The organism is Aquirufa aurantiipilula (assembly GCF_019923745.1).
Classification (GTDB): Bacteria; Bacteroidota; Bacteroidia; order Cytophagales; family Spirosomataceae; genus Aquirufa; species Aquirufa aurantiipilula.
Genome location: NZ_JAANOG010000009.1, coordinates 57,672 through 115,342 on the forward strand (window position 1 = coordinate 57,672; position 57,671 = coordinate 115,342).

General features: G+C 39.5%; 47 protein-coding genes (2 of these 47 cut by a window edge). 19 read left to right on the plus strand and 28 right to left on the minus strand.

Annotated features, from left to right (window positions below; genetic code table 11):
- On the plus strand, window positions 1-722 hold the 3' portion of the coding sequence (locus G9H60_RS10670) for a DUF5672 family protein (protein ID WP_223144048.1). The gene continues 7 nt to the left of window position 1, outside the view; 722 of the gene's 729 nt are visible here — the last part of the coding sequence; the start codon falls outside the window, past its left edge; the stop codon is at window positions 720-722.
- Here G9H60_RS10670 and G9H60_RS10675 read toward each other — a convergent pair.
- A complete protein-coding gene (locus G9H60_RS10675) occupies window positions 719-1,579 on the minus strand; it encodes a sugar phosphate isomerase/epimerase family protein (protein WP_223144049.1) in 861 nt (286 codons plus the stop codon). The genes G9H60_RS10670 and G9H60_RS10675 overlap by 4 nt on opposite strands.
- A 206-nt stretch (window positions 1,580-1,785) precedes the next feature.
- A complete protein-coding gene (locus G9H60_RS10680) occupies window positions 1,786-2,148 on the minus strand; it encodes a LytR/AlgR family response regulator transcription factor (protein WP_223144050.1) in 363 nt (120 codons plus the stop codon).
- A 284-nt stretch (window positions 2,149-2,432) separates the two neighbouring features.
- On the opposite strand from G9H60_RS10680, the gene G9H60_RS10685 reads away from it, so the two are divergent.
- On the plus strand, window positions 2,433-3,404 hold the full coding sequence (locus G9H60_RS10685) for an aldo/keto reductase (RefSeq protein ID WP_223144051.1): 972 nt from the start codon (window positions 2,433-2,435) through the stop codon (window positions 3,402-3,404).
- Here G9H60_RS10685 and G9H60_RS10690 read toward each other — a convergent pair.
- Window positions 3,385-4,104, minus strand: coding sequence for a thioredoxin domain-containing protein (locus G9H60_RS10690; RefSeq protein WP_223144052.1), 720 nt, complete (start codon window positions 4,102-4,104; stop codon window positions 3,385-3,387). The genes G9H60_RS10685 and G9H60_RS10690 overlap by 20 nt on opposite strands.
- A 137-nt stretch (window positions 4,105-4,241) precedes the next feature.
- Here G9H60_RS10690 and eno point away from each other — a divergent pair, with 137 nt between their 5' ends.
- Both eno and G9H60_RS10700 read left to right on the plus strand, forming a co-directional pair.
- Window positions 4,242-5,519 carry a phosphopyruvate hydratase gene (gene eno, locus G9H60_RS10695; RefSeq protein ID WP_109321895.1) on the plus strand — a complete coding sequence of 426 codons (1,278 nt, stop codon included), beginning with the start codon at window positions 4,242-4,244 and terminating at the stop codon, window positions 5,517-5,519.
- 4 nt (window positions 5,520-5,523) lie between these two features.
- The gene (locus tag G9H60_RS10700) at window positions 5,524-5,841 is read left to right on the plus strand and encodes an FtsB family cell division protein (protein WP_109321894.1); all 318 of its coding nucleotides are present in this window, start codon (window positions 5,524-5,526) and stop codon (window positions 5,839-5,841) included.
- 162 nt (window positions 5,842-6,003) lie between these two features.
- Here the strand turns inward: G9H60_RS10700 and G9H60_RS10705 are convergent, their stop codons facing one another.
- Genes G9H60_RS10705 through G9H60_RS10715 form a run of 3 tightly spaced genes read right to left on the minus strand, consistent with a single transcriptional unit; the run spans window position 6,004 to window position 8,972 of the window.
- Window positions 6,004-6,663, minus strand: coding sequence for an acetyltransferase (locus G9H60_RS10705; RefSeq protein ID WP_223144053.1), 660 nt, complete (start codon window positions 6,661-6,663; stop codon window positions 6,004-6,006).
- Window positions 6,664-6,716: 53 nt separating this feature from the next.
- A complete protein-coding gene (gpmI, locus tag G9H60_RS10710) occupies window positions 6,717-8,237 on the minus strand; it encodes a 2,3-bisphosphoglycerate-independent phosphoglycerate mutase (RefSeq protein WP_223144054.1) in 1,521 nt (506 codons plus the stop codon).
- 51 nt (window positions 8,238-8,288) lie between these two features.
- Window positions 8,289-8,972: an NAD-dependent epimerase/dehydratase family protein gene (locus G9H60_RS10715; protein ID WP_223144055.1), complete on the minus strand. Its 684-nt coding sequence runs from the start codon at window positions 8,970-8,972 to the stop codon at window positions 8,289-8,291.
- Window positions 8,973-9,018: 46 nt separating this feature from the next.
- Between G9H60_RS10715 and G9H60_RS10720 the strand changes: the two genes are divergently transcribed.
- The gene (locus tag G9H60_RS10720; protein ID WP_223144056.1) at window positions 9,019-9,414 is read left to right on the plus strand and encodes a Dabb family protein; all 396 of its coding nucleotides are present in this window, start codon (window positions 9,019-9,021) and stop codon (window positions 9,412-9,414) included.
- A gap of 24 nt (window positions 9,415-9,438) precedes the next feature.
- Window positions 9,439-10,836, plus strand: a complete 1,398-nt coding sequence (locus G9H60_RS10725; protein ID WP_223144057.1) for a Gfo/Idh/MocA family protein — start codon at window positions 9,439-9,441, stop codon at window positions 10,834-10,836.
- 4 nt (window positions 10,837-10,840) lie between these two features.
- Here G9H60_RS10725 and G9H60_RS10730 read toward each other — a convergent pair whose 3' ends face one another.
- Both G9H60_RS10730 and G9H60_RS10735 read right to left on the minus strand, forming a co-directional pair.
- Window positions 10,841-12,079, minus strand: a complete 1,239-nt coding sequence (locus G9H60_RS10730; RefSeq protein ID WP_223144058.1) for a DEAD/DEAH box helicase — start codon at window positions 12,077-12,079, stop codon at window positions 10,841-10,843.
- A gap of 105 nt (window positions 12,080-12,184) precedes the next feature.
- Entirely contained in the window at window positions 12,185-12,856 is a 672-nt protein-coding gene (locus G9H60_RS10735; protein WP_223144059.1) for a TVP38/TMEM64 family protein, read from the minus strand.
- Window positions 12,857-12,948: 92 nt separating this feature from the next.
- Between G9H60_RS10735 and hisH the strand changes: the two genes are divergently transcribed.
- The 5 genes from hisH to G9H60_RS10760 are packed head-to-tail and all read left to right on the plus strand — an operon-like array spanning window position 12,949 to window position 15,985.
- The gene (hisH, locus tag G9H60_RS10740) at window positions 12,949-13,536 is read left to right on the plus strand and encodes an imidazole glycerol phosphate synthase subunit HisH (protein WP_223144060.1); all 588 of its coding nucleotides are present in this window, start codon (window positions 12,949-12,951) and stop codon (window positions 13,534-13,536) included.
- A 3-nt stretch (window positions 13,537-13,539) separates the two neighbouring features.
- On the plus strand, window positions 13,540-14,274 hold the full coding sequence (gene hisA / locus G9H60_RS10745; protein WP_223144092.1) for a 1-(5-phosphoribosyl)-5-[(5-phosphoribosylamino)methylideneamino]imidazole-4-carboxamide isomerase: 735 nt from the start codon (window positions 13,540-13,542) through the stop codon (window positions 14,272-14,274).
- Window positions 14,268-15,023 carry an imidazole glycerol phosphate synthase subunit HisF gene (hisF, locus tag G9H60_RS10750; protein WP_223144061.1) on the plus strand — a complete coding sequence of 252 codons (756 nt, stop codon included), beginning with the start codon at window positions 14,268-14,270 and terminating at the stop codon, window positions 15,021-15,023. Before hisA ends, hisF begins: the two co-directional genes overlap by 7 nt.
- A 25-nt stretch (window positions 15,024-15,048) precedes the next feature.
- Window positions 15,049-15,645: a bifunctional phosphoribosyl-AMP cyclohydrolase/phosphoribosyl-ATP diphosphatase HisIE gene (gene hisIE, locus G9H60_RS10755; RefSeq protein ID WP_223144062.1), complete on the plus strand. Its 597-nt coding sequence runs from the start codon at window positions 15,049-15,051 to the stop codon at window positions 15,643-15,645.
- A gap of 1 nt (window position 15,646) precedes the next feature.
- Window positions 15,647-15,985 carry a phage holin family protein gene (locus G9H60_RS10760; protein ID WP_223144063.1) on the plus strand — a complete coding sequence of 113 codons (339 nt, stop codon included), beginning with the start codon at window positions 15,647-15,649 and terminating at the stop codon, window positions 15,983-15,985.
- Here G9H60_RS10760 and G9H60_RS10765 read toward each other — a convergent pair whose 3' ends face one another.
- Window positions 15,986-16,375, minus strand: a complete 390-nt coding sequence (locus tag G9H60_RS10765) for a peroxisomal membrane protein PEX14 (RefSeq protein ID WP_262900016.1) — start codon at window positions 16,373-16,375, stop codon at window positions 15,986-15,988. It lies immediately after the preceding gene.
- 68 nt (window positions 16,376-16,443) lie between these two features.
- On the opposite strand from G9H60_RS10765, the gene G9H60_RS10770 reads away from it, so the two are divergent.
- Window positions 16,444-17,595 carry a glycerate kinase gene (locus G9H60_RS10770; RefSeq protein ID WP_223144064.1) on the plus strand — a complete coding sequence of 384 codons (1,152 nt, stop codon included), beginning with the start codon at window positions 16,444-16,446 and terminating at the stop codon, window positions 17,593-17,595.
- On the opposite strand, the gene G9H60_RS10775 is transcribed toward G9H60_RS10770, so the two are convergent.
- The 10 genes from G9H60_RS10775 to rpsA all read right to left on the minus strand — a co-directional run bounded on the left by G9H60_RS10775 (window position 17,590) and on the right by rpsA (window position 32,516).
- Complete coding sequence (locus G9H60_RS10775; RefSeq protein WP_223144065.1) at window positions 17,590-18,735, minus strand: methionine aminotransferase; 1,146 nt, start codon at window positions 18,733-18,735, stop codon at window positions 17,590-17,592. The two genes, G9H60_RS10770 and G9H60_RS10775, sit on opposite strands and share 6 nt — an antisense overlap.
- A gap of 1 nt (window position 18,736) precedes the next feature.
- Window positions 18,737-19,828 carry an N-acetylglucosamine-6-phosphate deacetylase gene (gene nagA, locus G9H60_RS10780; RefSeq protein ID WP_223144066.1) on the minus strand — a complete coding sequence of 364 codons (1,092 nt, stop codon included), beginning with the start codon at window positions 19,826-19,828 and terminating at the stop codon, window positions 18,737-18,739.
- A gap of 9 nt (window positions 19,829-19,837) precedes the next feature.
- On the minus strand, window positions 19,838-21,526 hold the full coding sequence (ggt, locus tag G9H60_RS10785; RefSeq protein WP_223144067.1) for a gamma-glutamyltransferase: 1,689 nt from the start codon (window positions 21,524-21,526) through the stop codon (window positions 19,838-19,840).
- Between the two features lie 262 nt (window positions 21,527-21,788).
- Window positions 21,789-25,157: an efflux RND transporter permease subunit gene (locus G9H60_RS10790; RefSeq protein WP_262900020.1), complete on the minus strand. Its 3,369-nt coding sequence runs from the start codon at window positions 25,155-25,157 to the stop codon at window positions 21,789-21,791.
- 75 nt (window positions 25,158-25,232) lie between these two features.
- Window positions 25,233-26,345, minus strand: coding sequence for an efflux RND transporter periplasmic adaptor subunit (locus G9H60_RS10795; protein ID WP_223144069.1), 1,113 nt, complete (start codon window positions 26,343-26,345; stop codon window positions 25,233-25,235).
- A 22-nt stretch (window positions 26,346-26,367) separates the two neighbouring features.
- Window positions 26,368-27,708, minus strand: coding sequence for a TolC family protein (locus G9H60_RS10800; RefSeq protein ID WP_262900017.1), 1,341 nt, complete (start codon window positions 27,706-27,708; stop codon window positions 26,368-26,370).
- A 1-nt stretch (window position 27,709) separates the two neighbouring features.
- Complete coding sequence (locus G9H60_RS10805) at window positions 27,710-28,309, minus strand: TetR/AcrR family transcriptional regulator (RefSeq protein WP_223144070.1); 600 nt, start codon at window positions 28,307-28,309, stop codon at window positions 27,710-27,712.
- Between the two features lie 116 nt (window positions 28,310-28,425).
- Window positions 28,426-28,935 (minus strand): cupin domain-containing protein, encoded by a 510-nt coding sequence (locus G9H60_RS10810; protein ID WP_223144071.1) that lies wholly within the window; start codon window positions 28,933-28,935, stop codon window positions 28,426-28,428.
- A gap of 79 nt (window positions 28,936-29,014) precedes the next feature.
- Window positions 29,015-30,448 carry a Gfo/Idh/MocA family protein gene (locus tag G9H60_RS10815; protein ID WP_223144072.1) on the minus strand — a complete coding sequence of 478 codons (1,434 nt, stop codon included), beginning with the start codon at window positions 30,446-30,448 and terminating at the stop codon, window positions 29,015-29,017.
- 235 nt (window positions 30,449-30,683) lie between these two features.
- Window positions 30,684-32,516, minus strand: coding sequence for a 30S ribosomal protein S1 (gene rpsA, locus G9H60_RS10820; protein WP_223144073.1), 1,833 nt, complete (start codon window positions 32,514-32,516; stop codon window positions 30,684-30,686).
- Between the two features lie 147 nt (window positions 32,517-32,663).
- Here rpsA and G9H60_RS10825 point away from each other — a divergent pair, with 147 nt between their 5' ends.
- Window positions 32,664-33,815 carry an aldose epimerase family protein gene (locus tag G9H60_RS10825; protein WP_223144074.1) on the plus strand — a complete coding sequence of 384 codons (1,152 nt, stop codon included), beginning with the start codon at window positions 32,664-32,666 and terminating at the stop codon, window positions 33,813-33,815.
- Window positions 33,816-33,864: 49 nt separating this feature from the next.
- Here the strand turns inward: G9H60_RS10825 and mazG are convergent, their stop codons facing one another.
- Window positions 33,865-34,665 (minus strand): nucleoside triphosphate pyrophosphohydrolase, encoded by an 801-nt coding sequence (mazG, locus tag G9H60_RS10830; protein WP_262900018.1) that lies wholly within the window; start codon window positions 34,663-34,665, stop codon window positions 33,865-33,867.
- Between the two features lie 185 nt (window positions 34,666-34,850).
- Window positions 34,851-35,711 (minus strand): glycoside hydrolase family 16 protein, encoded by an 861-nt coding sequence (locus tag G9H60_RS10835; RefSeq protein ID WP_223144076.1) that lies wholly within the window; start codon window positions 35,709-35,711, stop codon window positions 34,851-34,853.
- Window positions 35,712-35,789: 78 nt separating this feature from the next.
- Here G9H60_RS10835 and uvrB point away from each other — a divergent pair, with 78 nt between their 5' ends.
- Complete coding sequence (gene uvrB / locus G9H60_RS10840) at window positions 35,790-37,814, plus strand: excinuclease ABC subunit UvrB (RefSeq protein WP_276343853.1); 2,025 nt, start codon at window positions 35,790-35,792, stop codon at window positions 37,812-37,814.
- A gap of 67 nt (window positions 37,815-37,881) precedes the next feature.
- On the opposite strand, the gene pdhA is transcribed toward uvrB, so the two are convergent.
- Entirely contained in the window at window positions 37,882-38,892 is a 1,011-nt protein-coding gene (gene pdhA / locus G9H60_RS10845; RefSeq protein WP_109321869.1) for a pyruvate dehydrogenase (acetyl-transferring) E1 component subunit alpha, read from the minus strand.
- Between the two features lie 180 nt (window positions 38,893-39,072).
- On the opposite strand from pdhA, the gene recF reads away from it, so the two are divergent.
- Window positions 39,073-40,176, plus strand: a complete 1,104-nt coding sequence (gene recF, locus G9H60_RS10850; protein ID WP_223144077.1) for a DNA replication/repair protein RecF — start codon at window positions 39,073-39,075, stop codon at window positions 40,174-40,176.
- On the opposite strand, the gene G9H60_RS10855 is transcribed toward recF, so the two are convergent.
- Window positions 40,171-41,355, minus strand: a complete 1,185-nt coding sequence (locus G9H60_RS10855) for a glycosyltransferase (protein WP_223144078.1) — start codon at window positions 41,353-41,355, stop codon at window positions 40,171-40,173. The genes recF and G9H60_RS10855 overlap by 6 nt on opposite strands.
- 133 nt (window positions 41,356-41,488) lie before the next feature.
- Here G9H60_RS10855 and G9H60_RS10860 point away from each other — a divergent pair, with 133 nt between their 5' ends.
- Window positions 41,489-45,118, plus strand: a complete 3,630-nt coding sequence (locus tag G9H60_RS10860) for a sialate O-acetylesterase (protein WP_223144079.1) — start codon at window positions 41,489-41,491, stop codon at window positions 45,116-45,118.
- 54 nt (window positions 45,119-45,172) lie between these two features.
- On the opposite strand, the gene G9H60_RS10865 is transcribed toward G9H60_RS10860, so the two are convergent.
- The 5 genes from G9H60_RS10865 to G9H60_RS10885 all read right to left on the minus strand — a co-directional run bounded on the left by G9H60_RS10865 (window position 45,173) and on the right by G9H60_RS10885 (window position 53,528).
- Entirely contained in the window at window positions 45,173-46,891 is a 1,719-nt protein-coding gene (locus G9H60_RS10865; protein WP_223144080.1) for a GMC oxidoreductase, read from the minus strand.
- A 23-nt stretch (window positions 46,892-46,914) separates the two neighbouring features.
- On the minus strand, window positions 46,915-47,517 hold the full coding sequence (locus G9H60_RS10870) for a gluconate 2-dehydrogenase subunit 3 family protein (RefSeq protein WP_223144081.1): 603 nt from the start codon (window positions 47,515-47,517) through the stop codon (window positions 46,915-46,917).
- Window positions 47,518-47,802: 285 nt separating this feature from the next.
- Window positions 47,803-49,470 carry a RagB/SusD family nutrient uptake outer membrane protein gene (locus G9H60_RS10875; RefSeq protein ID WP_223144082.1) on the minus strand — a complete coding sequence of 556 codons (1,668 nt, stop codon included), beginning with the start codon at window positions 49,468-49,470 and terminating at the stop codon, window positions 47,803-47,805.
- Window positions 49,471-49,483: 13 nt separating this feature from the next.
- Entirely contained in the window at window positions 49,484-52,411 is a 2,928-nt protein-coding gene (locus G9H60_RS10880) for a SusC/RagA family TonB-linked outer membrane protein (protein ID WP_223144096.1), read from the minus strand.
- Window positions 52,412-52,694: 283 nt separating this feature from the next.
- Window positions 52,695-53,528 (minus strand): LacI family DNA-binding transcriptional regulator, encoded by an 834-nt coding sequence (locus tag G9H60_RS10885; RefSeq protein WP_317197232.1) that lies wholly within the window; start codon window positions 53,526-53,528, stop codon window positions 52,695-52,697.
- A 362-nt stretch (window positions 53,529-53,890) separates the two neighbouring features.
- On the opposite strand from G9H60_RS10885, the gene G9H60_RS10890 reads away from it, so the two are divergent.
- The 3 genes in view from G9H60_RS10890 to G9H60_RS10900 are tightly spaced (at most 4 nt apart) and all read left to right on the plus strand, a layout consistent with a single transcriptional unit that may run on beyond the window.
- Window positions 53,891-55,261 carry an MFS transporter gene (locus G9H60_RS10890; protein ID WP_223144084.1) on the plus strand — a complete coding sequence of 457 codons (1,371 nt, stop codon included), beginning with the start codon at window positions 53,891-53,893 and terminating at the stop codon, window positions 55,259-55,261.
- A 4-nt stretch (window positions 55,262-55,265) separates the two neighbouring features.
- Window positions 55,266-56,735 (plus strand): DUF1501 domain-containing protein, encoded by a 1,470-nt coding sequence (locus G9H60_RS10895; RefSeq protein ID WP_223144085.1) that lies wholly within the window; start codon window positions 55,266-55,268, stop codon window positions 56,733-56,735.
- Window positions 56,732-57,671, plus strand: partial view of a PSD1 and planctomycete cytochrome C domain-containing protein gene (locus tag G9H60_RS10900; RefSeq protein ID WP_223144086.1) — the beginning only. Its footprint extends 1,850 nt past the window's final position; only the first 940 of its 2,790 coding nucleotides appear in the window; its start codon is at window positions 56,732-56,734; its stop codon lies beyond the right edge, outside the window. The genes G9H60_RS10895 and G9H60_RS10900 overlap by 4 nt, the downstream gene beginning before the upstream one ends.

The window sequence follows — 57,671 nt, forward strand, 5'->3', positions numbered from 1 at the left end:
CATTGGTGGGAATCGTTATTCCTATTTACAAAGAAGTTATTTCGGCCCTGGAACAAAAATCTTTGCTCCAGTGTAAAAAAATATTAGGCCACTACCCCATTCATTTCGTGCTACCTGAAGGACTTAATGCCCCTTATGTACATGAGCATTTTCCAGAAGCTAATTTGGTCTATTTCCCTCCAGCCTTTTTTACTAGTACCAAAACCTATAACCACTTATTAATTGACCCCGCTTTTTACGAGCGCTTTATCCAGCATGAGTTTATTCTGATTTACCAATTAGACGCTTATGTTTTCCAAGATGATTTGGTCGCCTGGTGCCAAAAAGGTTATGATTATATAGGTGCCCCTAAATTAAAAAAGAAGCATTGGGATAATAAAGATGCTTTCCAATGGCCCCTGATAGAGCCTATTATGATGAATGGGGGCCTATCTTTACGAAAAGTGGCCCCCATTATCAAATTTTTAAACTGGTATCATCGGCTATTTGGCACTTGGCCTGCCAATGAAGATTCCCTTTTTTCTGTCTACCATAAAAGAGCTTTTCCGCTTCGTTTCTTACTCAAATTACCTACTTGGAAAGAGGCTTTGGCTTTTGCATTTGAACAGAATCCACAAATAAGTCTTCATCTCAATGCAGGAAAATTACCCTTTGGCTGCCATGCTTGGGAAAAGTACAATCCTAGCTTTTGGGAACCATTTATGGAAGATTTAAAATCCTAGAAATTCTTCTTCGCTAAATAATCGCGACTGATTTTTAAGCTTTCAAAAGGATCGCGCTTACTTACGTCTTGCTCGACGAACCAGTATTTCAAACCTGCCGCTTTTCTAGCAGCGAAGATGCGATCAAAATCAATGGTTCCATTTCCAACCTCAGTAAATACCTTGGTTCCTGCTTCCATATCTTTCACGTGCCACAGTGGGAAACGACCTGGGTGTTTCTCAAAATAAGCAACTGGATCGACGCCTGCACGACCAAACCAATATAAATCAGCTTCCATTTTCACTAAATCAGCTGAAGTATTTTGTAAAATATAATCATAAGGAACAAAATCTGCCGACTTCACAAATTCAAAATCGTGGTTGTGGTAGGCAAATTGGATACCAGCCGATTTAGTGGCTTCACCCGAACTGGTTAACAAGCTAGGTAGTGCCTTGTAATGATCTGCACTACGCTCATTCGGAAATAAGAATGCACATACCATGAACTCTGCACCTACGTGGTGTAAATCTTCAACGGCTTTTTGCCATCCGTCTGACAAAGTTCCTTTGGATTTGATTGCAACACCAGATGTATGGTGAGAGCTAACTACTTTCAGGCCTACACGATCCAAGATGGTTTTAAATTCATGGGCAGTTTTGCCAAAGAAAGTACCATTGTAGCCATAAATTTCTAGGTTTTTATATCCTAGGCCAGCCAATTTCTCCAATGACCCTTCAAGGTCTTTGGCTACTGCGTCACGAACAGTATATATTTGTACACCCAAAGGTCCTAAATAGGGGTTAACAGCAAGGCTGGAGTGGGCATATAGGCCCGAAACTCCTAAGGCTAAGCCTTTTAAAAATATTCTTCTTTCCATTGTATTAATATGATAAAATAGATATCCACGAATTTAACTATTCGTAGAAATAAATGAAATGAATTAGGAGAATAAGTTTTAAACAGGAGGGAAATGAAAGAATTTACAAGCATCAAAATATCAATAGCTTCTGGCGGCTGATGAAATTATATACAGCTGAAGGATACATTATTAGAAACTTACACGAGTTGAGGCTTACAGTATAACTAAGCCCCCACCAAAACATGGTTACTTAAGAAGTCACGCAAAGGTCTTACTTGGCGACGGGAAATGGAGATATTTACATCATTGTTTAACTTGATCACTTTAGCTATTTTCAAATCAACTGAAGAAATATAGGTAGGATTAACTAATGCGGATTTAGATGGACGAATGAATCCATAATCTTGCAATAACATTTCAAAGAATTTCAAAGTCCGACAAGAAAGAACTTTGCGACCATCTTTCAGGAATATATTGGAATAATTTCCTTCACCACGGATAAACAAAATACAGCTTGGGCAAACTTTGAAGGTTCCTAAATTTATTAACAACTTCTCGTCGCTAGAAACAGGCTTAACGTTTTTCATAAATTGAGTAGATTAAACTGACACAGGTAACTAATACGATGTAAAGCTACCCAATGTTCTTAAATAAAAATCCATAATTCACGTTATTTGTGTTATTAACGCTTTTAATTAATATTAAGACCTATTTCATTTAACAATTTAGCCCCATTTGACAATCTGTTCAAACACAAATCGTGAAAAATTTGATTAAAACCTAATTTATCCCAAGGATAAAATAAGCCCAAATACGAATTTATAGCTTATGCAAATTGAGAAAATCATTACCTTTAAGAAAAAAATACATCATGAAATATAGACGTTTTGGCAAAACAGATTGGCAAATAAGTGAAGTTGGCTATGGCATGTGGGGCCTAGCAGGTTGGACAGGATCCGACGATAATGAGGTTCAAAAATCTCTAGAATTATCCGTAGAATTAGGCTGTAATTTCTTCGACACAGCTTGGGGTTATGGGGAAGGATTATCCGAACAAATTTTGGGTGCATTATTAAAAAAGCATGCCGACAAACAATTGTATGCTGCCACTAAAATTCCACCTAAAAATTTTATTTGGCCATCTAAATCGCATTTTGAATTAAAGGATTGTTTCCCCGCTCAGCACATCATTGAATACACAGAAAAAAGTCTGAAAAATTTAGGTGTGGAACAGATCGATTTGCAGCAATTCCACGTTTGGGAAGATGCTTGGGCGGACAATGATGATTGGAAAGAGGCGGTTCAAAAATTAAGTCAAGAGGGTAAAGTAAAGCACTGGGGAATTTCTGTCAACCGATGGGAACCTAATAATTGCCTGAAGTCACTTGAAACAAATTTATTCTCTTCCGTGCAAGTGATATATAATATCTTTGACCAAAACCCTGAAGATCAATTGTTTCCGCTTTGTCAAAAATTAGACATTGGAATCATCGCCCGAGTACCATTGGATGAGGGAAGTTTAACAGGACTATTGGATTATAACACCACTTTCCCTGCAGACGACTGGCGCTCCACTTATTTCGTTCCAGAAAACTTAACGTCCAGTGTGGATCACGCGAATGCGTTAAAGCCCTTGGTTCCAGAGAATATGGATATGCCTGAAATGGCCTTACGGTTCATCTTATCGAATCCAGATGTGGGAACGATAATTCCAGGCATGAGAAAAATCAAGCACGTGAAAAGTAACATTGGCACTTCGGACGGACAAGGTTTAGCTCCAAGTTTGTTGGAAGAACTTAAAAAACACCGCTGGGAAAGACAGCCTACCGAATGGTCCCAATAGATTGATCAAAAAGCTCTTTTAATTGAGCTTCTTCCCGGAATCCCGATGTTTTTTGGAGTAATTTCCCACCTTGGAAAACCAAAAAGCTCGGGATTTCGTCTATTCCAAAAGATTGTAAAATAGCTTGATTACCATCAGCCTCTACTTTTAGGACAGTTACCTTGCCTGAATAATCTTGAGTTAGTTTATCTACCGTAGGCATCATTTTTAAACATGGGGCACACCATTTGGCATAAAAATCTACGACCACCGCTTTTTCACTTTGAACCTTTTTAGTAAAATCTGCTAAATCCCAACCTTTGTCGTGTACCACATTAGGTACCCCCTCCAAGGGTTTTAATTTCGTTGTCCATTTCAAATATCCGCCTTTCAATTCCGTCACTTGAAATCCTTCTTTCCGCATTAATTCCGCAGCTTGAGCTGAGCGACCTCCAGAAAGACAATATATCAATACCGGCTTATCTTTAGACAATTTCTTGATTTGCTCCGCAAAATCGGCAGAACGAAAATCGATATTCATCGCCTTGGGTAAGTGGCCTCCGCCAAATTCTCCAGAAGTTCGCACATCCAATAAAATGGCAGAAGGATTTTCTTGAATCTTTTTTTCAAAGACCTCGACCTCAGCAGCCTGGGCATAAGTCTGCCAAGAAAAAAGAAGAAAAAATGCGAGAAGAGAAGAAAAAAAGAATTTAGCTTTCATTATTATTTGATTAATTATCAGCGATTTAAGCAGCTGACTTTCGGTAAATCAGTGATTTTATCTAAAAAATACGTTATTTTGCAGGGCAATTTAATCAATTACAACGTAATCCATTTATTCACAATAATAATTATACGATGAGTGCAATACAGTACGTTCACGCAAGACAAATTTTAGATTCACGTGGAAATCCCACAATCGAGGTAGACATCAAAACAGAAGATGGTGCTTTCGGTCGTGCAGCCGTTCCTTCTGGAGCCTCTACAGGTATCCATGAGGCAGTGGAATTACGCGATGAAGACAAATCTGTTTATGTAGGAAAAGGCGTTTTAAAAGCCGTAGAAAACGTAAACACAACTATCGCAGAGGAATTATGGGGCCTAGAGGTATCTGAGCAGAACATGATCGACCGTTTGATGATCGAATTAGACGGTACACATAACAAAGGAAAATTAGGAGCAAATGCTATTTTAGGTGTTTCTATGGCCGTTGCTAAAGCAGCAGCACAAGAAGCTGGTCTTCCACTTTACCGTTATATCGGTGGAGTAAATGCGAATACGCTTCCAGTACCTATGATGAACATCTTAAATGGTGGTTCTCATGCTGACAATAGCATCGACTTCCAAGAGTTCATGGTAATGCCAGCTAAAGCAGAAAGCTTCTCTCATGCATTACGTATGGGTACAGAGGTATTCCACGCTTTAAAAGGAGTTTTGAAAAGCAAAGGATATTCAACTAACGTAGGTGATGAAGGTGGTTTTGCTCCCAACATCAAGTCAAACGAAGAGGCTATCGAAATCGTTTTGCAATCCATTGAAAAAGCAGGTTACAAACCAGGCGAAGAAATTTTCATTGCAATGGATGCTGCTTCTTCTGAATTCTTTGATGAGAAAACAGGATTGTATACTTTCAAAAAATCGGATGGCAAGCAATTGAACAATATGGAAATGGCTGCTTACTGGCAGACTTGGGTGAACAAATACCCAATCATTTCAATTGAAGATGGTATGGCTGAAGATGATTGGGCAGGTTGGGCTGAGCAAACTAAATTGATTGGTTCTAAGTGTCAATTAGTTGGTGACGATTTATTCGTTACAAATGTGAAGCGTTTACAACAAGGTATTGAGCAAGGTGTAGCTAATGCTGTTTTAGTGAAAGTAAACCAAATTGGTTCATTGACTGAAACGATTGACACAGTTAACTTAGCTAAACGTAATTCTTACAAAAACATCATGTCACACCGTTCAGGAGAGACAGAAGATGCCACCATCGCTGACTTGGCTGTAGCATTAAATACAGGTCAAATCAAAACTGGTTCAGCTTCACGTTCTGACCGTATGGCTAAATACAACCAATTACTTCGTATTGAGGAAGAATTAGGTGCTAACGCATATTTCCCAGGTTTGAATTTCTAAGATCATGGATCGCGTTAAAGGGCTTTTTCTTGGAAAATATCGCTTCTATGTAATCTCTACTAGTATCATGCTGGTTTGGATGTTCTTTTTAGATACCAATGACCTTCGGGTACAATATCGACTTTGGAACGAACTTAGAGTGATGAAGAATGAGAAAGCATTTTACCAACAAAAATTAAAAGAACTGGAAAAAGAACGCCGAATGGTGGTTGGAAATCCTGCTTTGTTGGAAAAATATGCGCGAGAAAAGTACCTAATGAAACGACCCAATGAAGATATTTTTGTCATCGTAGATGAGGAAAATAAACCCTTGGAACCCTAACAAAAAAGCTCCCATCAAATGGGAGCTTTTTTTATGTCCTTACCAAAAGGAATTGCCTGGTATTCTTTGAATTTGATTATCAATTTCTTGGACAATAATACTGAAATCTCAATCGTTTTCCACAACGCTGTCAAGGTTTGGAACCTTGCCAGCGTTAGGAAATTAAAACTTCAAATCCTTACTGGAAATCGTTGATTTCTCCGCAGCATTTCCTTTCCAAACACTCCAGGGTTCAGTTCTTTGTTTCATCACCGTAGCACCCATACTAACAAAGGTGCCTTCACCAATGACAGAGCTATCGCGGATGGTGGCATTAACCCCAAAGAAACAATAGTCGTTTACTTGGCAATTACCAGAAAGAACTATTTGCGAAGTAAAAAATACGTGGTTCCCTATTCGACTATGATGACCGATGTGATTACCCGACCACAAGACACAGTTGTTACCAATCTGTACATAGGGTTGAATGGTATTATCTTCCAAAATAAAACAGTTTTCCCCAATTTTATCCGTCAAAACGGTCGCATGTGAACTGATATAGGAAATGTATTTGTAACCTTTCTCCAAACCTTGTTCATACACCCTTGCCCGAACCTGATTCATGCCAGCTGCTGTCATTGGTGCAAAAAACAAATATTCCGAGGGTGAAAATTGCTGTTCTACCGTTTCAAACGGGACTAAAGGTAATCCATGAAACTCTGGTTCCTTGATGTATTGTTCCTCCACCGTAAACCCAGCCACCTCATGTTCACTATCGTTCTGTAAATAATATAAAGCTAATTCTGCTGACTGCGTATTTCCAAAAATGATAACCTTTCCCATATATTCAATCGATCCAATGATATAAACAAAAACGTAACGGTAATAGAATTTTTTTAAAATAAAGCTACACCTGTCATTTCTTTAGGTTGCTCTACCCCCATTAATTTTAAGATGGTAGGCGCAATATCTCCAAGTTTACCATTTGACAATGTCGGATGATCCTGGTTATCTACTAAAATACATGGTACTAAATTAGTGGAGTGGGCAGTATTTGGTGACCCATCTTCATTCATCATCACATCTGCATTTCCGTGGTCAGCAATGATGATGAAACTATATCCATGAGCTAAACCTGCTTTCACAACAGCTTCCGCACATTGATCAACGGTTTCTACGGCTTTAACTACCGCTGAAAAAACTCCCGTATGACCTACCATATCAGGATTAGCAAAATTCAAACAGACAAAATCCACCTCCTCTTTTTCCAGCTCTGGAATCAATGCATCACGCAAATCAGCAGCAGACATTTCAGGCTGTAAATCATAAGTAGCCACTTTAGGTGAATTTCTTAAGATATTTGTTTGACCCACAAACGGCGTCTCACGACCTCCTGAAAAGAAGAAAGTTACGTGTGGATACTTTTCTGTTTCTGCGATACGAATCTGCTTTTTACCTGCACCTTCTAATACTTCACCCAGGGTCATCGGTAGGTTAGAATCATTGAAAATAACATGTACGTTGTTGAACTCTTTGTCGTACTCCGTCATAGTCAGATAATACAAATTCATGCGATGCATATTTTCCTCATGAAAATCTTTCTGCGTCAAAGCTTGGGTGATTTCACGTCCACGGTCCGTGCGGAAATTGAAACATATAACCACATCCCCTTCCGCTACTTTTGCCAAAGGAGTGCCATGGGCATCTGTCGCAATGATCGGCTTGATGAATTCATCCGTTACGTCAGCTGCATAACTATCCTTAATGGACTGAATGACATCTTGTGTTAAATGACCTTCTGCATTCACCATGGCATGATATGCCAAAGCTACGCGCTCCCAACGATTGTCACGGTCCATCGCAAAATAACGACCAGTCACCGAAGCAACATGAGCCCCTGTTTTATCACAATGTTGAACTAAATCAGTTATAAACTTTAAGCCTGATTTAGGATCAGTATCTCGTCCATCCGTAAATGCATGCACAAAAACTTGGGGCAATTGTGCCTCTTGTGCAGTACTCAACAATGATTTTAAATGATCTATGTGAGCATGTACACCTCCATCGGAAACAAGACCCATGAAGTGAACTGCTTTACCTTCTTTTTTGGCATAATCAAAGGCCTTGGCTAATTCAGGTTCCTGACCTAGCGTATTTTCTGTTACTGCTTTATTAATCCTAACTAAGTTCTGGTAGACTATACGACCAGCACCTAAATTCATATGACCTACTTCTGAATTTCCCATTTGACCTTCAGGAAGGCCAACAGCTAAACCAGAGGCCTCTAATTTAGAATGAGGGTATTGGGAATATAAGGATTTAACAAAGGGGATATTGGCTGCATCTATGGCAGAAACTTTTGGGTTGGTGGCAATTCCCCAACCATCTAATATCATCAGTACAACTTTCTTATTCACGGTATTTGATTTATTTCCTATAAAATTAGCCAAAATCAGGGAAAAAATTGGTTATTTCTCCTCTAGAACTTTTGATAAATGAACAATATCCGCTACTTCGACTGCGCTTTTGTCATAACCTAATAAAGTCACAGCAATCATCGCCTGTCCAAGCTCCTTCATTGTACAAACCATATTGGGTGCAGCCCAACGCAAAAATGGGTACATCCAATTGATGTATTTATAAAACGGTAAAGCATGTTGCAAACCTGGAGTAGGATGAATCATACCTGGTCGAAAAGCAAATGCAGCTTTAAACTTCAATTTTGCAAGGTCATTTTCTGTCTTACCTTTAACCCTTGCCCACATCAAATTTCCCTTTTCTGTGGAATCTGTACTTTTACCCGAAACATAAACAAAAGTCAGTTGAGGGTTATTTTTTTCCAGGGATTTGGCAAAGCCCAAAGTTAAATCGTAAGTTAATTTAGTATACTCTGCTTCGTTTTTACCGATGGAAGTTACACCCAAGCAAAAATAACAGGCATCATAGCCTTTTACTAGCTCTTCTAGCTCTTCCGTTTGATAAAAATCCGTCAAAATAATCTCCTTTAATTTGGGATGAGATTTACCTGAAGGTCGCCGACTAATGACCAATACTTCTTCCACATATGGTGAAAGTAAACATTCGTGCATGACACCTTCCCCCACCATACCGGTAACCCCTGTTACGATTACTTTGATTTTTGAATTTTTCATGGTAGAATTGAATTATGATAATTTGAGTTTAAATTTAAATGAACACATGAACAATCGTCGCGAATTTTTACAACAATCTGGACTTTTAGCTGCTGGTTCAGCACTAACAGGTTCTTCAGCTACTCCATCTATGAACTTCATCCACCACGTGTTGTTTTGGGCTAAAAATCCAAACAACGAGGCCGAAAAAACCCAACTATTTAAAGCCTTAAAAGCTCTTGGAGGCCTTCCTATGATTCAGACTGCCCATGTAGGCAAACCCATCATTACGGAATTCGACAAACCTGTTACTGAGGGAAGTTATACTTTTTCAGTGGTATTGACTTTTGCTGATGCCGAAAAAGAAAAAGAATATTTATACCACCCTCTGCACAAGAAGTTCATCGATGACAACAAGCATCTGTGGGGGAAGGTTCAAGTAATCGACTCGCAAGCCATATAATTTGACAAAAAACCTATTTTAACTATGAATAATAATCGAAGAGATTTTCTCAAACTAAGTGGATTAGCCGCCTTAGGCGGATCTGCCAAATGGGAAATCAAAGACTTGGCTACCAGCATGCAGGTAGAACAAGGAAAACAAGTTTTTAATATGTCGGGCTATGCAGCCCCTAAAATTGAAACAGTCCGCATTGGATTTATTGGATTAGGAAACCGTGGTTCTGGTGCAATCACCCGAGTTAATCGCATCGATGGAGTAAAGACCATCGCCGTGTGTGATATCAGAAAAGAAAAGACGGATGCAGCCCTCAATGCTCTTGGTAAAATGGGAATTCAGCCCATTGTTTATACTGAAAAAGAGGAAGCCTGGAAAGCCATGTGCGACCGTCCAGATATCGATTTGATCTACATTGCTACTCCGTGGCATTTACATACTCCAATGGCCGTATATGCCATGAAACAAGGGAAACATGTGGCCGTGGAAGTTCCGGCAGCAACTACCTTAGAAGAATGCTGGCAATTGGTTGAAACATCCGAAAAAACCAAAAAGCATTGCATGATGTTGGAAAACTGTTGCTATGACTTTTTTGAACTATTGACGCTCAACATGGCACGTCAAGGATATTTTGGAGAAATCATACATGCTGAGGGCGCATATTTACATGATTTATTAGATCATAATTTCACACAAAGCACCTATTATCAAAGCTGGCGATTGAAAGAAAATTTACGCAATGGTAATTTGTATCCTACGCATGGATTAGGACCTATTTGTCAATTATTGGATATCAATCGAGGTGATCAAATGGATTATTTGGTATCTACTTCGACCAATGATTTCTCCATGCACCCACGTGCTGTGGAATTGGCAGCCAAAGATCCTTTCTATCAACAATTCACGAACAAGAGTTTCCGTGGAAATATGAATACCACCACCATCCGTACAGTAAAAGGTAAAACAATGATGGTGCAACATGACGTCTCTACTCCTCGCCCATATTCACGTATTCACTTATTGAGTGGTACTAAAGGTATGGCTGTCAAATATCCTGATACCAAAATTTCAGATCATCATCACAATTGGATTTCGGCAGCTGAAATGGCTGAATTAGAGAAAAAATATGCTCCACCGATTGTCGCTAAGATTGGTGAATTAGCTAAGCAAATTGGAGGACATGGAGGAATGGACTTTATGATGGATTGGCGCTTAATTGACTGCTTACGCAATGGATTACCATTGGATCAAAACGTCTACGATGCTGCTGCTTGGAGTTCGATTGGGCCATTGAGTGAGATTTCCGTTAAAAACAGATCTCGTTCTATGAACGTCCCTGATTTTACTCGTGGAAGTTGGAAAGCCAATGCCCCTGTGGATATTACATTAGCTCAAGGGGGAACTACAGGAGTAAAGGCTCAGAAATAAGCCTTTATTTTTTCTTTTTACCCCAAAACTTCTTGCCTCCTTTTTTAGGACCAGAAAAATTACGCCCCTTATCGCCGGCCTTTTGTAAGGCTGGCTCATAAGCGGGACCAGCTCCAAATTCTTCCGGAATAGGAGATTTAGTAACTTCTTTTTCTAGAAGTTTCTCAATATTGGCAAACTTACGTTGTTCAGCAGGACTGATCAACGTATAAGCTGTACCTTGACTTTCTGCACGTGCAGTACGACCAATGCGATGTATGTAATCTTCTCCATCGTTGGGAACATCATAATTGATAACCAATTCGATTTCATCGATATCAATACCCCGACTTAAAATATCGGTAGCCACTAAAATAGTTGTCTTTTTGTTTCTAAAATCTTGTAAAACCTGCTCACGAACATCTTGTTCCAAATCCGAGTGAATTTCTTCTACTTTAAATTTGGCCCTTTTCAGATCTGTGGTTAAGGTTTTGACATTTTGTTTTCTGGAACAAAAAATGATCACCCGACTGTAGTCTTTCAAACGAAGCAAATGCTTGATTAAAGGAGATTTTTGTTCCTCGAAAACCACAAAAGCCTCTTGAACAATTTGCTCGGGTGGTTTAGATACGGCTATGTTAATTTCAACTGGATTCTTCAATAATTTCCTGGCCAACTCCCGCATTTTATGCGGCATGGTGGCAGAGAACAATAAGTTTTGTCGCTCTGGATTTAAAAAGGAGGTGATTTTGATTAAATCATCTTGAAAGCCCATATCCAGCATGCGGTCTGCTTCATCCAACACTAAATATTTTACCTCTTTGAGATTGACATAACCCATATTTAGGTGGGCAATCATTCTGCCCGGTGTACAAACAACAATGTCACAACCACTAGTTAAGGCTGTTTTTTCAGTGGTAAAAGATTGTCCATCCCCTCCTCCATATACGGCAATGCAAGAAACATTGGTAAAATATCCTAGACCTTCCATATTGTCCGCGATTTGAATGGCCAATTCACGAGTAGGGACAATAATCAAAGCATTGATTTGATTTTCAGCATGTGGTTCTGTGATGATTTTATTCACAATAGGCAGCAAAAATGCCGCCGTTTTACCAGTACCAGTTTGTGCTGAAGCAATAATATCTCTCCCCTCTAAAATCGGCTTTATCACTTGCGATTGTACGGGAGTAGCGGTCTTGTAGCCCATGGAATCAATTCCTGCTAAAAGGCTGTCGGCCAGACCTAATTCTTTAAAAGTCAAAATAGTTTGATTAAAATGATACCTCTTCCTACGATGGAATTGGAAAGACAAATTTACGCCTTATATCTCACATTTCTTTCTATTTAAGAATGGATACCCTACAGCCTAGGCTTTGACTTGTCTCTTGGCTAAGAAGTACATTCCAAGCCCAGAAAAAACTAATAAAACTAAACTTACTCCATCTTGCCAAGAAAATGATTCCGGGTGATGTAGCAAATATTCCCAACTCTTAGCTTGTGTGCCAGTCCAGACAGCTAATGCCGTTCTTGGTAACATTCCAATCATCCCTGCCAAACAAAAATCTAGGAAACTGACTCCCAAAAAAGACATCATGGCATTGGTAATGGCAAAGGGAAAGATAGGTGACAGTCGGGCTAGAAATACCCAAGAGAAAGATTGAGCCTGAACATTGGACAAAAATTGTGCCCCTTGTTTGGTCCGCTTTATCCAACGAATCATGGCTTGACCTTTCCAAAGTTTTGCCATACCAAAACCCAACATAGAGGCTAGGCTATACGCAACAATCAATGGCCAAATGCCTTGAAAACCCCATATATATCCAACAAAAAGGGCCAGGAAAGTAGTAGGACAAAGTGCTAAACCCATCACAAAAACAGTAGCAATCCAAAAAAACACTTGTTGGCTAAAACTTAAGTTTAAGAAAAAGCTCGGATTAGAAACGGCCAAATAGCCCAAAGCTAGGCTCGAAATAAAAGGAAGTAAACCCATCCACAGCAGGTAAGCAATTTCAAAAAAGAGTTTTTTCCGGAAGCGCATGTGGAAAGAGATAGAACAACAAATATAGGGGAATTTCATAATCCAGCCTATTTGCCTACCTTTGCAAGGCTGTTTACCCAGAAAGAAAGCCCATGGAAATTGCCATCGTTAAATACAATGCAGGGAATGTTGCCTCCGTGATGTACGCACTCGATCGAATCGGGGTGCCGTATACATGGACAGACGATGAGGCCATTCTACGCCAAGCCGATAAAGTGATCTTTCCGGGTGTAGGCGAAGCAAGCACTGCCATGGCCCATTTGAAAGAAAAAGGGCTAGACTTGATTATCCCTCAGTTAAAGCAACCCGTTTTAGCTACCTGCATTGGTATGCAATTATTATGTAAGCATTCAGAGGAAAATGATACTACTTGCATGGGTGTATTTGATGTGGAAGTGAAACGCTTTCAATCAAATGATTTAAAAATTCCGCATGTAGGATGGAATTCCATTCATGCCAACCAAGATAATCCCTTGATGGAAGGCTTAAAAAAAGAAGAGTTTGTCTATTTTGTTCACTCTTTTTATGTTCCTGTGAATCCTTTGACTACAGCAGTTTGTGACTATGTTCAGCCTTTTTCTGCGATGCTTCATCAGGACAATTTCTATGCAGCTCAATTCCACGCAGAAATTAGTGGTATGGCAGGTCAACGAATTATTGAAAATTTTCTCGCTTTATAAATGATGTTCCAACTAATTCCAGCTATCGATTTAATAGGAGGACAATGTGTTCGCTTGACCCAGGGTGATTATGCCCAGAAAAAGGTATACCATTCCGACCCATTGGAAATAGCCAAAGAGTTTGAAGGAGCGGGAATCCAACGATTGCATTTAGTTGATTTAGACGGAGCCAAAGCCAAAAAAATTGTCAACGCACATGTGTTGGAGCGAATTGCCAATGGAACCAATTTACATATTGATTTTGGAGGAGGAGTTCAATCCGACGAGATGATTGATATCGCCTTTTCTGCTGGTGCCCAACAAATTACTGCAGGCAGTATTGCTGTTAGGCAACCTGAATTAGTGAGGAATTGGTTAAAAAAATATGGCCCTGATAAAATCATTTTAGGAGCTGATGCCCACAACGAGCAAATTGCCGTGTCGGGTTGGCAGGAAAATTCGAACATATCCATTTACGATTTCTTGAAAGACTACTGTGCAGCAGGTGTGAAATATGTGATTTCTACCGATGTGGCCAAAGATGGTCTTTTACAAGGCCCGAGTTTTGATTTATATGAAAAAATTCAAGCACAAGAGCCTGAATTGCAGCTTATTGCAAGTGGAGGGGTGGCTTGTTTAGATGATTTATACCGACTGCGCGACATGAATATTTTTGGCGTGATTGTTGGAAAAGCCTTTTATGAAGGACGAATTAGTTTAGCGGAATTAGCCACCTTTGCCAAAGAATCTGCATGTTAACCAAAAGAATCATTCCTTGCTTGGACATTAAAGATGGTAGGACTGTAAAGGGAACCAACTTTGTGGATTTACGTGATGCGGGAGATCCCGTGGAACTGGGTGCTTTATATGCACAAGAAGGAGCAGATGAATTGGTTTTTTTGGATATTACGGCTACGGTTGATGACCGAAAAACCTTAGTTAATTTGGTTCGGGAAGTTGCTAGACATGTCAATATCCCATTTACAGTAGGCGGTGGAATATCCTCCATTCAAGATGTTTCAGCCTTATTAAATGCGGGTGCTGATAAAGTTTCCATCAATTCATCAGCGGTTCGAAATCCCAAATTAATAGATGAATTAGCCTTACAATTTGGCTCACAATGCATTATTGTCGCCATTGATACCCGCTGGGTAGATGGAAAAGATTGGGTGCATACACATGGAGGAAGAAAAATAACCGAGATTCAAACTATTCCATGGGCCAAAGAAGTAGAAAATAGAGGGGCAGGAGAAATTTTATTGACCAGTATGGATGCGGATGGCACCAAAGCTGGATTTGCCAATGTACTTACCTCGACTATTTCCTCCAATTCTTCCATACCTATCATTGCCTCTGGCGGAGCAGGTAGCATGGAGCATTTTTATGAAGTTTTCACCGAAGGAAAAGCTGATGCTGGCTTAGCAGCTAGTATTTTTCACTTCAAAGAAATAGCTATTTTAGATTTAAAGAATTACCTAGCCAGCAAAGGAATTCCAATGCGTATTTAATAAATTCACAAGAATTTTTGATAAGATGAACTCAAGCCCCGATTTTTCTAAAGGATTACTACCTGCTGTTATTCAGGATGCCTCCACCTTGCAAGTATTAATGCTTGGATACATGAACGAGGAAGCCTATTTCAAAACACAGGCAGAGAATATTGTTACTTTTTATTCCCGTTCAAAAGAGCGCTTATGGACAAAAGGAGAAACTTCAGGTAATTTCTTTCATGTCAAAAACATCTTATTGGATTGTGACCAAGATACCTTATTAATCCAAGTGGATCCAGTAGGACCGGCTTGCCATACGGGTGCAGATACCTGTTTTAACACCTCCAATCAAGATAATGCGGCTTGGCTGGATTATTTAAAACACATCATTCGTTCTAGAAAAGGCGCATCGGCTGACACTTCTTATACAGCTTCATTGTTCCAAAAAGGCACGAATAAAGTGGCCCAAAAAGTAGGGGAAGAAGCAGTGGAATTAGTGATTGAAGCCATGTCGAATAATGATGAATTATTCAAAGGAGAAGCCGCCGATTTAGTTTTTCACTTATTGGTATTGCTAGAAGATCGAGGTATAGGTTTAGAAGAAATTGTCAAATTGTTACAACAAAGACACGCGAAATAACATGATTGGATTCATCATTCGTTACATCATCATTGCAGGAGTGATTTTAATCATTCCCCGCTATCTAAAAGGTATTGTGGTGGATGGATTCACCACGGCACTTTTAGTTGCTTTGGTCATGGGATTCTTAAACTCCTTTGTTAAGCCATTTTTGCACATCATCAGTTTCCCCATTACTTTCATGACACTCGGTTTATTTTCCCTTGTCATCAATGTAGCCATCGTGTATCTAACTGAATTATACGTTCCTGGATTTCAAGTAAGCGGATTTGTAGCTCCACTAATATTTAGCTTTTTAGTCAGTTTCTCAAGTACCGTGGTGGGTTGGTTTACCAAATAATCAAGGTAAACCATTTTGAAAAGTGATTTCCGTAGCCAATCCAATGGCGCTGAATCGGAAAGCCATGCAATAGGCTTGTGAAGGATTCGTGATTTTATCACAATGTGGCCCTTTTTCCAAGAAATAAACATAATATTCTTGATTTCGATCTGCCAGCTGTTGGATGTCAGGTTTCCCTAAGATATCCTCAATGTCGTTGGAGCTCACACCTTTTAAATTCTCCTTATGGGATTTTAGCCAAGCTATTTGTGAGGCTCTATTTCCTTCACAGCCCGCTTCATCTTGAACAAATTTTTCTACATCAAAACCCGTTAAATCGGGCTGTTTGGTACAGGATGTTAAAAGCCCAAGCAGCAAGAAAACGCAATAAAATCGGAATGATGAAGACATAGGGCTTAATTTGAAAAACCAAAAATACAGAAAGGATTCCCTACGAGAAAGCTATAGGGAATAAATTCATGGATTTAGGCAAATTGTTGGTAAATTCAACTCAAATTCATGTGATGCGCGTACTACTTTGTCCTGATAAATTTAAAGATTCCCTCTCTGCGGCAGAAGTCTGTCAGGCTTTAGCTCAAGGGATTAAAAATTCCCATCCTGAGGCCATCATTCAGTCCTTACCATTGGCCGATGGCGGTGAAGGTACCTTAGATGTTATTCGAGAAATTTTTGGAGGAGAATGGGTGAAGGTTTTGGTCAAAGACCCCCTTTTTCGAACTATTGAAGCCCCTTATTTATGGGTGAAAGATAGTTCACATGCATTCATTGAAATGTCAAGAGCCTCAGGGATAGAATTACTCAAAAAAGAAGAGCGAAATCCAGGGATAACGAGCACTTTTGGCACAGGGGAGCTTATCCTACACGCCTTGAAACATGGTGCAAAACGAATCACCTTAACCGTTGGAGGTTCAGCGACCAATGATGCCGGAATGGGTATGGCAGCTGCCCTAGGCTTTCAATTTTTAGATGTAAATGGGAAAGAATTAGCTCCTATTGGCGAGAATTTGATTCGTATACATCAGATTATCCCAAGTCCAATAATCGAACAAATAAAGCAGATTCAGTTTCAAGTGGCCACCGATGTCCGCCATGTTCTATACGGTCCACAGGGGGCGGCTCATGTATTTGCCAAACAAAAAGGAGCGGACGAAAAGATGATTAGCCAATTGGATAAAGGGTTAATTCAAATGGCTAGTTTTTATCCTAATACAGAAATTGCTCAATGCCCTGGAGCTGGCGCTGCAGGTGGATTAGGCGCTGGAGCCATGTTCTTCCTACAAGCAAGTATACATCTAGCCTCCTCATGGATACTTGATTTAGTTTCATTTGACCAACATGCTGCCAAGGCTGATGTTATCATCAGTGGGGAGGGGAAAATCGATGTGCAATCGTGGGGAGGAAAATTAATCTCCACAGTCATTCAACGCAGTCAAGCAATTCAAAAACCCATCATACTGGTTTGTGGAGGATTACAAGATGAAAACAACATACCAGAATCCATGCGTCATATCCCAGTCTATCCCATTTTAGTCCCTCCCATACGTCTAGAAGAGGCCATGACAAAAGCTTCAACTCATTTGGTTCGAATTGCTGAAAACTTGAAACTATAATTGAACTAAGCGCTGTGCCGCTTCGAGTAAGACCTCATCAGATTTGGCAAAACAAAAGCGTAAAATCGTATCTCCCGGAACATTTTCATAAAATACGGAAATGGGAATGGAGGCTACTTTGATTTCTTTGGTCAGTCTTTCAGCTAAATCCACATCCTTTTCATTACTAATTTCTCGATAATCCATGCATTGGAAAAAACTTCCATGGCTAGGTAATAATTTCCATTTACTCCCTTGAAATGCTGAAGCAAACAAATCCCTTTTTCTTTGGTAAAAATCTGAAAGACCTAAATAATGAGCTGGTTCTTTTAGGTAGTCCGACAAAGCATATTGCAAAGGAGTAGCACTAGAAAAGGTCACCCATTGATGTAACTTTTGAAACTCCTTGGTCAGGTATTCTGGTGCTAAACAATATCCAATCTTCCAGCCAGTAATGTGATAGGTCTTTCCAAATGAGCCACACACAAAACTGCGTTTGCGTAACTCTGGGTGAAGTAATACAGAGTAATGTTTTTTGCCGTCAAAAACAATGTGTTCATACACCTCATCTGAAATAATCAGGATGTTGGTTCCTTTCACTATTTTGGCCAATGCCTCTAAATCATTTTCAGTCCAAATAGATCCTGTGGGATTATGTGGACTATTCACCATGATAGCACGAGTCTTGGGAGAAATAGTGCGTGCGAGTTCTTCCCAGTCAATTTGAAAGCCATTTTGGGCATCCATAGATAAATGAATGGGAATACCTCCAGCCAATCGAACAGCAGGATCATAGGCATCATAACTTGGATCAAACATGATCACCTCATCTCCTGGAAACACACAACAATGAATGGCGCAAAACAAGGCTTCGGTAGCCCCTGAAACAACGGTAACTTCTTTATGAGCATCGATATCAATGCCATAGAAAAGATTGGTTTTATCGGCAATGCTTTGTTTAAAAACGGGCACACCCGACATGGGCGCATACTGGTTATGGCCTTTGGAATAAAAGGCCAACAAAGCCTGAAGTTCTTCTGAACAATCAAATCCTGGAAAACCTTGAGATAAATTTAAGGCGCCATGCTCGCTAGCCAAGGCCGACATTTTCGTAAAAATAGTGGTTTGAACTTGCGCTTGTTTGGAAGGAAAGCTAATCATATTAATCCATCAAAGGTTCACCATCCAACCATACTTGTTGGACTTTTAAATCATCACTCATATGTATCAGGCAGGCTTTTTTCCCTACTTCAACTGTCCCCAAATCCTGTTCTAAATTAGCGACTTGAGCAGGATAAAGCGTCGCCATACGAATAGCTTCTTCCACATCCATTCCCACTTGATACACACAATTCTGTATGGCCTGTTCCATGGTTAAAGCAGAACCTGATAAAGTACCCGCTTCATTGGAAAATTTACCATCTTTTTTATCAAATAAATAAGGGCCTGAAACATCATGGGTTACTGCATCAGTAATCAAAAATAAGCGTTGTTTTTTCAATTCCTTAGCCAGTTTAACTGATCGGAAATCACAGTGTAAACCATCCACAATGATACTTGTCCAGGCCTCGCTTGAAAAACTTGCACCCACTAAACCTAGGGCACGGCTTTGCCATTGAGACATGGCATTAAATAAATGCGTAATCCGATTTGCTCCTTTGGATAAGGCATGATTCGCTTGATCAATCGTCGCATCCGAATGCCCTAATGAAACCATAATAGGACTTTGAATGATATAGTCCAAAGCCTCCTCAGAAAACATTTCAGGCGCAATGGTCATATAAATAGGCAAATCCCCTGCCCTTTGTACAATTTCTTGAATATAGGCAACACTTGGGCATTGAACAAACTCCTCTTTGTGTGCACCCTTACGAATGGGATTAAAAAATGGACCTTCCAAATGCAAACCAATCAGTCCTTTGCCCCCTTTGGCCATATAGGCTTGACAAGAGTCAATCGCCCTCCACATGGTTTCTTTAGGGGAACAATTCAACGTAATCTGAAAATGGGTAGTCCCCGTTTTATGATGTTCTTCAAAGGTTTTGGCAATAGAAGCTTCGGTGGGATGATTGGAAAACAAAAGTTCACCCCCACCATATACTTGTAAATCAATGAAACCAGCACAGATAAATCCGCTTCCTTGCAGATCTCCTTCTACTGATTTAATTTCTTGAATACGGCCTTGATGAACATGAATTTGTTGATCTACTAACCATTCATGCCCCGTAAATACACGCTTTGCTAAAATAACCATGGACTTTATTTAATAACCTGCGGCTTGTCCATCTTTTCTAGACTCAGACGCGCCAAAATACACTTTTCTAATGGGATCCCAACGAATGGCTTGGTAACCTCCGTAGATTCCATTCATAAAACCTACTTGGTGACCTTTTTGCAATAACTCACGTATAACCTCATAAGGATATCCGCTTTCCAAGGTGATGGTTCCTCCAGTTAATTCCATTGCTTCACCAGTGGGTTCAGATGACCCTTCGTGGTTTAATCGGGGTGCATCTCCTGCTTCTTGGATATTCATACCAAAGTCGACCACATTCATCACAATTTGCACATGTCCCATAGGTTGAAAAGCGCCGCCCATGACACCAAAACTTAAGAACGGTTGTCCGTCTTTGGTAACGAAAGCGGGAATAATTGTATGGAATGGACGTTTTCCTGGTGCGAAAGTATTGTTTTCTCCCTCATTCAAACTATACATTTCTCCACGGTCTTGAAACATAAAACCTAAACCATCGGGCATCATCCCTGAACCAAAACCTCGGTAATTACTTTGAATCAAAGAAACCATGTTACCATCTTTATCGGCAATGGTCAAATAGATGGTATCACCATCTTTTAAGGCAGGATTACCTGCATCATAATGTCTTGCAGCGCGGTTTGCTTGAATCAATTTTCTGCGCTCAGCTGCATAGGATTTCGAAATCAAATTAGCCACAGGAATTTTAGCAAATTCTGGGTCTGCATAGTATTTGGCCCGGTCTTCAAATACCAGTTTCTTAGCTTCGGTAAATAAATGAATATGCTCTGCACTACCATGCTTGATTTTGGAAAAATCATAACCTTCCAAAATATTCAACATTTGTAAGGCCGCAATACCTTGTCCGTTCGGTGGCAATTCCCAAACATCATATCCACGATAATTCACGGATACGGGGTCTATCCAAGTAGAGGTGTGCGTAGCTAAATCTTCATAGCTCAAGAAACCACCATTTTTCTTCATAAAGGCATCCATGGTTCTGGCCATATCACCTTTGTAAAAAGCATCACGACCTTCTTTTCCAATTCTTTCTAAGGTATTGGCTAAGTTTGGGTTTTTGAAAACATCGCCAACCACAGGGGCTTTTCCATTGGGATAGTAATGTTGAGCGACATTAGGAAAGCGTCCATAGTTTGCTTCTACACGCTGTAAGGCTGAAGCAAATTCCCCATGAACAGGAAAACCATTTCTAGCATATGAAACCGCATTTTCCAATACTTTAGACATAGGCATAGAACCAAATTTTTTATGTAGCTCAAACCAGGCATCCACGCAACCCGGAACACTTACTGGCAAAGGACCTACACTGGGAATGTGTTTCAAGCCCCGCTTTTTTAATTCGGCTAAGGTCAAAGATTTAGGTGATCTACCTGAACCATTCAAACCATATAGTTTTTTTGTTTTGGCATCCCAAACGATGGCAAATAAGTCGCCACCAATTCCATTTACATGAGGCTCAACAACCCCTTCCATCGCATTGGCGGCAATGGCGGCATCAATGGCGTTTCCGCCAGCTTTCAATACATCCAAAGCCGCTTGGGTGGATAATGGATGAGAAGTGGCTGCCATACCATTTTGTGCGATTACTTCTGAACGAGTCGCCCATAATTTCCCATAGGGTCTGTCTTGCGCAATTAGGCTTAAGGGGAATAAAAGGAATAAGAGTAGTTTTTTCATGATGAAAGCGTGTTAAGACTTTCAATTTAATGAGATTAATTTGATTATTTATGCGGGTGTATCAAGCCTTAACGCTGTCAAGGTTTAAAACCTTGACAGCGTTGCGTTTTAACGATTGAAATTTCAAAAATATTGTCCAAGAAATTGATATTAAATAAGACAAAATAGGTCGTTACTTAATCTTCAATTAAAGCAACAAAAAGCCCTCGGACAATGTCCGAGGGCTTTCTATTAATCCCCAAAATATATGTTCAATTGAGTACTATGCTGTTTTACGAATTTTCTGTTTGATTCTTTCCGACAAATAATACATGCACGGTACGATGATCAAGGTTAAGGCCGTGGAGAAAGTTAGACCAAAAATAATAGTCCAAGCTAAAATTCCCCAGAATACGGCTGAATCGGATCCAAAGAAAATATGTGGATTCAATTCGGTAAACATGGCGGCAAAGTCGATACTCAAACCTAGTGCCAATGGAATCAATCCCAAAACAGCTGCAGAAGCTGTTAGCAATACAGGTGTTAAACGAATTCCGCCACCTTCAATGATAGCTTCTTTTAAATCATAGCCTCGTTTGAATCTTAATTCTTCGATAAATTCAATCAAAAGAATACCATTTTTCACAACGATACCGGCTAATGCAATTACACCTACTCCCGACATCAATACGGAGAATGTCATACCAAAAGCTAAGAAACCTAAAATAACCCCAACCAAGGAAAGTAAAATGGTAGCGAAAATAATGATTGGTTTCACGGCTGAGTTAAACTGAGTTACCAAGATTAGGTAAATCAAAATCAAAGCCGAAATAAAGGCAATTCCTAAGAATGCACCTGTTTCTTGTTGCTGCTCTTGTTCTCCACCCATCTTAATTTTGTAGCCCTGAGGTAATTCCATGGTTTCAAATAAACCATTCAATTCTGCCACAATCTCATTGGCATTATAGCCTTCAATCACATCCGACCCTAGGGTTACAACACGCTCTTGGTTTTTACGATTGATCTGACTGAAAGATGACGCATAACGAATATCGGCCACAGAGCTTAAAGGTACTTGGCGCAACATACCTCCCGAATTCATATCACGATAAGTGATATTCATAGAAAGTAATTTTTCAATTTGGTTTCTAGAATTCCCTTTCAAACGTAATTGAATAGGATATTCATCCTTAACATCGCGGTATTTAGAAATTTCAACACCAAATAATGCCCCACGAATAGCCATGGCCACTTGTGCTGAAGAAATTCCTTCTCTACTAGCTTTTTCACGATTCACATCCACGATAATTTCAGGTTTGTTCGTCACCAAGTCCGATTTTAACTCTTGGATACCTTGAACACCCGCTTTTTGTATCGCATTCAGTACTTTTTTCTCTAAATCCAATAATACGCCAAAGTCATCCCCCGAAATCTCAATGGAAATAGGCTTACCTGTTGGAGGGCCATTTCTTTCACGTTCAATCGCCATTTCCACTCCTGGGATAGGATTTGTTTTGAATGAGTTTTGAAGTTTGGTCAATAAATCTTGTGTCGACAAGCCCCCACGCATTTGAACTTTCTCAAACGCAATCGTCACTTTACTTTTATGAGGAGTTGCGCTACGATCTGGATTCATGGGATCTCCCGCATTTTTACCCACATTGGAAATAACGGAATTGACAATTTTCATCGCTTGTTCTTTCTTCAAGAAAGTAAATACGCGACCTTCGATCACCTTAGTCATGGAATCTGTCACCACAGCATCTGTACCAATAGGCATTTTGGCATAGATATACACGTAATCTGGATCACCTGAAGGGAAGAAAATCACCTTTGGTTTTACGATTCCAAATAATACGAACGAGAATACCAACAGAGCAAAAGAAGCCAATACTGCATACACAGGTCTGCGTCCTTCGAGTACCCAAGAGATTACTCGACGGTAGGCATTTTTGAAAGCGGGTAAGGTTTTATCTTGAAAAGGTACAATCCATTTCGGTGTTACGACAAAGTGGTTGAACACATAAATGATAACTGCAAATAAGAAGAAATTTCCGAATCCAAAATGACCCAATTGGAAGCCTAAAACATATCCACCAAAAGTAAGACTCAATAAGATGAATACTGTCTTGCGGATATCTGAGAATTTAGGATTCTTCACATCATTCACCTCTTCATCATGACGCTTCATGAATGACATTGCAAAAACTGGATTCATGACATAAGCCACAAACAAGGAAGCAAACAAGGTAATAATTAAGGTGATGGGTAAGAATTTCATGAATTCACCAACAATTCCTGGCCAGAATAATAAAGGCAAGAATGGGGAAATGGTGGTCAAGGTTCCTGATAATACCGGCACAAAAACCTCTGAAGCGGCCAATTTAACCGCCTCCACAATGCTCAATTTCTTGAAATTATTAAATAAACGGTGAGCATTTTCGATCACCACAATGGCATCATCCACCACAATACCTAAGCTCAACAAAAAGGCGAATAACACAATGGTATTCAAAGTGAAATCAAAGCCTGGCATGAACAAGAAAGTCAATAAGGCGGATAATGGTACAGATAATCCAACAAAGGCTGCATCACGCACACCCATGAAGAACATCAATACAATTACCACGAAAACGAAACCTAAGATTACTGTATTTATCAAATCCGCAATATCACCACGGGTTCTTTCCGACTGATCTGCGGTAATTGAAACGGTTAATCCACTAGGAAAACGAGTTTCTTTATAGTCTTCAATTGTTGTTTCAATACGGTCAGCAGCATCAATTAAGTTTGCTCCTGCACGTTTAATGACGTTCAAGGTTATAACCGATTTGTTATTTAAGCGAGCAAAATCTTGCTTCTCTTCAAAGCTATCTTGTACATCAGCTACGTCTTTTAAACGTACGACTGCTCCAGTACTTGAACGAATGATGATATTGGACAACTGCTCCATGCTTTTGAACTCACCAGTCACACGCAAAGCACGTCTCACGCCATTAACAGGAAGCTCTCCTCCTGAAATATTCACGTTTTCACCTTGTACTACTGATTGAATATCGTAGAAAGTCAAACCATAACTCTGCATTTTCGCTAAATCCAAATTGATTTGAATCTCACGTTTCAATGCGCCAATGATATCTACACGATTAATTTCAGGCATTCCCTCAATCTCATCTTGTAAATCTTCCGCGTATTTTTTCAGTTTATCCAATGGATAATCTCCTGCAATGTTGATGTTCATGATAGGAAACTCCGAAAAGTTTACCTCAACTACGGATGGTTGTCTAGTTAAATCTTTAGGCAAATCCGCAATGGACTTATCCACGGCATCTTGTACACGCTGTTTCGCTACTGGAACCGTAACATCCGTATTGAACTCGACGATGATTACTGAAACATCTTGTAGGGCATTGGATTTTACACTTTTAACCCCAGTGACTGCTTTTAATTGCTTCTCAATGGGCTTGTTAATTACATTTTCAATGTCCGTAGGAGTTGTACCCGCATAAACTGTTTGTACCACCATTTGTGGAACAACGATATCAGGGAATTGCTCTTTTGGCAATTGCTTGTAAATACCCATACCTGCCACAAAAATGATGAAGGTAAAGATGTAAATGGTCGTACGATTATGCCCTAACCATTCTATCATATTATAGATTAGTCCTTTTCCTTCGGGCAGTTGCTCGTTTTTTATATTTTTTTCCATGTTGTGGATTCTTTCAGATTAGAATGAAATGGCTTGACCGTCAACTAAATCTTGGTAACCTTGCGTAATGATTTGATCACCTGCTTTGATACCCGAAGTTATTTCAGCTTGACCATTGTAAGATAGACCAATCGACACCTGACGTGCGCGAGCAACTTTCTTGCCAGCTTCACCAACTGCTACGTAAATCAAATTTCCTTTTTCAGTTTTTTGGATTAGGTTTTCATCCAATACAATGGCATTTGCTTTAGAGACATCATTGATGTTGATCACGGCCAATTGATTTGGTTTTAACTCATTTCCAACATTGGGAATACGTGCTTCAATATCAAAGGTACGCGACAATGGATTCACCAATTGAGAAACCAAGGTAATACGGGCTTTTACTTCTTTGTTGATATCTGGAAATTTAATCACAATTGGGTCGCCCACTTTCACAGAACCTACATACGTATCCGAAATTTTAGCAGCTACTTTCAAATTGCCTAAATTCACGATTTGAACAATTGGCAAACCTGGAGAAGCCATTTCTCCTGCTTTTTGACGCACAATTTCAATGGTTCCAGAAATAGGAGCAATGACTTTTGACATGGCTAACTGAGCTTGTAAAGTAACCAAGCGTTTCTCCAAAGATTCCTTATTTGACTTAGCGCTCAAATACTGCACTTCAGTTCCAATCTGCTGATCCCATAAAGACTTTTGCTTGTCGAAAAGTATCTTAGCTAATGCCAATTGGTGTTTAACCTCTTCCATGGATTCCTTCAAAATATTGTTATCCAAGGTGGCAATTAATTGCCCTTTTTTGATGGCTTGGCCAGCTACTACAGGCAAAGTTAAGATAGCTCCTGCAGTTTGAGGACTTACTAAAACGGTATTTTCAGCCAATACAGAACCTTGTGCTTCCACAAAGTGATTGAATGTTTGAGCTTGAATTGGGCTTACACCTACGGCCACTACTTTTTCAGCAGCTTTAGGACTTTCCTTGCCAATCTCTTTTTCGATGCTAGCGATTTTAGCACTAATTTCTTGAGCTTGCTTCTTCAAATCTGCTAACTCTTGTTTTTTGTCAACTGACTCGGAGCATGATGCTACCATTAATATGGCGGCTACTAAAATGGTAAGATTTTTCATATGATAATTTGTTAAAATCGTGTTATTCTGAATATAATGTACCGTTGGCCTTTTCTAATTCTACTTTAGCAATCAAGGCATTATAAAGGGAAGTAAAATAGTTGGCTTGAGATTCTTTGATGGATGTTTCAGCATTCAATACTTCAAGGTTTGAACCTACACCTTGTTGGTATTTTACGCGAGTCACGCGAGATATTTCATTCGCTAAATCCAAATTTGCCTTTTGCTCTTTCAAGGATTCCAATGAATTTTTCAAGGTAATCAACGATTGGCTACGTTGTAAATCAATGGATGACTTCACTAAATCATAGCTTTGGCGAACTTTTTGAAGGTTATTTTGCGACTGAATGGTTTTGTATTTCTTTGAGAAACCATCAAAAATGGGGATCTGTAGTGTAAAACCTAATGTAGAATTATCAAACCATGATTGACTAACTAAATCACTAAATGTTTTGCGACCATTGGTAAAACCATAATTCAAATTGAACAACAATCGAGGCAAATAACCTGCTTTTTGGCTACGAACATCTAATTCAGCCAATCCTTCTTGGGTTTTAAGGATGGAATATTCAATACGACTTCCATAGTTAAATGGCATGTTTTCATCGATTGAATTAAACTTTAAATCCACTTGCTCTAAGGTTAGCGACAAACGAATGGGCTCTTCCATTGGATATCCCATTTGGAACTTCAATAAAGAATATCCCAAATCTTGAATACGAATTACATTATCCAATTCCGTTTTCAGGTTATTAGATTGTACTTCCAAACGTTGTACGTCGATTTTCTCTACAAAACCTTGCTTGTTAAGAGCTCTAGTCTCTTTCAATAAAGAATCCAAACGACCTACATTGGCTTGTAAAATCTGCAGACGCTTTTCGTTAACAAGAATGCCATAATAAGCTTTCATGACACCTTCGGCAACTTGTTGTTTGGTTTGAACCAAGGTCTTGGTCGACAGTTCTTTATATACTTCAGAAGCTTTTAGGCCTAGTAAGTATGTACCATCGAAAACCAATTGGCTTAAGCCTACATTGGCCATAGCTGAATTCTTAACGCCAAATTCTGCCGCGATAATTTCACCTTCTGCTGCGTTTGGATTGAATGTTTTAGCAGGGATAAACATTCGTTGAATGATTAAGTTATTGGTATATGTAACCCCAGCATTCACTTGAGGTAAACCGATAGCTTTAATTTCATTAATTTTTGCACTTGCATTCTGCAAATCCAATTGACTGTTTTTCACTTGCACATGGTGGATGATAGCATAATCTACAGCCTCTTTGAGACTGAAACTTTGAGCCATCCCCGTCAATGACAAGAAACAAAATAGCCCGATAAAATTGAGTTGTTGGCGAATCATGTTAGTTGTTATTTTGGTAAGATAAGTAGAGAGAAAGACCTTTTTCTGTGAGAATACCCCGCATAAAGTGATCCAATAAAATTTGTTGTGTATCAAAAAAAGAAAGTTTACTATGCGTATAAAAGTTAGGGTCGAAAGATAAATCCACTTCTCCCATGCGCAATCGTGCGATTAGTTCGATTTCAATCTCGGGGCGGAAATACCCTTGTTCAATCCCAGTTTTCAAATCCACTTTGAGAGAATTCATGATGCAATCCTCTTTATACTTTGTAAATAAGTCGTATGCCTTGGGAAAGTATTTCTTTACTTCAAACATCAAGCGAGGATTCATTTCAGACAAAGTGGTCTTCATGATTTCCAAGGATTGTAAGGTTTTATGAATGACATCCTTGGAGCTTTTACTTAACTCTTCCCATTTACATTGATCATTTTGAATAAATGATTCTAGCACCTGGTATACCATGGCATCCTTGTCAGGAAAATGTTGATAAATCGTTTTTTTAGAAATGCCCAATTCTGTAGCAATCGTATCCATCGTTACGGATCTAACCCCGTATCGGAAGTACAATTCTGTCCCCTTTTCAAGTATTCTACATTTCATGCTCTTTCTTTTATTTAAAATCAAGAGCACAAAACTAAGGAAACTTTTAAGTACTACAAAGTTTTTTGTATTATTTTTAGATTATCGGTTTGGAGAAATGATGAGTGGCAGGAAGATTACCGACCAAAATCATCCTGTAAACGAACGATATCAGATTCATCCGAAGGATGGGCCAAATCGGTATGTTGCCAAATCTCTGCCACTAAACCCCAATGTTCCAATCCAATCAATCGGTGTCTTTGTCCGGTGGGTAATTCAATGACATCTTTTTCTTGATAGATACCATGGTCACCTTGTTCATCGGTAGATGAAATGGCTACACCAATGGGTCCATGGACAACCGTCCAAATTTCTGCCCGACGGAAGTGGTACTGCCAAGATAGTCTTTGGTGGGGGGCAACGACTAAAAATTTAGGGCTGAGTTTCTGGGTAATTTGAATATCATCTAGGCTCAATTGGGGAAAATATTGAGCTACAAACTTGGCCACTTGGCTTTCATCCAGGACAAAAAATCCACCCCAAGGTCGACTAAAGTCTTGGTCTACGATCCGATATCCGGCTTCTTCAATATAGGATTGAACTTCTTGTAATACCGCTAATTTGGGAAGATTAGAATCGAATTTCATAGGAAAAATTTTGGTCAGCAAAAATAAAAAAAGGACGGGGAAATACCCGTCCTTTCATCATTAACTTATAAAAAACTTATTATAATGTCCAGCCAGCGCGATACTCTCTTCTTACGAATTGATTAGCTGCTTCGAAATTAGTAATGCGCATGTTGGTGGCATCCCAATTCAATTTTTGACGTCCAATATAATTGGCAGTTCTTCCTTCTCCTTCACGAAGCATGTAGGAACGAATTGCTAAGTTACCCATCAAAACAGATTCAGTAAATGGACCAGCATAGTCGAAAGGCGAGCTCACTTCCATTTTGCCAAAACCTGCTTTACATGCCTCTACCCACTGGGTATTGTGACCACCATCACCACCTGCTACGCGAGGTAATTTAGCTTTAGGAAGTTCCTCTGCAGGCACTTGCTTGCCATTTTTGTATACTTTAGGATACATACCATAGGTACCGCAAGTCATGATTCCTTTAGAACCAATTAAGATTACCCCATTACTTCCATCTGGATCACCAATGGTATCAGTCGATGGAATGCCTTCTGGATGAGGGGCACGTAAGCCCCCATCATACCACGTTAAAGTTACTGGAGATGGATTGCGCTTAGTAGCCGCATAATGCAAGGTCACCATAGAGGATGGAGGACATCCTTCTGGAATCCACTCAGGAACCCAATCATTCAAGAATACCGATCCTACGGAACATTCTACATCAATGGCATCACGGATACCCAATACTTTAAATGGAGGATCTAATAAGTGGCAACCCATATCTCCTAAGGCACCAGTACCATAATCCCACCAACCTCTCCATTTAAATGGCAATAAGGCTGGATTATATTCGCGGTATTTAGCCGGTCCTAACCATAAATCCCAATCCAATTCTTTAGGCACTTCAAAACCTGCGCTTGGGTATTTGATTCCTTGTGGCCAAACGGGACGGTTCGTCCAAACTTGTACGGAGTGAACTTTACCAATCACGCCACCATCAAACCATTCGATCATGGTTCTAACACCATCGCCAGAAGAGCCTTGATTTCCCATTTGGGTAACCACTTGCATTTCACGTGCTTTTTCAGCGATTACACGAGCCTCATAAATGTCATGAGCCAAAGGCTTCTGAACATATACGTGCTTCTTACGACGCATGGCTTCCATGGCGATTGTGGCGTGTGTATGATCAGGAGTCGATACGATTACGGCATCCACATTGTTCCCTTCCTTATCTAGGGCAGCACGGAAATCACGATAAAAATTTGCTTTAGGTAAATCTTTCTTAATTCTAGCAACCTGACGGTCATCTACATCCACCACTGCGACGATGTTTTCAGCCCCTTTGTTGTAGGAGTTCATGATATCACTATATCCTTTTCCTCCTCCACCAATACCCATGATGTTCAATTTATCGGATGGTGCTTGATATCCTTTTCCAAGTACATGGCGTGGGACAATGTAAAACGAGGCAGCTGCGACTGAGGCATTTTTAATAAAATCTCGCCTAGAATGATTACTCATAGTATTTGCTAGTTTTAAAGGTTGTTAATTATCAAAGATTTGTCAACGTTGACAACGTTGACAAATCTACATTTAGCCTAGTAAAATTGTCAAAAAAACTTCAAATGGCAAATCTATTTCTTGATATTTTACCAATTCCACCACATTAATCAATTGTATGATATGTACCTAAAATTCTTAGGCACAAAAAAAGGGGCTTGCTTTCGCAAACCCCTTCAAGCAAACCTTAATTTACTTATTCAGCTTTCTTGGATTTTTTCTCCAATTTTTTGATCGCTTGAGCACGCTCAGCACCTTCCATCTGCTCTTTCAAGGCAGATAAAGCACCGATATCACCCATGGTAGATTTTTCAGCTGTTACTGTTGTCTTTTCTGAAGACTTAGCGGCTGCCTTTTTCTTTTCAGGCTTAGCAGCTGCTGCTGTTTCCTCTGCAGTTGGAGCAGTGAAAGTACGTGTGTGAGAAAGAATAATCTTACGATCGTCTTTTTGGAATTCAGTTACGATGAAATCCAATGCCTCACCCACTTCCGCTACTGACTCATCTGCTTTGGTCAATTGCTTCAAAGGAGATAAACCTTCAATACCGTATGGCAATTCTAACACAGCCATTTTATCATTTTTAGAGATGATAGTAGCTTTGTGAGAAGAACCTACTGTGAATACACTTTCAAATGTATCCCAAGGGTTTTCTTCTAATTGTTTGTGACCAAGAGCCAAACGACGGTTATCTGCATCTAATTCGATTACGATAACATCTAATGAATCTCCAACCTTCACAAACTCCGATGGATGCTTAATTTTCTTAGTCCAAGATAAATCAGATACGTGAACAAGGCCATCGATACCTTCTTCTAACTCAAGGAATAAACCAAAGTTAGTTAAGTTACGAACAGTTCCTTTGTGCTTAGTACCTACAGCATATTTAGATAATAAATCAGTCTTAGTCCAAGGATCTTCAGTCAATTGCTTGATACCTAAAGACATCTTGCGCTCAGCACGATCCAATGTTAACACTACTGCTTCCATTTCATCGCCTACTTTCAAGAAATCTTGTGGATTACGTAAGTGTTGAGACCATGACATTTCTGACACGTGGATTAAACCTTCAACACCTGGCAATACTTCTAAGAAAGCACCGTAATCTGCTACGTTAACAATCTTACCTTTAACTTTAGAACCAACTTCAACATCAGCAGCTAATGCTTCCCAAGGATGAGCTTGTAATTGCTTCATTCCTAAAGAAATACGCTTCTTGTTCTCGTCGAAATCTAAAACTACAACTTGAATCTTCTGATCTAATTTCAACACCTCTTGTGGGTGGTTGATACGACCCCATGAGATATCTGTAATGTGCAATAAACCATCTACACCACCTAAGTCGATAAACACACCGAAATTAGTCATGTTTTTGATCACACCTTCTAATACTTGACCCTTATCTAAGTTGTTCAAGATTAATTGACGTTGCTCCTCAAGATCTTTTTCGATCAATACTTTGTGAGAAACAACTACGTTGTCGTTTGTATGGTTAATCTTAACCACTTTAACCTCCATGTTCTTTCCAACAAAAATGTCGAAATCACGGATAGGCTTAACATCAATTTGAGAACCTGGCAAGAAAGCCTCGATTCCAAAAATATCTACGATCAAACCACCTTTGGTACGACGCTTTACGAAACCATTGATGATGGTATCTTCTTCTAAAGCACGCTCAATGTTGATCCAAGCTCCCATCACTTTCGCAAGCTTACGAGAAAGAATCAATTGGCCATTTGAATCTTCTTGGTTTTCAATATATACTTCAACTTCGTCACCTGCCTTCAAATCCGGCATATCACGAAACTCAGAAGCAGATACCAAACCGTCAGATTTGAATCCAATGTTAACAATAACTTCACGGTCTGTTTTGCTCACCACGATACCTTTCACCACTTCCTTCTCAGTAACCGAATTCAAAGTAGCCTCAATGGCTGCTTCCATTTGTTTCTTTTGCTCAGCAGAATAATTACCACCGAAACCTTTACCATCGACCTGATCCCAGTCGAAATCTTTTTGTTTATTAGACATAATTTTTGCCCTAGGTACATCAACATGCTGGGCTAACATGCTGAAATTTAGATTAATAATTAATTTTTAAACGGGGTGCAAAGATAAATAAAATAATTTCAATTTCAACTGAATTCCTTAAATTAGAAGTCTCAAGACCATGACAACATGAAAAAAATCGCCATTTGGCTGCCAATTGCCTTCCTTTGTATTCAAAATTTATCTATTTCTTTATTCGCAAAACCTATTAAAGGCCCTATGTCCCTTACATCCCAACCGTTCGGCAAAACACAAGCCGGAGAAGCTGTTACCCTGTATACCTTAAAAAACAAATCTGGCATGGAAGTTCAGATCATGAATTATGGAGGTATAATCACCAAAATATTATGTCCAGATAAAAACAATAAATTGGAAGATGTTGTCCTAGGTTATGAAACTCTTCAAGAATATGAAAAAGGTTCTCCATATTTTGGAGCTATTATCGGAAGATATGGAAATAGAATTGCCAAAGGTAAGTTCAGTCTAGACGGCAAAAATTATGAATTATTTACCCAAAACATGGGAAATCACCTACATGGTGGTAAAGTAGGCTTTGACAAAGTTGTTTGGAAAGTAGTAGCCGCTGAAGGTGACGACAAAGGTTCCAAATTAGTCTTATCATACCTTTCAAAAGACGGTGAAGAAGGTTACCCTGGAAACTTACAAGTTCAAGTAACCTATACGTTGAGCCCAGCCAATGAATTGGGAATAGAGTACAAGGCTACCACGGATAAGGCAACTGTTCTGAACTTAAGTAATCATACTTATTTTAATTTATCAGGAAATGCCAAAAGAGATATTACGGGCCATCAAGTTCAGTTGAATGCTACCAAATTGGTCGCAGTAGATGAAACCCTAATCCCAACGGGTGAACTAGTCGATGTAAAAGGTGGTGCTTTTGATTTTTTACAGCCCCATCTGATTTCAGAACGAGTAGATGCAGATGATATTCAGATCAAACGAGGTGGAGGATATGACCACTGTGTAGTATTTGATAAAGCTCCTGGGGTATTTGCCAAGGTGGGAAAAGTAACAGATCCTGTTTCAGGCAGAAGTGTAGAATTATCCACATCAGAACCAGCCACACAATTTTACACTGGTAACTTTTTGAATGGAACTTACACAGGTAAATATGGTGTCAACTACACCAAAAGAATGGGCTTTTGTTTAGAAACTGAGCATTTCCCAGATTCACCGAATCACCCTAGTTTCCCTAGCACGGTCTTACGCCCTGGGCAAACTTATGCAAGCAAAACAGTTTATCAGTTTTCTCATAAATAAGACATACTATTTATCGAATCTCATTCGTTAGCTTAACGCTGTCAAGGTTCTAAACCTTGCCAGCGTTGCTTTTTTTAGCCTCTTCCCAATACACATCCATCTCAGCCAGGGTCATTTCCGATAGGCTTTTTCCTGCTTCTTTTGCTTTCTTTTCCAAATACTGGAAACGATAAATAAACTTACGATTCGTACGCTCTACAGCTGTTTCGGGATTGATATCAATGAACCTAGCAAAATTGACCAAACTGAATATCAAATCCCCCAATTCTCCTTCGGCTTCCTCTCTCTGACTTGAAGACAAATCCTTCCCCACAAATATTTCTTTAAACTCCCCTAATTCTTCTTCCACTTTAGCCCAAACCTGCTCTTTTTCCTCCCAATCAAAACCTGCACCTCTGGCTTTTTCCTGAATCCGCATGGCTTTAACTAAGGCAGGCAAAGACCCCGGAACACCAGACAAAACGGACTCATTTCCTTCTTTTAATTTTAGTGCCTCCCAATTCGCTTTCACTTCCTCTTCCGTATCTGCTTTGGCATCACCATAAATATGCGGATGCCTAGAAATCAATTTTTCAGCAATACTATCTAACACATCTTTGACATCAAAAGCCTGACTTTCTGAACCTATTTTACTGTAAAAAACCAAGTGAAGGAACAAATCACCAATCTCCTTCTTCACCTCCATTGAATCCCCATCCAAGATTGCATCAGACAATTCATAGGTTTCTTCAATGGTCAAATGCCGTAAAGTATCCATGGTCTGCTTCTTATCCCAAGGGCACTTCTCCCTTAAATCATCCATGATGCATAATAACCGATCAAACGCCTCCGCAGCTTCTGGATATCTCATATTATTGTTGTTTGTAAGCATTATTTTCAATATTTATTCCAATCAATCCCCAGATATATCTCCCCTTAGACATTCTAATATTATCAATTACTTGATGTAAAAAATGCAATTAATTTGCTGAAAAAAACGTTGTAAGCCTAACGCTGTCAAGGTTTAGAACCTTGACAGCGTTAGGAAAAAAATCATTATTTCAACCCATATACTCTTACATAATCTATCAACATCTTGGACGGGAAAATCGAGTCATCCACTCCTTTTTGTCCTCCCCAATTACCGCCAACGGCAATGTTTAACAACAAATGCTGCTTTTTATCAAAAGGCCAATCCTCCCATCCTACTCGGGTGTTTTGAAAGGTAAAATATTCCTTCCCATCAATAAGTGCTTTTATGTACTCCGGTGTCCAATCGATACGATATACATGAAAAACCTGATCAAAATCTGGCACCTGGGTAATTCCAGCTTTCTGTGTATTAATCACATGATTAAAGGATTTAGTATGTACCGTAGAATGAACAACCCCCGGATCATATCCCACATGTTCCATAATATCAATCTCTCCATTGTCTGGCCAATAGGCTTGACCATATTCGGATTGGCTAGCCAAGGTCCAAATCGCAGGCCAATTTCCTCGACCAGCTGGTAATTTAGCTCGAACTTCTATTCGACCAAATAAAAAATCTTTTTTGCCCTTCGTAACCAGTCTTGCTGAAGTATAACTTTTACCCTCAAAACTCTCCTTTTTAGCCTCTATTGTCAATATCCCATTCTCAACATGAGCATTGTCCAAATCTGCTTTGGTATAATATTGAAGTTCATTATTCCCCCAACCAGATCCCCCAACATCATAGGACCAAATTTTATCATCAGGTAATCCCGCCTGATTAAACTCGTCTGCCCAAACGGGATTCTCAGTAAAACTATATTCCTTAGACGGGACAGGTGCTATGTTTTGAATATTCAATGGCTCAGGTGCCACTGTGGCCTGCTTACAAGCCAAAAAGATGACTAAGACTAATCCTAAGATTATGGAAATTCGTTTTTTCATTATCCACTATTTTACATTGAAATTAAGGAGAATCAGCTCAAAATACCTAATTTGAACATCGATTTTATCTGCCTGCCCATGGACTTCAAATTAACTTCATCTTATCAGCCAACCGGCGACCAGCCCACAGCCATTCAACAACTTGTGGAAGGAGTTAACAAAAATGAAGCCGCCCAAACGCTTTTAGGAGTGACAGGCTCAGGTAAAACTTTTACGATTGCCAATGTCATTCAACAAATCAATAGGCCGACGCTCATTCTAAGTCATAATAAAACCCTAGCCGCTCAATTGTACGGAGAGTTCAAATCCTTCTTTCCTGAAAATGCGGTGGAATATTTTATCTCCTATTACGACTATTACCAGCCCGAAGCTTTTATCCCAACCACGGGCACTTATATTGAAAAAGACCTTTCCATCAATCAAGAAATAGAAAAGCTTCGACTAGCCACTACTTCATCCCTGATGTCAGGAAGAAGAGATATCATCGTCATTGCTTCCGTATCCTGTATTTATGGTATGGGAAATCCCGATGAATACCGAAATTCGATTTTAAGAATCGGAGTAGGTGAAACCATTTCCAGAAATCAATTCCTTTTCCGCCTTGTTGAGATTTTATATGCCCGTACCGAAGGGGAATTTTTACGAGGTACCTTTCGCGTCAAGGGTGATACCGTGGATATCTTTTTGGCCTATGCTGACTTTGGCTATCGCTTCATCTTTTTTGGTGATGAAATCGAAGAAATCCACCGAATAGACCCTTGGACTGGAAAGAAAATATCTTCTGAAAAAATGGTCGCGGTATTTCCTGCGAATTTATTTGTAACTGGTAGAGAAACCTTAAATCAAGCTATTTCTTTTATACAAGCCGACTTAGTTGCTCAAATCAAACATTTTGAATCAGAGGGTAGGCTGTTAGAAGCAGAGCGTATCAAACAAAGGACAGAATTTGATCTGGAAATGATGCGAGAGCTGGGCTATTGTTCGGGTATTGAAAATTATTCTAGGTATTTTGATCAAAGAAAAGCGGGTCAAAGGCCCTTCTGCCTATTGGACTTTTTTCCTGATGATTTCCTGATGGTAGTGGATGAAAGTCATGCTACGATGCCCCAAATCAGAGCCATGTGGGGTGGCGACCGATCTCGTAAGGAATCTTTAGTGGAATATGGTTTTAGATTACCTTCTGCCATGGATAACCGTCCGCTGACTTTTCAAGAGTTTGAAGACATCATTGGTCAAACGATTTTTGTATCCGCCACGCCATCTGACTATGAATTACGCAGATCTGAAGGGGTAGTTGTAGAGCAAATCATCCGCCCGACAGGACTTTTGGATCCAAAAATTGAGGTTCGTCCAACCAAAAATCAAATTGATGATTTGTTGGATGAAATATATGATCGTGTCAAAAAAAAGGAAAGGGTTCTAATTACTACTTTGACCAAAAGAATGGCAGAAGAACTTTCCAAATACCTGGATCGTGTTGGGGTGAAAGGTCGCTACATCCACTCAGAAATCAAGTCCTTAGAGCGAGTTGAAATATTACGGGAACTCAGGCTGGGAGTATTTGATGTGTTAGTGGGCGTTAACCTACTTCGTGAGGGTCTTGACCTACCCGAAGTATCTTTAGTGGCCATCATGGATGCAGACAAAGAAGGCTTCTTACGTGATATCCGCTCCCTAATTCAAACCATTGGGCGTGCCGCTAGAAATGAAAACGGAAAGGTGTTGATGTATGCCGATCGGATTACTGGTTCCATGGAAAAGGCGATTTCCGAGACCAATCGCAGGAGAGCCATTCAGATGGAATATAATGAAGCACATGGTATCACTCCAAAAACCATTTGGCGCAGTCATGATGAGATTTTGGAACAAACATCCATTGCCGACCGTATGGCTAAACCGAATAAAAACTACTTAATTCAACCAGAGGAAAAACTGGCAGCAGCAGATCCTTTGTTGGCTTATATGTCAAAAGGCGACTTGGTTAAGCAAAGAGACAGCATCCGAAAAGAAATGGAGAAGGCCGCCAAAGAAATGGACTTCCCATTGGCAGCTAAATTTAGAGATGAGCTTTTAGCTGTAGAAAAGCTGATTTCAGACAAATAAGATTCGATACCGTTGGTCAAAAAAAAATGCCCGAATCTCTTCGGGCATTTTCCGTAAAAATCGATGATTACTCTTCAATGAAAGGATAATCTTCTTGCACATATACATCTTTATATGCCTCCTCTTTAGAAGGGAATGGAGAATTTTCAGCAAACTCAACTGACTCTTGCACTTGAATTTTAATCTTCGCGTCAATCTCGTCCAATTCTGCTTGAGTTAAGATATTATTTTCTAAAATGGTCATCTTAACTTGCTCAATAGGATCACGCTCCTTGTAAGCTTCAACTTCTTCTTTAGAACGATATTTTTGTGGATCTGACATAGAGTGACCACGGTAACGGTAAGTTCTAAATTCCAAGAAAGTAGGTCCTTCTCCGGCACGAGCTCTGGCCGCAGCACGAGAAACCGCCTCATGAACAGCCTCTACATCCATGGCATCCACCGGCTCAGATGGCATATCGTATGCCTCTCCAATGGTATATAAATCAGTCACGTTAGATGTTCTAGCCACTGAAGTACCCATGGCATAGCCATTATTTTCTACAACAAAAATCACTGGTATTTTCCAGGTCATCGCTATGTTGAAAGTCTCATGTAAAGCTCCTTGACGAACCGCACCGTCCCCAAAATAGCAAATAGCTAAGTTTCCTGTTTTATTATATTTCTCCGCAAATCCCAATCCAGCACCCAAAGGAATCTGAGCACCCACAATTCCGTGTCCACCCACAAATCCTACACTCTTATCAAAAATGTGCATGGATCCACCTTTACCTTTAGAGGCCCCCGTAATTTTACCGTATAATTCAGCCATAATTGCATTGGGTGAAGTCCCTAATGCCAATGGAATACCGTGATCACGGTAAGCTGTAATGTACTTATCTCCTTCTTTTAAAGCAGATTTTGAACCAGAAGAACAAGCTTCCTGTCCAATATACAAGTGGCAAAAGCCTTTGATTTTTTGCATTCCATACAATTGACCGCACTTTTCTTCAAACTTACGTTGCAATTGCATCGACTCATACCAATAACGGTAGGTCTCTTTCGAATACTTAGGAGCTTTTGTTTCTTTCTTTGCCATGATATTATTCAAAAATTCATTTGCTTAATCGAATGGGGAAATACCCACCGACCGAATCAGCTACGAAATTAAAACAAAAGCATTAAGCTGCCAAAAAATGAATGGATTTAGCCAAAATCAATCCGTAAAATCCATGATTATTCGTTATTTTTACGATTCAAGCCTTATTTCTAAGCCCGCATGTACCTTAAATCATTACAGGTCAAACAATTTAAGTCCTATGCGGAGGCTCAATTTGATTTTATCTCCAACATCAATTGCATCGTAGGTGAAAATGGCATTGGAAAAACCAATCTCCTGGATGCCATTCATTTTCTTTCCATGACCAAAAGCGCTCGGGGTGTTGGTGATCCTTTATGCATTCAGCATGGGGAGGACTATTTTATGATTCAAGGAAATTTTGTTTACCAAAAACAAGATGCCTCCAAGCTCCCTGCTAGTGAAACCCAAATTACTTGTGCCTACCAACGTGGTCAGAAAAAAAGCTTTCTGCGTGACCAAAAAGCCTACCCTAGACTGGCTGATCATATCGGGAATTTCCCTGTGGTACTTATGGATCCTTATGATACGGATTTAATTCGGGAGGGAAGTGAAGAGCGAAGAAGGTTTTTTGATGGCATGATGGCTCAAATGGACCGGGCATTTTTAGATAATTTATTGCGCTATAACCGTATCGTCCAACAAAGAAATACCCTTTTAAAACATTTTGCTGAGCGTGGTACAGTCGATCGAATACTGCTAGATAGCTACCATGAACCAATGGTTCAATTAGGTGAAACTATTGCTTCAGCCCGTGTGGAATTTCTGAAAAAATATTTACCTAATTTTCAGACTCATTATGCCAAATTATCCGATGATCGGGAACAGGTAAATATCAACATAGAAAGCACCTTTCCGCTAGGGGAATTGGATGCCACTTTAAGAAATGCTGAGGCACAAGATTTAGCGGCTCAAAGGAGCACCTTAGGTATTCACCGAGATGATTTCAGCTTTGAAATCAATGGCTTTCCATTGAAAAAGTTTGGTTCACAAGGTCAACAAAAAAGCTTTGTTGTGGCGCTAAAACTAGCTCAGTTTGATACCTTGGCACAAGCACGTCCTAGAAAACCACTCCTATTATTGGATGATATTTTTGATAAACTAGATGATCGACGAATCCAACGATTGGTACAAATGATGGCAGAAGATCATTTTGGACAAGTATTCATTACGGATGCTCGCCCAGAGCGGACGAAATCATTATTAAAAAACCTGAAGGGGGAAATTAAGTATTTGGCCTTATAAGAAAAGCCCTTCGTATAAAGTATCCGCAAAAGCCTTCTCTGAATTCTCTTGCTCCATTTTTTCCATTTGCTCTTTCGAATAACCTATCCCAAGGTTCAAGTATTGCTCCAACTGTTCCGCTATTTGAATTGGGGATTGAGCATCCACCACTAAACCTAAATGCATGCTTTGAATCAATTTCCCCAGCAGGCCATAATGGGTCCCCAACACCACTTTTTTTGAAATACTTGCCCGAACTAAAACAGAACTCATGCCCACATGATTTTGGTATAACATCAAGACCAAATCAGCCGATTCAAAGCACAATTGAATGTCTTTGCCTTTAATTTCTTGAAAGATAGAAATAACTTCCAGGTCTGGAAATTGTTGAATTAGCTTTTCCAAATGAGTTTGATATCCAGGGCTAATCGCTCCTGCCACCAATAAACAAATTTGACTTAGCTCTTCTGAGGTTAAATGCTGCGTGGACTGTAAAAATGCTTCAATCCCTTTTCTGGGGTCAAGGTAGCCAAAAATTAAACAGACTTTTTTGTTGCTAGGAATATGCCAATGCTCCCGAAAGGCCTTTAGCTCTTCGGCACTTACCTCATAGGCTCTTACTGGATCCGAAATGCGCATGACTTGGGTTTTCCCCAACAATGGACGAATATGTTTAACGGCCTTATGGTCTAAACTAAATAATACTTTCATGGAGGTGCGATATGTCGACAAACGCAGCATACATTTTTTCATGAAAGCACTTTTCCAAGAAGCTTTACGGTAATAAAAATTAGGTCTAAAATAAATTCCTCCCAATTGGAAATGGGCTTTCTTCCCGAATAACATCCCCAATTGGAAATAATCAAAATACATCAATAATCCATGGCTAGCTTCCCAGGCCTCGCTAATTTCCACATATAAATTCCATTCAGCTATGGAGCGTTTGTAAATGGACTGCCCATGAAGATGTTGAATGGTCAGGGTATCCAAGGCATGAAAATGTATGTTATTCCCTAAATCAAAGCCCCATGTTTGACGGTTTTTTTTAAAACTTTGGATAAAGCTTTCAGGAACAATCAGTAATAATTCTACCTCAGGCTTATGACTAAACTGATGAATCAAATAAGCCAAATAATCTGTATGATGACCATCATCAATGGAATCAAAAACGCTTAATCGATAAGTTGGGGAGGTCGACATAAGGTATCAAAATTAACAATAAAATGCGTAATTTTGTATTTATTCTGTTCCAGTGTTAGTTCGCCCTCATACCGTTTATTTCCTTTCCCTATTCTTCTTTTTCTTTGTGATAAATCATTCATGGAGCCAAAGAATGGATGGATTTTTGTTTGATAAATTACCTCAAGATTATCAATTATATCCAAGGGATAAACAAAACAATGGTTTGATTTCCATTGCTGGTTCATCTGACTCCAATCAGTGGACATCTATTTCCTTCATTTTAACTAGAAATTCAACCCGGTATTCATACCGCAAATTGCCCCTTTCCTTTCAGCAAGGTCGTGGTTTCTTTAAAACAGAGCTTAACATCAAAGCCGAATTGGCCGAATATGACCTTCAAGTATTTGCTATTAACCAACTTGATTCAGTCCTGATAGTCAGTCGAAAAAACATCGTATCTGGAGATGTCTTTTTAGTCAGTGGGCAGTCGAATTCCTACAATGGAAAAGAAAATACCAAGGTGTATAAGGGAGAATTTGCGCGGAGTTTTGGGAAATATCCCGAATATACCAATGTCCAAAATTACAATCCTGCTGATACACTATGGTCCATTTCCAATAGTCCGGCCGACGTAGGTTTATGGGCTTCTCAAATCCAGAAATATATCATTGAAGAACATAAAATTCCTGTTTGTATCATCAATGGAGGGTCAGGAGGCTCTTCCATGGAATATAATTTAGCTCGAGGAACAGATAAAGCCGACTTAACACAGTCGAGCGGCCGTTTATACTACAAAGTCATGAAAGCTGGTTTATTGAATGCGGCTAGGGCTTTTATATACCGACAAGGAGAAAATGATTCCAATGGAAATGCCCTAGGCTGGCTTGAAAATTTCCGAAAACATGTAGACTTATTAAAAAAAGAATATCCGAGTATTCAAAAAATATACTTGCCACAAATCAATATCGTGGATGGCGATTATGCGATGCAGGGAGTATTAAGAAATGACCAAAGAAGAATACTGCAAGAAGGTTCATTTATTCAAGGATTTGCTACCGTAGGTACCCGAGGATATGATGGTATTCACTATACACCGGAGGGTTATTTTCAGAGCGCTTTGGAAATGTACCGGTTAATCGACCGGGATTTTTATAGCAAAAAAATAAATACTGCCTTTGAAAGCCCTAATTTAACTCGCGCCTATTATGGTTCCACGGATAAAAAATTGATTGTATTGGAGTTTGATCAAAATCAGGAAATGGTGGTGCAACAAGACACCACACTACCAAGTAAGCTAGGCCAAAACATCCTAAGAACCATCAAAGAGAATTTCTTCTTGACGGGTATATCCCTTTCCCAACTAAAATTTGATGAAATAAAATCTGTTAAGGCATATGGAAATAATGTGGTTTTACGCCTAGATAGGGCCCCTTTGGAAGACGTAATTTCCTATCTCCCAACCTATTTTCCCAAGGAAGTATTCAATCAGTTTCCTGGACCATTTTTGAAAAATAAGGGAGGTATGCGTGCCTTTAGTTTTGAAAATATTAAAATAGGGAGCCCTCAGCTATTTGATACTTTGGCTAGTGTACATACCTTTCATCGTATTCCCCAAGATTACCAATTATTTCCTCGAGATAGTAAAACTAATTGGGGAGAAATTGTGGTAAAAGGTAATGAACGAAGCGGAAATTTTATCGGTATTTCAGCCTTATTAAGCAGCAAAGATGGAGTCCGAAAATACCAATATTCTGCTTTGGTATATCAAAAAAATACGGCTGAATGGGCCTTTAACATACCCATAAAAGCAGAAAAGACGAATCATACCCTAGACATTTACTTATTGAAATCACCAACAGATTCAGTAAAAATAGCTTCAAGAACGCATCTAGTTTCAGGAGATGTATTCCTTGTCAATGGAGGGATTAATGCAAGTGCCTCTTTTAATGAAACGGAAACGGATGAGTTTTTAAGGACTTTCGGGAAAAATTCACTCCTAAATAATCGGGAAGACTACGCTCTATCGGATACACTATGGTCGGTATCCAATTCCTTAGGCTATGCGAATAATGTAGGTTCATTTGCCTATTCCTTACAAAAAAAGTTAGCTGAAACACTCCAAATCCCCATAGCTCTGATCAATGGCAGCGACCATCATTCAACTACTGAACATTTACTAAAACCAGCCATGGATCCATATTTGCTTCAAACAAATTATGGAAAAATGCGCTATCGAATTGAAAAAGCTGGGGTAAAGAACCGATTAAAGTCCTATATCTTTCGCCATGGAGAAATTGACGCAGATAAAATAGCACAACCGACCATTTCATCCATCAACCAATTAATCCATGATTTACAGGCAGATTTTCCTGCTATCGAGAAAATGATTTTTTGTCAAAATGACATTGGCGATCATCCTAGCGAAAGTGCTGCCATCTTGCGCGAATTTCAAAGAACTATAGGGGAAGACCATGCTGATATTATACCATTTAGTACCTTGGGTACCAGTGGATTCACCGGATCAACCTATACCAAAGAAGGCTATGTGAATAATGGTTTGGAAATAGCCCAAATTCTGGGTCAGCAGCTCTATAAAATTGGGAATGTAGAAGTTGAAACTATCGCTCCAAATTTAAAAAAGGTCTTTCAATCGAATTCAAATCCAAAAAATTTGACGCTTGTTTTTGAAGAGGGACAAAACATTCAATATCCTAGTTCCTTCACACACCCCTCAGGAAAGGTTCTGGATATCAATGAATTTATCAGCATTGATAATTTTACATTTCAAATTCAAAAAGCAACAGCTAAACAGCATAAAATTGCGTTAGAGCTCGTTTCAAATAAAAAAAGAAATACCATTTCGTATTTACCTTCCTTTGTAACAAACAACTATTACTTCTACCCTTATTTAGGGCCCTATTTACAAAACTCCAAAGGAAAAAATGCCTTTTCTTTTTATCAGGTGAAGGTTCAAAAGGCAATGGATAGCGTCAACATTCAAGTAAAAGAAAAAAAATGGGATGGTATTTCCATTCAATGGGAGAAGTTGCCAACGGCTCAATCTTATCAATTATTACGCAAAAAGAAAGGAGATGCTGAATTCCAATTCATGGCTCAGTATCCTGCATCCACAACCTCTTTTAGAGAAATTCCAAAAGCACTCAATACGACCTACCAATACCAAATAATTGCATTAAATGATTCGACAGAATCAGATCCATCAACCATTAGTATCAGCTTGCCGGATTCATTAAAAGGCATAGTTCTATCACAGTTGAAACAAGATAAAGAGATCATTCCAATAGGCTGGACTAAGGCAGTAGATGCTAACAAATATGTCTTATCTAGACAAGCACCTGGAGAAGCATTCAAGGTCGTTTTTCAAGGCATAGGCGAAAAATATGAAGATAAAGACGTCGTGCCCGGACTCAGTTATGTATATCGATTGCAATATTTTACCGAAGAAGGAATTTCTCAAAATAGTTATTTAAAAGCTCGGACAGAAATAACCTTGGGTGTGGAACCAGATCATTCAAGCAAGCTTCAAATTTTCCCAAACCCAAGTAAAAACAACATCACTTTAGCGTTCGGTGAATCCATTTCTGGAAAGGTTTCATTGATTAATATGAGTGGTATGCGCTTGGAGCAGTGGGAAATAACTCAACAAGAATCCTTTGGTATATCTTTAGCCAAGTACCCAGAAGGCATTTATTTTATTCAAGTTAAAACGGAACAATGGCCATCGGTCTTACTACATAAGGTGATTCGAATCACCGAATAGAGGCATAAAAAAAGGGGCTCAACTGAGCCCCTTTTCCTTTACTTTCCATTTGAATTACAAATTACGTTTCTTCAATTCACTCACAGCAAAATCAGCAGCGCGAGCAGTTAAAGCCATGTAAGTTAATGATGGATTCACACATGAAGCAGAAGCCATAGCTGCTCCGTCTGTAACAAATACGTTTTTCACGTTATGTACTTGATTGTGCTTATTTAATACAGATGTTTTAGGATCACGACCCATGCGTGCTGTACCCATTTCGTGAATACCTAAACCAATGTGCGTATTTGTATTATTGTAGGCGTTGATATTTTTGAAACCAGCTGCTTCTAACATTTCAGCGGCATCATTCATCATATCTTGACGCATTCTAATTTCATTTTCACCAAATTCTGCTTCAAATTCTAACACTGGTAATCCCCATTTATCTTTTTGACTTTGGCTTAAGACAAAACGGTTATTTGGATTAGGGAGAATTTCTCCGAAACCACCAAAACCAATAGACCATGTACCTGGTTGAGTTAAGCTCTCTTTGAATTCAGCTCCGAAACCATCCATGTTGGTTCCACGTCCCCAGCCTGCACGGCTAGCACCTCCTTGGTAACCGAAACCACGGATATAACTACGCTTGTCATTACCCCAGTTACGGAAACGAGGAATGTATAAACCATTGGGACGATTACCATACATATAATCATCATTGAAACCTTCAATTTGAGCTGAAGCACCTACTCCTAGATGGTGGTCCATGATGTTACGACCCAACTGATCACTATCGTTTCCTAGACCATTACTAAAGCGGCTCGACTTAGAATTCATCAAAATGGACGTGGAACCGATTGCTCCTGCATTCACAAAAATGATTTTAGCAAAGTATTCAGTAACAGCCATGGTGTTTTGATCAATCACACGAACACCTTTAGCTTTTTGCGTAGCCTCATCATAAATAATTTCTGAAACGATGGCATTATGAATCATGGTCAAACGCTTCGTGCGCATAGCGGCAGGTAAAGTTGCTGACAATGAACTGAAATATCCACCATAAGGACATCCACGCATACACTTGTTACGGTATTGGCATGCACCTCTACCCAAGGCTGTATGATGAGCACCAGGCTGAGTTAGATGAGCGACACGACCAATGGTAATCGGGCGGCCTAATTTCTTGTTCACCTGATTTTTAAAATGCTCTTCTGGAGCAGTCATGGCCATAGCTGGTAAAAACTCAGAATCTGGTAAAACATCCAAACCTTCTCTTTGACCAGAAATACCAGCAAATTTCTCTACATAAGAATACCATGGAGCTAAATCTTCATAGCGGATTGGCCAATCAGTTCCAATTCCATCTTTAGCGTTAGCTTCAAAATCTTCTTTATTCCAACGATAGGATTGACGACCCCAAAGTAAGGACTTACCACCAGTGTGGTAGGCACGAATCCAATCAAATCCCCCTTTTTTCTCGATGTATGGGTTTTGTTTATCGTTTTCAAACAAATAACGATGCTCCTCATTGGGTGTATAACCAGTACGCATACCTGCCCAATACTCTTCGGCAGCCATGTTGGTTGGGCGACCACGGTGAGGGAAATCCCAAGGGTCTTTCAAGGCTGTCTCATATCCTTCTACGTGTTTAATTTCACGACCACGCTCTAAAACAGCTACTTTTAATCCTTTTTCAGTTAATTCTTTGGCAGCCCAGCCACCTGATATACCGGAACCTACGACAATGGCGTCAAAGGTTTGGCTTTTTATTGCATCTATGTTAAGATTCATGTGAGTAATGATAAATGGTCAAATTAATATTGATATGCCTTTTGGCCTGGCTTCAATTTGGTAGGTTCAAATTTACCTGGAACGGTTACATATTCGAAAGAAGATGTAATTCCTTTTTCAGAAGTAAAATATCCCAATAGGGTTAACTCCTTAATTAGTCGCCAAAAAGGTACTCCTGTATTTCCTTCCAATGTTTCTTTGTCAACATTGTCTCCCACTTTTTGCAATCTAACACGGTAGGAATTCATCAATTCCTTGGTATTGCTTTCCAACAATTTCAACATGGCTACTTGACCACTGGCATTTTGACTTAAGAACCCTGCTTTATCTAAATCAGATACTCCTTTTAAGAAGCTTCTTTGCTCAGGTAATTTGTAACAATCGTTCAACATTAATTCAATAAATGCGGGAACACCGGCTTCAATAGCTCCGGGAGTAGACGTTTTAGGAATGATATGTTCTGCTACGGCAGCTACGATTTTCCTTTGCGTATCCGACAAGCTAAAAGTATCAGCCAAAGCTGTCTTGCCACTGTGTTTCGCTTCCATAGCCATCAATGTTGGAGCTGTGATAGCTCCCCCTAACATCAAAGCTATTTGGGAGATGGCATCTCTTCTTGTAAGCATAATTTTATGGGTTAATAAGTTCTTGATAGATTCCGTTTACTCAATCAAATTGATAAGAAAACAAATTTAATCAGAATATTGATTTTTCAAGAATAAATACAAAAAAAAGGGCCTGAATAAATTCAGGCCTCTTTATAAATAATTAAATCAACGAATGCACTCAAGGAATAAATTCCCTATTCATTTTATCAATTAGTTGAATAGGTTTAGAGGTGATTTTTGGGCAATTTCACCAACGCTGTCAAGGTTTAAAACCTTGACAGCGTTAGGCAAAAAAACCATTTTTTAATACCCTGGATTCTGTTTCAAATAACCTGTTAAGTTAGATGCACCGTCAATCGCAGTTTGAGGAATAGGGAATAAACGCATGTTTTTATCCGTATTACTTTTCTCTGTCCATGAATCTTCGTATTTACCGAAACGGATTAAATCCGTTCTACGTTGATTCTCCCAATAGAATTCAAATCCACGCTCACGTAATAAAGTATTCAAATCAATACTAGTTAATGCAGCAGCTGGTTTAGTACGAGCTGCACGAACTGCATTGACATCTACTAAAGCACCTGCGGCATCTGATTTACGTAATTTAGCTTCAGCACGCATCAAATAAGCATCCGCTAAACGAATGATAACGATATCTGCCTCACCAAAGTTACGTCCAGAAGAAGACTTCTTCGAGAACTCATATTTCTCTACACGGTATCCTGTGCTGTAATCACTACCTGCGGTAGTGAAATTCACAGCTTCTGTATGAATCACTAAAGGATATGGCGCTTTACCACGTGTATTGTACAATGGACCCACTTTGAATTTACCATCTGGACATTTAACAAATGCACCACTTTGGTAAACTAAACCATATTGTTGACCTCTTAATATACCGCGGTCAATGTTGTATGAATTACCATCAACACATTCCACATTTGGGTCTACATTTTTCTTGTAAAAACGTGGATCTGCATCAGCAGGATCAACACTTCCGTAAGCACTTACCCATGAACGATAAAAGTCTGGTGTAATAGCAGGACCGTCAGTACCATTGGCTGCTGGATAAGCTGGCAATGGACGTTGATCATTAGCTAAAGAGAAATAAGACATACGGTTATGTCCATTTAGTTCAGCACGTTGGTCAATCGCAAAAATCAACTCTTTGTTCGTATGGTTATCATTTCCGAAAATCGCGAAATAATCAGCTGATAACGCATATTGACCAGAACTGATAATCTTTCCTGTATACTCGATTACTTTATCCATATCAGTTGCTGAATGGTTCAAAGTAGCTCCATAAGGATCACGGTATGCAGCAGCATTCAAGTGCAATTTGGCCAATAGTCCCCATACTGCACCTTTCGTAATACGACCTGGACCTGTAGTAGTTTCTACAATTGGTTCAATAGCCAATAACTCCGCACGAATGTATTCTACCGCTTTATCTGTTCTTAAAATAGTCGATACATCTCCTAAATCTTCTTTTTGGAAAGCAATACCGAATAAATCCAACATCAATAAATTATAGAAAGCACGCATTCCACGAGCCTCTGCTATGTATAGATTTGCTGATGGATCTTTGTTAACTTTTAAAGAATTGATAGCTGTTACGGAACGAGAAATACCTTGTAAAATCAAGTTCCAAGTATTTCTAACGTTCGGGTCAGTACTCGTCGTTTGGTGACGGTGCAAAGACAAATAGATACCATTATCACCCCAGTCAGTACCTCCACGATATGGTAGGATAGCCTCATCTGTAGAAATTTCAGTTAAAGCGAATAAGTTGGTATGTTGGTAAATACTAGGCAATAAAGCATATGCAGGAGCTAAAATTCCATCTGCCGCCTGTTTGTCAGTTACGGTAGTGGCATTGTACTCATCTAAAATGATCTCATTCAAATTGGTACAGCTATAAAAAGCCATCATACCAAAAAGAACTATGGTTATTTTTCCTATCTTTTTCATTTTTGTTTAACGATTAAAATGTAAGATTTAAGCCGAAGATGACAGATTTAGCTTTTGGATAGCTCAAATAGTCAATTCCATAAGATAATACTCCGTTCATAGAACTATCCTTATTAACTTCTGGATCAAATCCATCGTAATTGGTTGCAATCCATAAGTTTTGTCCAGTTACTGATAAGCGTAAAGAAGATACCCACTTACTAATACCTAACTTTTGTGTATCAAATGTATAACCCAAGGTAGCGTTGTTCAAACGTAAGAATCCTCCGTCTTTCAAGAAACGCGTTGACACAGGAGCCGCATTACTGTTTGACTCTTTCGAATCAGCATAAGCAGCTGGAGTGGTGTTGGAGTTTTTAGCGATTTTCAACTTGTAGAAAGAAGAGTTAGCTGTATTGTCATAGATTTTGTTACCTGCCACTCCATTGAATTGCAATGATAAGTCAAATCCTTTGTAAGCTAAATTACCAAAGAAGTTGTACTGTGTAGTTGGCAATGCCGTTCCAGCAGCGATACGGTCTTTATCAGTAACGATACCGTCACCATCTACGTCACGGTAAACACTCATACCTTTATCATCAAATCCAGTAAATTCTTTCAAGAAGAAGGTTCCGATAGGCTGACCATTGATATAACCGTTGATTGTAGCTGAAGTTAAACCAGAACCAGATGCAGAACCTGATGGGATAACTGTGTAAGGAGAACCAACTACTTCATTTTTAATCAAAGTTAAGTTACCTCCTAAGCTATATTTCCAGCCAGTTTCTGTAGTTCCTTTGTATTCCAAATCCAATTCTAAACCACTGTTATTGATTTTCATATCTTTCACATTAGCCCAAACAGAAGAAGCTGGTTGAACTGGGTCAGATGGAATAACCTCTAATAACATGTTGTTGGAAATCTTATTGAAATAATCAATCGATCCAGAGAATGATCCATTACCGAAAGCAAAATCTAAACCTATGTTACTTTGCGTTGAAACCTCCCACTGTATATCTGGGTTAGCTAAACGAGAATAAGTAATTCCTGAAGGGAAAGTAGAAGTAGCATCCAAAGGATAAGAAGTAGTACCAGAAATTGTTGAAGTAAACAATGGCTGAGTAATCTTCGAAGGAATCTCTTGGTTACCTGTTTGTCCCCAACCTGCACGTAATTTCAAGTTGCTGATATTAGTATTTTTCAAGAATGCTTCTTCAGAAATTCTCCATCCTAAAGAGAAGGAAGGGAAAATACCGTATTTATTATTAGCACCAAATTTAGATGAACCATCAGCACGAACGGTTGCCGTAGCTAAATACTTATCTTTATATTGGTAGTTAAAACGTCCAAAATAGGATTGTAGCTCATTAATGAAGGCTGAACCACCTGGCTTGTTTGTTGCCATGGTTAATTCTTGACCTACGCCAGGATTGTAGATTGGGTCAATAGGCAAATCCGCTGGGAATTTATTAATACTCCAGTTACGGTATTGAACCTTTATTTTTTGATATGAATGACCTACCAAAGCAGAGAAATTATGATCTCCTTGGTCGTAAGTATAAGTCAAATAGTTTTCAATCAAACGGTTAGTATTACTTGCCAAATAAGAATCTAAACGACCATCTTGTTTTGGAATGTTACTACCCAATGATTCTACGTCACGAGTTGATGTAGAGTTATCCAAACCAAAATTCAAACGATATACCAAACCTTTCACAATCTTCAATGAAGGAGAAATGCTAGCGATAGTACGGTTGATGGTGGTGATATCTTTGAACAAAGTTAATCCCAACAATGGGTTAGAAGCCGTTGCATAACGAGCCAATGAACCATCTGCTGCATAAGCAGGAAGAGTTGGGTTATTTGAAATCGCAGTTCCTAATAATCCTTCTACTGATGGACGCTCATTGTTGGTGTTTGTAACGTTCAAATTAGCATCCACGACCAAACGATCATCCCAGAATTTCTGAGTCACATTGATACGGCCAGTATAACGATCTAATTGATTATTTTTCAAAATACCTTGTTGAGCTTGTGCTCCAAAAGAGGCATAGTAAGAAAGTTTATTAGCACCTCCACCTAAACTCAAGTTATAGTTTTGAGTCAAAGCTTGACGAGTAATTTCTTTTTGCCAATCTGTATTTCCACCAAAGTCTTCCAAATTACCTCCATTTGCTACTACTTGCTTACGGAATTCAGATGCAGACAAAACTGGTAATGCACGAGCAATACTTGAAACAGCTAAACTAGAACTGAAATTTAAGGTTGAAACACCTGCTTTACCTTTTTTAGTTGTGATTAAAACCACACCATTAGCTCCACGTGCACCATAAATAGCTGTAGCAGAAGCATCTTTTAATACGTCGATAGTTTCAATATCTTGAGGATTCAAGAAGTTTAATGGATTACCGCCACCTGTACTTGAATTATCTAAAGCTAAACCATCAATCACAAACAAAGGAGTACTACCCGTACGAATACCTCCCGGTCCACGGATGGTGATACCTTGATTACCTCCTGGTTCTCCAGTGGCTGATGTAACATTTACACCCGCTACCTTACCTTGTAATAATTGCTCTGGTGAGTTGATAATACCTTTGTTGAAAGCTGCACTTTGAACTGATTTAACAGATCCAGTAACGTCGCGTTTGTTTTGAGTACCATAACCTACCACAACTACTTGTGCTAAGTCAGCTGAATTAGCCACCATGGCAATTTCTAATGATGATCTAGAACCAACAGTAACTTCTTGAGTAGCGTAACCTAGATAACGAAGTACCAATACCGAATTGTCATTAGGAACAGAAATGGTAAATGCACCATTTACATCTGTACTAACGCCCTTGGTTGTACCCTTAAGAATTACGTTTCCGCCGATGAGTGCCTCTTTAGTAGTGGCATCAATCAATCGACCTTTAATTTGTTTACCCGCTTGTGCGTTCACATCGAATGCCCCAAGCATGAATATGCTAGCCACGAAAAATAGTACTATACGAGTACTTGCATTTCGTAACAACGCACACCATAATGGATCGTGTAATTGTTTTTTCATGAATTGATTTTTTGAAATGGTAATTTTTGGGTTTAAAAATTTTTGAAATTTACCGATTATTAATTGTAATATCTTCACAATATTTTACGCAAACGTTTGCAATTGAGGCCATTTGGCTATTACAATCCCCTAAAAGTAGGTCGCTTCGTACAATAGTCCAGAAATTTGATGTTAAGGTATTGTTAATTTACCTCTAGGAACGCAGGGATGATTCCCGTATGATTAACTTAGGGTCCAATGAAATAGTAGTAGGATCCAATTTTTGATCTTTTTTGGACAAAAACAATTTAGCAGCTTCTTCCCCAATTCTTCTACTCTGCCTTGAAACCGAACTCAAAGGAGGATGTCCAAAAGAGGCTAAAGGAATATCATCAAACCCTACAATGGCCACATCTTGCGGAACCGAAATTCCCATTTCCCTCAATACAAACATGGCAGCTATGCATACTTCGTCATTTACCCCAAAAATAGCATCAGGTTTATGTTTGGATTGCATCAAGTTTCTGGTAGCTTGAATGGCACTCTCAGCAGAGAAATGCACATATTGAATTAAGTCATCCTCAACTTGTCGACCATTGGCAACCAGACAATCTTGAAAACCTAAGAAACGCTGCTGTGAAACACTAATACCAGAGGGTCCATGCAAATGAGCAATTCGTTGACATCCCATATCGATTAAATGTTGTGTCGCTAAGTATGCTCCTCGATAATCATCTGTTACTACTCGATCAGATGCCACCCCGTGATTAGGGCGATCAATGAAAATAACTGGTAATGAACGCTGTATAACACGATCTATATGTTCCCCCAATTGTTGGTCATAGCTTTCCTGAGCCATGGAAATAAATAGTCCATCCACTCGGTTGGCAAGCAAACGATCTATGTATTCTTTCTCAATAGTATGGGATTCATTACTCACACAAATATTCAGCAAATAGCCCGATGTCAATAGAATCTCTTCCATTCCTTCCAATATCGACGACTCATGGTAGTGGGTAATCGAGGGCAGAATAAGTCCAAGAGTCATGGAACAATTATTCAACAAACTGAGTGAAAGCGTATTTTTTTGATAACCAACCTTCAAGGCATATTCCTGTATGGTTTTACGGGTTTCAATATTGATAGCAGGATGGTCGTTTAATGCGCGCGAAATTGTGGACGGCGCACATTTAAACTTTTTCGCTATATCCTTTATAGAAACAGAGTTATTCAATATATCAGTATATTGGTAATTAACTCAAATATATAATTTTTTTGTGTGAAAAATCGTTTTCAAGCCTAAAGGCTGTCAAGGTTTGAAACCTTGCCAGCCTTAGGAGCTCAACACATTTCAGATTAGGATTTTCAAGGCAATATGGTTAATTTCATATTTTCTAAACCTTTTGTTATATGACTGCTTCGAATCCCGAATTCGATAATAATAAGATTCCTGTAAAGAAACTTTGGCAAGTAATCATCGCCTCCTCCGTTGGAACCGTCATAGAATGGTATGATTTCTATATTTTTGGTAGCCTTTCAGCCATCATTTCCCTTTCTTTCTTTCCTAAAGATGACCCTACAGCCGCTTTTATATCTACACTAGCTGCCTTTGGTGCGGGTTTTGTAGCTCGGCCATTTGGTGGAATTATCTTTGGACGCTTAGGCGACAGAATTGGTCGAAAATATACCTTTTTATTAACTCTCATTTTAATGGGGGGATCTACCTTTGCCATCGCATTCATTCCAAGTTATTCTGACATTGGCCTAGTTGCCCCAGCCATCCTACTTTTACTTCGTATTATTCAAGGTCTTGCTCTAGGTGGAGAATATGGAGGTGCCGCTACCTATGTGGCCGAATATGCCCCAGATGCACATCGTGGAAAATACACTGCTTACATCCAAACTACAGCTACTTTAGGATTTTTTGTATCCATCATCGTTATTTTGATCTGTCAGAAAATCATGGGAGATGCAGAATTCAAATCCTGGGGCTGGCGAGTACCTTTTGCTCTTTCTGGCATTCTTGTCATTGTGTCTTATTTCATTCGTAGAAATATGCATGAATCTCCACTTTTTGCCCGATTAAAAAAGGAAGGTCGACTTTCTGAAAATCCTTTACGTGAAGCATTTGCAAGCAAATCCAACCGTCGCTTGATGCTCATTGCCATGTTTGGGGCCATTGTTGGGCAAGGTGTCGTTTGGCATACAGGCCAATTCTACGCACAAATATTCATCAATAAAATCTTGATGGTGGACTTTACTACCACCAACTTGATTATTGCTGCATCTTTGGTAGTAGGGACTCCGCTGTTTGTTGTATTCGGTAGTCTATCCGATCGTATTGGAAGGAAAAAAATCATGTTGGGTGGTATGGCACTAGCTGCCATTTTATACTATCCCTTATTCGCTTGGATGTCGGACATCGTTGGACAAGAGGGCACTTTAATCGATGGTGCTTATCATTTAACCACAACCGGTACGGTCAAATTAGCCTTTATCTGTATTCTTTTAGTCACTTTTGCGGCCATGGCATATGGACCAATAGCCGCATTTTTAGTAGAACTATTCCCAACTAAAATTCGCTATACTTCATTATCCATCCCTTACCATTTTGCCAACGGAGTATTTGGAGGTTGCGCTCCCTTTGTGGCCACTTGGCTAGGCGCAGTGACGCACTCGAATTTTTCGGGTATTTTTTATCCCATTACCTTGGCCGCTTTAACCGTTATCATTGGGATTATTTATTTGCCAGAAACAAAAGGAAGAGCTATAATGGACTAAAGTCATGAACAAAATCATACAAGAAGCCATCCAGCATGAAGCCCAGTTAGCTACCAGAAGACACTTTTTAAGTAGCCTAGGTACAGGACTAGGGTCCTTGGCCCTAGGTAGCTTTTTGACGAATTGTAGTTCAGATTCAGGTGCCTCATTTGCCTCCCCATTATCAGCCAAAAGCTCCCCTAAACTAGGCAAAGCCAAATCGGTGATTTTTTTACACATGGCGGGAGCTCCTTCCCAACTGGAATTATTTGACTACAAACCAAGCTTAGCCAAATTCGATGGAAAAGAATGTCCACCAGAATTATTAGCAGGTAAAAAATTCGCTTTCATACGAGGTGTACCCAATTTATTAGGACCCAAAGCCCATTTTGAACAAAGAGGACAAGCAGGGCATTGGATTTCGGATTACCTTCCCCATTTAGCCAGCCAAGCTGATCGAGTGAGTTTTTTGAAAGGAATGCATACCGATCAGTTTAACCATGCTCCGGCACAGCTTCTGATGCATACAGGATCTGCTCGCCTCGGTAGGCCCAGCATGGGTTCATGGGTAAGCTATGGTTTAGGTTCTGAAAATCAAAATTTACCAGGCTTCGTGGTTTTAGCCTCTGGAGGCAAAAATCCCGATGCAGGTAAATCGGCTTGGGGAAGTGGATTTTTACCTTCCATTTACCAAGGTGTGCAATGCCGATCAGAAGGCGAACCCATCCTATTTATACAAAATCCTGCGGGTATCAATTCCGACATTCGTAAAGCCAGTATTGAAACCATTAACCAAATCAATCAAGAAACTTACCAGGAATTTGGTGACCCAGAAACTGTAGCAAGAATAGCCCAATATGAAATGGCTTATAAAATGCAAAGCTCGGTACCTGAGGTGATGGACATCAACAAAGAGCCTGCCTATATCCATGAAATGTATGGGACAGAGCCTGGAAAAGAATCCTTTGCAAACAATTGCCTTTTGGCTAGAAAACTAGTAGAACAGGGTGTGCGCTTTGTGCAGCTTTTCGACTGGGGCTGGGATACGCACGGTACGGGATTGGACGGTTCAGTAGATTATGGTTTACATCAAAAATGTAGGCAAGTTGATAAGGCTGCGACTGCTCTTTTACTGGATTTGGAACAACGAGGTTTATTGGATGAAACATTAGTAGTTTGGGGAGGAGAGTTTGGTCGTACACCCATGCAAGAAAATAGAGAAGGTAAAAAGTTGGCTTACTTTGGTCGAGACCATCATACGGAAGCCTTTACCATGTGGTTAGCTGGTGGTGGTATTAAACCTGGCGTATCTTATGGTGAAACAGACGACCTAGGTTATTCAACTATTTCAGGTAAAACCTCCGTATATGATTTACAGGCTACCATTCTTCAATGTTTGGGATTCAATCATGAAGAATTTACCTATCCATTCCAAGGAAGAAATTTCCGACTAACCGACGTTTTTGGCAAAGTAATTGATCCTATTTTGGCATGAAAAACCTGATCATCATTTCCATTTTGGGTTTGGCTGGCTTTTTTGTAGGAAAGCAGTTTTGGGAAAAAGAGTCGCGTATCGACTACAACACACAAGTCAAACCCATCCTAAATAAAAACTGCATCAGTTGCCATGGTGGTGTCAAGAAACAAGGAGGATTCAGTCTCTTATTTCGAGAAGAAGCTTTAGGAAAAACCAAATTCAATGCCGCGGCCATTGTTCCAGGTCATCCTGAAAAATCAAGCTTTATTCAACGATTGAGCTTGGAGGATCCAGAAGAAAAAATGCCCTATAAAAGGCCTCCATTATCCCAACAAGAAATTGAAATTTTGAGTCAGTGGGTCAAAGAGGGCGCTGAATGGGGAGAACACTGGGCCTACCAACCCCTAAAAAAGCCAGCGGTACCTTACAGCTCTTGGTGGAAACAAGCACTTTCATGGGTAGGAATAGAAGCTGGCTGGGAAGAAAATGAAATCGATCATTTTGTTGGGGCAAAACAAGCCGAGATGGGATTAAGTCATCAATCTCAAGCAGAAAAAGCCGACTTATTAAGACGTTTGAGTTTAGATTTGACGGGGCTAAGTCCAACAGAAGATGAATATCAAGCATTTGAAGCAGATAATTCAAAAGACGCTTATGAAAGAAAAGTAGATGAATTATTGAAATCCCCTCGATTTGGAGAAAAATGGGCCAGTATGTGGATGGATTTGGCTAGATATGCCGATACTAAAGGATATGAGAAAGATGACAAACGAAGTATTTGGCGATACCGTGATTATGTGATTGAATCCTTTAACCAGAATAAGGCTTATGATCAATTTATTACGGAGCAATTAGCCGGTGATTTATTACCCAATCCAAAAGAAAGCCAATACATCGCTACGGCTTTTCATCGGAATACAGCCAATAACGATGAAGGGGGAACAGAAGATGAGG

Excerpts from the sequence above, each read along its gene's own strand:
- G9H60_RS10675 (WP_223144049.1), bottom strand. The coding sequence starts at position 1,579 with ATGGAAAGAAGAATATTTTTAAAAGGCTTAGCCTTAGGAGTTTCGGGC.
- G9H60_RS10680 (WP_223144050.1), bottom strand. The coding sequence starts at position 2,148 with ATGAAAAACGTTAAGCCTGTTTCTAGCGACGAGAAGTTGTTAATAAAT.
- G9H60_RS10685 (WP_223144051.1), top strand. The coding sequence starts at position 2,433 with ATGAAATATAGACGTTTTGGCAAAACAGATTGGCAAATAAGTGAAGTT.
- G9H60_RS10690 (WP_223144052.1), bottom strand. The coding sequence starts at position 4,104 with ATGAAAGCTAAATTCTTTTTTTCTTCTCTTCTCGCATTTTTTCTTCTT.
- eno (WP_109321895.1), top strand. The coding sequence starts at position 4,242 with ATGAGTGCAATACAGTACGTTCACGCAAGACAAATTTTAGATTCACGT.
- G9H60_RS10700 (WP_109321894.1), top strand. The coding sequence starts at position 5,524 with ATGGATCGCGTTAAAGGGCTTTTTCTTGGAAAATATCGCTTCTATGTA.
- G9H60_RS10705 (WP_223144053.1), bottom strand. The coding sequence starts at position 6,663 with ATGGGAAAGGTTATCATTTTTGGAAATACGCAGTCAGCAGAATTAGCT.
- G9H60_RS10715 (WP_223144055.1), bottom strand. The coding sequence starts at position 8,972 with ATGAAAAATTCAAAAATCAAAGTAATCGTAACAGGGGTTACCGGTATG.
- G9H60_RS10720 (WP_223144056.1), top strand. The coding sequence starts at position 9,019 with ATGAACAATCGTCGCGAATTTTTACAACAATCTGGACTTTTAGCTGCT.
- G9H60_RS10725 (WP_223144057.1), top strand. The coding sequence starts at position 9,439 with ATGAATAATAATCGAAGAGATTTTCTCAAACTAAGTGGATTAGCCGCC.
- G9H60_RS10735 (WP_223144059.1), bottom strand. The coding sequence starts at position 12,856 with ATGCGCTTCCGGAAAAAACTCTTTTTTGAAATTGCTTACCTGCTGTGG.
- hisH (WP_223144060.1), top strand. The coding sequence starts at position 12,949 with ATGGAAATTGCCATCGTTAAATACAATGCAGGGAATGTTGCCTCCGTG.
- hisA (WP_223144092.1), top strand. The coding sequence starts at position 13,540 with ATGTTCCAACTAATTCCAGCTATCGATTTAATAGGAGGACAATGTGTT.
- hisF (WP_223144061.1), top strand. The coding sequence starts at position 14,268 with ATGTTAACCAAAAGAATCATTCCTTGCTTGGACATTAAAGATGGTAGG.
- hisIE (WP_223144062.1), top strand. The coding sequence starts at position 15,049 with ATGAACTCAAGCCCCGATTTTTCTAAAGGATTACTACCTGCTGTTATT.
- G9H60_RS10760 (WP_223144063.1), top strand. The coding sequence starts at position 15,647 with ATGATTGGATTCATCATTCGTTACATCATCATTGCAGGAGTGATTTTA.
- G9H60_RS10765 (WP_262900016.1), bottom strand. The coding sequence starts at position 16,375 with ATGTCTTCATCATTCCGATTTTATTGCGTTTTCTTGCTGCTTGGGCTT.
- G9H60_RS10770 (WP_223144064.1), top strand. The coding sequence starts at position 16,444 with ATGGATTTAGGCAAATTGTTGGTAAATTCAACTCAAATTCATGTGATG.
- G9H60_RS10775 (WP_223144065.1), bottom strand. The coding sequence starts at position 18,735 with ATGATTAGCTTTCCTTCCAAACAAGCGCAAGTTCAAACCACTATTTTT.
- nagA (WP_223144066.1), bottom strand. The coding sequence starts at position 19,828 with ATGGTTATTTTAGCAAAGCGTGTATTTACGGGGCATGAATGGTTAGTA.
- ggt (WP_223144067.1), bottom strand. The coding sequence starts at position 21,526 with ATGAAAAAACTACTCTTATTCCTTTTATTCCCCTTAAGCCTAATTGCG.
- G9H60_RS10790 (WP_262900020.1), bottom strand. The coding sequence starts at position 25,157 with ATGATAGAATGGTTAGGGCATAATCGTACGACCATTTACATCTTTACC.
- G9H60_RS10795 (WP_223144069.1), bottom strand. The coding sequence starts at position 26,345 with ATGAAAAATCTTACCATTTTAGTAGCCGCCATATTAATGGTAGCATCA.
- G9H60_RS10800 (WP_262900017.1), bottom strand. The coding sequence starts at position 27,708 with ATGATTCGCCAACAACTCAATTTTATCGGGCTATTTTGTTTCTTGTCA.
- G9H60_RS10805 (WP_223144070.1), bottom strand. The coding sequence starts at position 28,309 with ATGAAATGTAGAATACTTGAAAAGGGGACAGAATTGTACTTCCGATAC.
- G9H60_RS10810 (WP_223144071.1), bottom strand. The coding sequence starts at position 28,935 with ATGAAATTCGATTCTAATCTTCCCAAATTAGCGGTATTACAAGAAGTT.
- G9H60_RS10815 (WP_223144072.1), bottom strand. The coding sequence starts at position 30,448 with ATGAGTAATCATTCTAGGCGAGATTTTATTAAAAATGCCTCAGTCGCA.
- rpsA (WP_223144073.1), bottom strand. The coding sequence starts at position 32,516 with ATGTCTAATAAACAAAAAGATTTCGACTGGGATCAGGTCGATGGTAAA.
- G9H60_RS10825 (WP_223144074.1), top strand. The coding sequence starts at position 32,664 with ATGAAAAAAATCGCCATTTGGCTGCCAATTGCCTTCCTTTGTATTCAA.
- mazG (WP_262900018.1), bottom strand. The coding sequence starts at position 34,665 with ATGAGATATCCAGAAGCTGCGGAGGCGTTTGATCGGTTATTATGCATC.
- G9H60_RS10835 (WP_223144076.1), bottom strand. The coding sequence starts at position 35,711 with ATGAAAAAACGAATTTCCATAATCTTAGGATTAGTCTTAGTCATCTTT.
- uvrB (WP_276343853.1), top strand. The coding sequence starts at position 35,790 with ATGGACTTCAAATTAACTTCATCTTATCAGCCAACCGGCGACCAGCCC.
- pdhA (WP_109321869.1), bottom strand. The coding sequence starts at position 38,892 with ATGGCAAAGAAAGAAACAAAAGCTCCTAAGTATTCGAAAGAGACCTAC.
- recF (WP_223144077.1), top strand. The coding sequence starts at position 39,073 with ATGTACCTTAAATCATTACAGGTCAAACAATTTAAGTCCTATGCGGAG.
- G9H60_RS10855 (WP_223144078.1), bottom strand. The coding sequence starts at position 41,355 with ATGTCGACCTCCCCAACTTATCGATTAAGCGTTTTTGATTCCATTGAT.
- G9H60_RS10860 (WP_223144079.1), top strand. The coding sequence starts at position 41,489 with ATGGATGGATTTTTGTTTGATAAATTACCTCAAGATTATCAATTATAT.
- G9H60_RS10865 (WP_223144080.1), bottom strand. The coding sequence starts at position 46,891 with ATGAATCTTAACATAGATGCAATAAAAAGCCAAACCTTTGACGCCATT.
- G9H60_RS10870 (WP_223144081.1), bottom strand. The coding sequence starts at position 47,517 with ATGCTTACAAGAAGAGATGCCATCTCCCAAATAGCTTTGATGTTAGGG.
- G9H60_RS10875 (WP_223144082.1), bottom strand. The coding sequence starts at position 49,470 with ATGAAAAAGATAGGAAAAATAACCATAGTTCTTTTTGGTATGATGGCT.
- G9H60_RS10880 (WP_223144096.1), bottom strand. The coding sequence starts at position 52,411 with ATGCTTGGGGCATTCGATGTGAACGCACAAGCGGGTAAACAAATTAAA.
- G9H60_RS10885 (WP_317197232.1), bottom strand. The coding sequence starts at position 53,528 with ATGACTCTTGGACTTATTCTGCCCTCGATTACCCACTACCATGAGTCG.
- G9H60_RS10890 (WP_223144084.1), top strand. The coding sequence starts at position 53,891 with ATGACTGCTTCGAATCCCGAATTCGATAATAATAAGATTCCTGTAAAG.
- G9H60_RS10895 (WP_223144085.1), top strand. The coding sequence starts at position 55,266 with ATGAACAAAATCATACAAGAAGCCATCCAGCATGAAGCCCAGTTAGCT.